Here is a 56457-nt window from a genome sequence, read left to right on the forward strand (position 1 = left end):
GCGGAGACGTGCGACATCGTGGCGGTGATGTACGCGGGCCGCATCGTCGAGGCAGGCCCCGCCGAGCGCGTCTTCGCCTCGCCGGCGCACCCCTACACCCAGGGCCTGCTGGCCAGCGCCATCTCGGTGCAGCAGAGGCAGGAGATCACGAAGGCGATCGAGGGGGCGGTGCCGGACCTGCACGATCCGCCGCCGGGGTGCCGGTTCCATCCGCGGTGCCCGTTCGCGATGCCGGTGTGCCGGACGGAGACCCCTCCGGCCTTTCAGGTAGAGCGGGACCACACGGCCGCCTGCTGGCTGCGCGACTCCGGACCGGGAGCGGGGGATCGCGTGTGACCGGTCTTGCGAGCAGCTCGCCGGGATATATGATAATCATATAATCAGACCGACGTGCCGGAGGGCCAGTTGACGAGGAGACTGACGGTTACCGAAGCGGTCAGGAATTTTTCCGACATCCTGGGACGAGTGCGATTCAAGGGCGAGCGGTTCATCCTGGTCAAAGGGGGCAAGCCCGTCGCGGAGTTGAGGCCCACGGACGCGGCGGCGGAGGTTCGCCTGGAGGAGTTGTCGGCGATTCTCGAGGGGCTGCCCCACCTGGACCCCGAGGATGCCGACCGCTTCGCGCGTGATCTTGAGTCCGGCCGATCGGCCACCGGCCCGATCCCGGCCCCGCCATGGGGATCCTGATCGACTCGAGCGTCTTCATCGCGGCTGAACGAGGCCGCCTGTCCATCAGCCGGCACCTCACGGAAGGCAAGCATGAGCCGGTCGCCCTGAGCGCGCTCACGGCCACCGAGCTGTTGCAGGGGGTGCATCGCGCCACGACCTCACAGCACAGGATCCAGCGGGAGCGATTTGTGGAGGCGATCCTGGCTCGCTTCCCCGTCGTTGAATTCGGACTGGAAGCGGCCCGTGTGCATGCCCGGCTGTGGGCTGATCTGGCGGCGCGCGGGGAGGTTGTCGGCGCGCACGATCTGATCATCGGCGCGACCGCCCTGGCCATCGACTATCAGGTCGCCACCGTGAATGTCCGGGACTTCCAGCGCATCCCCGGACTGCGGGTCCAGATCTGGAGTGCCTGAGCCCCCCGTGCTCCTTCAAGGGCTGGGTCTGCGACGCTACTACCCCTGGGGTCGGACGTGGCTCGGCCCGCGGGCGTGGGTGCGCGCGGTGGAGGACGTCACGATCGACGTGGGCGAGGGGGAGACCGTCGCCCTCGTCGGGGAGAGCGGCTCGGGGAAGTCCACCACCGGACGGCTGCTGCTCGGGCTCGAGCCGCCGACCGCGGGCGAGGTGCTGTTCCGCGGCCGGCCGCTGCGGGCGCTGTCCGGCGAGGAGTTCCGCGCCTACCGCCGCGCCGTCCAGCCGGTGTTCCAGGACTCCACCGCCTCGCTCAATCCGCGCAAGACCGTGGCCCACGCCGTGGAGGTGGGGCTGGAGGCCGCGGGCGTCGCGCCGCGCGCCCGGCGGAGCGAGGCGGCCCGCCTGCTGGAGGAGGTGGGCCTGCAGCCGGCGGGGGCTTTCCTCCACCGGTTCCCGCACCAGTTGAGCGGCGGCCAGCGCCAGCGGGTGAACATCGCGCGGGCGCTGGCCACCTCCCCGGCGGCGATCGTCGCCGACGAGCCGGTCTCGGCGCTCGACCTGTCGGTGCGGGCGCAGATCCTGATCCTGATGCGGCGGCTGCAGCGGGAACGGGGGCTCGCCTACCTCTTCATCAGCCACGACCTGGCCGTGGTCCGCAGCATCGCCCACCGGGTCTGGGTGATGTACTTGGGGCGGATCGTGGAGCAGGGGCCCACCGACGACGTCTTCCGCCGGCCGGCGCATCCCTACACCGAGGCGCTGATCTCGGCCACGCCGGTGCCGGATCCGAAGACGAAGCGGGAGCGGATCATCCTGCCCGGAGACATCCCCTCGCCCCTACGGCCGCCTGGGGGCTGCCCGTTCCACCCCCGGTGCCCGGTCGCCCGGGAGATCTGTCGGACGGAGTTCCCGCCCGTGGTGGATGTGGGCGGGGGCCACACCGCCGCCTGCCACTTCGCGGCGGAGCGCGCCGCGGCGTTCCGGTAGCCGCCGCCTGTCACTCCCCCGCCCGGGCCAGCCGCAGGACGGCGCGGAGCGCCACATCGATCGCGCGGCGCTCGGCCTCGCGGAAGCGCCGCTGCGCCTCGTCGGGATCCAGGCGCGGCAGGAAGATGTTGGAGTCGATGGCCAGCACCGCGCCGGCGCGCACCCGGCGGACGGTGGCCACGATGAAGACCGTGGCGCACTCCTGCTCCGCGGCGACCACGCCGCCCTCTCTGGACAGCCGCTCGGCCAGGGATTGGTCGCGGCGGTAGAAGGCGTCCCGGGTGGTGACGATGCCCACGGCGGGATCGATCCCCATCTCCTTCGCCCCGGCGATCAGGGCCGCGGTGACCTCGAGGTTCGCGACCGCGGGGAACTCCGGGGGCAGGTAGGCCAGCGAGGTGCCCTCGCCCCGGTGGACCGCGGTGGCCACGACCAAACTGCCGACCGGGATCGCCTCCTGGCGGCCGCCGGCCGAGCCCACGCGGATGAAGGTATCGACGCCGACGTTGGCCAGCTCCTCGACGGCGATCGAGGCGGAGGGGCCGCCGATACCGGTGGAGCAGACCCCGACCGGCACGCCCTCCACGGTGCCGCGGAAGCCGAGAAACTCGCGGTTGCGGAGGACTTCCTCGGCCCCGTCGAACCGTTGCGCGATGCGCTCGGCCCGCGCGGGATCGCCGGGGATCAGGCAGAAGCGGGGCATGACGCCGGTCGTGATGCGCAGGTGACGCTGCGGCTGTTCCATCTCTTCCTCCACGAAACCTACTGCTCGACGAACAGCGGCACGATCTTTCCGGCCGCGACGTCCACCAGGCCGCGGTCGGTGAGTTTGAGCGCGGGACTCACCGGCAGGGTAAGCACGCCGAGGGCCATCACCGGCGAACGGTGTTCAAACCCCAGGGTCCCCAGGGCCCGGCGGAATCCGGCGAGGTCTCGCGCCACCTCGCGGACCGGCCGGTCGGAGACGATCCCGGCCACGGGCAGGCGGACGCCGCCCAGCACCTCGGTGCCCTGCACCGCCGCCATCCCCCCGCCCTGCGCGACGACCCACCGGGCGGCCAGGGCCATCTCCTCTGGCGTGCGGCCGACCACCAGCAGGTTGTGGCTGTCGTGGGCCCACGTCATCGCCACGGCCCCGCGCCGCAGCGCTCCGCGGACGAACCCGTAGCCGCTGGTCCCGGCCCGGCCGTGGCGCTCGAAGACCGCGGCCAGGCAGAGGTATCCGGAGGTCCAGTCCAGGACGTCGCCCCGCACGGGCAGGCGCGCCGTCTCGGCGGCGGTGTAGGTGGAGTCGGGCCGCATCGCGATGACGCGCACCGTCGCCGTATCCGACGCACGGCCCGGCGCGCGGATCCGGAAACGCTCGACCCCTGGCGCGTCGATACGCACGGTGGCGAGCGCGTCCTGCGGCGGCCGGTAGTCGGGCAGCGGCGTGACGAGTTCGCCCTGGCGCGCGACGAGCCGTCCGGCGTGGAAGACCAGCTCGGGGCGAAAGTCGCGGAGGTCGCGGGTCAGCACGAGGTGCGCGAGCAGCCCGGGGGCGATGGCGCCGCGGTCAAACAGGCGCATCCGCCTGGCCGGGGCGAGGGTGGCGGCGCGGACCGCTTCCACCGGGTCCAACCCCATGCTTACCGCGGTGCGGAAGATGTGGTCGAGGTGGCCGGTCGTCACCAGATCATCCGGCATGACATCGTCAGTCACCAGGCAGAGGTTCAGGCTGCGGGCCAGGACCGCGACCTGACGCAGGGTCTCGGGGGCGAGGCTCTTCAGTTGCAGCTGCAGGGTGACGCCGCCGCGCAGCCGCTCTGCGGCCAGGGCCGGGGTGACGAAGGTGTGGTCGGAGGTCACTCCCGCGGCGACGTAGGCGGCGAGGTCGCCGCCCGTGAGGTTGGGGGCATGGCCTTCGATCACGGCGCCCCGACGCACCGCCTCCGCGAGGACCGCGGCGGCGCGGCCGTCCTGGGAGACGACGGCGTTGAAGTCCATCACTTCACCGAGGGCCAGGACCTCAGGCCAGGAGAGCAGTTCGTTGATCTCCCTCGGCCCGATCTCCGCCCCCGCGGTCTCCAGCGCGGTGGCCGGCACACAGGACGGCGCCTGGAAGTAGACGTCGAGGGGCAGATCGCGGGCGGCCTCGAGCATCAGGCGGATGCCGGACAGGCCCATCACGTTGGCGATCTCGTGGGGATCGGCGATGACGGTGAGGACGCCGCGGGGCACGACCGCCTCCGCGAACGCCTGCGGGAGGACCATGCTGCTCTCGATGTGCAGGTGGCTGTCCACGAACCCCGGCACGGCGTAGGCTCCGCCGCCGTCGACGACCTCACGCGCCGGGACCTTCGCGTCCGGGCCGAGGACGGCGGCGATCAGCGCGCCGGCGGTGGCGACCTGCGCAGGGTAGATCTCGGCGGTGAACGTGTTCACCAGCCGGATGTTGGTGATGAGGAGGTCCGCCGGAGCCCGGCCCCGGGCCACCTCCACCGCGCGGCGTCGGTCTTCGTCAGTGTAGGACGGCATCGGCGGCGTTGCTCCTCTTCTGGGGTCGAGGCAGTTCTGCGCTCCGCGGCGGATGTAAGACGCTCAGTGCGAGTGCACGGGGAGCCCGTCGTGGGCGTGGGCGGCGATGCGGTGGTGGTGCTCCCCGGACTCGCCCTCGGGGTCGATGTGGATCGTGGCCCCGGAGAGGTATTGCAGGTGGTGCAGGAGCTGGTGGTAGACTTCCTTGGCGATGGCGTGGCCCTCCGCCACGGAGAGCTGCGGGGCGACGGCGACGTTGACCTCGGCGTGGAGGCGGTGGCCGATCCAGCGCGCGCGCACGTCGGTCACCTCGCGCACCCCGGTGACGTGGTGGGCGGCGTGGCGGATCTCGTCGATCACCTCGGGGTCCACGCCGTCCAGCATCCGGGTGAAGACCGATCGGCCGGACTGCCAGACGATGCGCAGGATGGCCAGCGTGATGCCGAGGCCCACCAGCGGGTCGGCCAGGGGGTAGCCGAGCCAGACCCCGACCGCGCCGGCGAGCACGGCCAGGCTGGTCCACCCGTCCACGCGGGCGTGGTAGCCGTCGGCGATGAGCGCGGCGCTGCCGATCTCCCTGCCGACCCGGATCCGGAAGACGGCGACGCCTTCGTTCCCCAGGAAGCCGACGATCGAGGCGGCGGCGACGGCCCAGAGATACTCCACCTGCCGGGGGTGGAGGAGGCGCTGGACCGACTCGTAGCCGGCCACGATCGCACTGAACAGGATCGTCAGCACGATGACCACGCCGGCCAGGTCCTCGGCCCGTCCCAGCCCGAAGGGGAACCGCTTCGTCGGCCGCAGGCGGGTCAGCCTGAAGGCGATCCACAAGGGGATGGCGGTCGACGCGTCCCCGAGGTTGTGGATCGTGTCGGCGAGCAGGGCCACGCTCCCGGACAGCCAGACGATGCCCACTTGGAGAAGCGCCGTGGCCATCAGGCCGGCAAACGACCACGTGATCGCCCGGATGCCGCGGGCGGTGGTGGCGATCGAGGGGTCGATCACCCCGTGGGTGTGGCCGTGGTCGGGCCCGCCGTGCCGGTGATGGTGCTCCGCCACCGCTAGTCCTCCTGCGGTCTCTTCTGCGGGATGCAGCAGATGAACTTCATCGGCGTCGTCCCGGTGTTCCGGAGCGCGTGGCGCTCATAGGGCGCCACCCACATCACCATGCCCGGTTCCAGCGGCCGCTCTCCCTGCTCGCCGACGAGGACCCCGCGGCCTTCGAGCATGTACATCTCCTGTTCGTACCAGTGCTCGTGCAGCGGGGTGCTGGCGCCGGGGGCGACTTCGAAGACCCGCATGCTGAAGGTCTGTGCCCCGCGCTTCTGGTCGATCACCCAGCGGATCTTCACCCCGGGCATCTGCTCCGGTTCTTCCGCGGGGACGTCCTCGGGCCTGAAGACTTCCATCGCCGCACCTCACCGTCCTGGTTCAGGGTCTCGGTTACCTCTTCCAAGGCTAGCAGGGCGGACGGGAATCGGGAATCCCTACGGGGTGAGCACCAGCCTGCCCAGGACCTGACCGCGGCGGACGCGGCGCAGGGCCTCGTTGGCCCGCTCCAGCGGCAGCGTTTCGACGTGCCAGGTGATGCGGCCCCGGCGGGCCAGGTCCACCACGGCGCGCAGCTCGTCCAGCGATCCCCAGACCGAGGTCGTGAGGTACGCCTCGCCCGGCACCAGGTCGAAGCCGAAGGGCAGCCTCCCGCCGGCGGCGCCGATCTGGACGAGGATGCCGCCGCGGTCGACCAGTTTCCCTCCCAGCGCCAGGGACCGCCGCGATCCCACGAAGTCGAACACCGCGCGGGCCGGCGGCAGGGTTCGGGCGTCCTCCGGCAGCAGGGCGTCGTCGGCTCCCAGCGCCCGCGCGCGCGTGAGTTTGGCGGGCAGGCGGTCCACGGCGGCGACGCGCGCCTCGGTCAACAGCTTGAGGTACTGGATGGCGAACTGGCCGAGGCCGCCCGCTCCGATCACGACGGCGCGGCCGCCTCGCCGCAGCCAGGGCAGGACCCGCCGCACCGCCCGATAGGGGGTGACTCCGGCGTCGGCTAAAGGCGCGGCGCGCACGGGGTCGAGGTCGGCCAGGGGAATCAGGTACCGGCGCGAGGGGACCAGCATCCACTCCGCGTATCCTCCGTCCGCCGTCCAGCCGGCATCCACACCGTCGGGGCAAAGCTGCTCCTCCCCCGACCGGCACCAGGCGCACCGGCGGCATCCCCAGCTGGCGTAGACGAGCACCGGGCCGATCCCGGGCGCGTCGCCGGCCACCTCGTGGCCGAGCACCAGCGGCAGCCGGGCCTCGAAGGTGCCGTCGGCGATGTGCACGTCGCTGTGACACACTCCGGCGCCGCGCACGCGCACCAGAACCTGTCGGCCCCGGGGCCTGGGCCTGGGGCGATCGACCAGACGGAGGGGCTGACCGCGACGGTACAGGACGGCCGCTTTCATCGGATCGGCAGGGTGTACACTCCCGCCTTCCGCGACCCGGCTCCGAACCCCTGCGGATGAAAAGCGGCAGGAAGCGCACGGCGCTCCGGCAAACCGGGCTGCGGAACGTCGGACAGGCGGAACGTCCAACAATGAGAAGGGGATGACAACGGTGGCCGGACAGGCGGTGGTGGTCGGCGGGGGCGTGATCGGTGTCGCCGCGGCCCACTACCTGCAGCTCTCCGGGTGGCGGGTCACGGTCGTGGACCGCGACGAGGTGGGACGGGGGTGTTCCTACGCCAACGCCTGCCTGATCGTTCCCAGTCACGCCGCGCCGCTGCCCGCCCCCGGCGTGCTCCCCCAGGCGGCGCGGTGGCTCGTGCGGCCGGACAGTCCGGTCTACGTCCGGCCGCGTCTCGACCCGGAGTTCCTGAGGTGGAGCCGGCGCTTTCTCCGCGCCTGCTCCCCGGCGGCGGCGCGGGCGGGGACCGAGGCGCTGCAGCGGGCCGCCGCGGCCAGCATGCGGCTCTTCGACGAACTGGCGACGGCCTGGCGGTTGGAGTTCGGCTACCGGCGCCGGGGGACGCTGAACGTCTACCTCACCGAGGCCGGCTTCGCCCGCGCGCAGCACGAGCTGGAGCATCTCCGGCGGTCCGGCATCAGCGCCCGGGTGCTCTCCCGCGAGGAGACGCTGGCCTTCGAGCCGGCCCTCGGCCCGCGGATCGCCGGCGGCCTGTTCGTCGAGGGCGACGCCCACGGCGACTGTTACGCCTACGTGCGGGCCCTCGCCGCCAGCCTGCTGGCCCGGGGGGCGCAGATCCTGACCGGTACGGCGGTGTTGCGGGTGCAGGTGCGCGGAGGAAGGGTCGAAGGGATCGCAGCCGAAGGGCCGGAGCGGAGGATCTCCGCCGATCTGGTCGTCCTCGCCGCCGGCGCCTGGACGCCCCTGCTCCTCGCTCCCCTGGGCGTGCGCCTCCCGCTGCAGCCGGCCAAAGGATACAGCTGCACCATCTCCGGCTACGACCGCGCGCCCGCCGTGCCGATCTTCATCGACGAGCGGCGCGTGGCCGTCACGCCGCTTGGGGATCGTCTGCGCATCGGCGGGACCCTCGAGCTGGTCGGGTACCGGCCGGGGATCAACGAGCGGCGCTATCGCGCCGTGGTGCGCGCGGCGCAGGAGGCGCTGGCGGAGCCGCCGGCGGCGGAGCGGGGCGACGCCTGGATGGGGTACCGGCCGCTCGTCGCGGACGGATTGCCGGTGATCGACCGGGTGCCTGGGGCGGACGGGCTCATCGTGGCCGCCGGCCACGGGACGCTGGGGTTCACGCTGTCGCCGATCACGGGGCGGCTGGTGGCGGACCTGGCCGAGAGCCGGCCGCCGGCAGTTCCCCTCGAGCCGTTTCGCCTCAGCCGATTCTGAAACCGCGTCGAGGTCCAGAAGATCCGGAAGGTCTCCGCACCGCCGGTCTGCTGCGCATCGAGACGCCGCCTGCGACCGAGTGGCGCGTGACGCCTGTGTTACACTTCCTTGCTCTGCTTTACGGAGTGACCGTTGCGTTCCCGTGGAGGTGGGCGATGAGGAGATCCCTGATGGCCGCAGTGTTCCTGGCCGTGACGGCCGGCACCCTGACTCCCGCCCGCGCCCAGAGCACCGGGTTCACGGCGCGGCTCTCGGGGCAGGAGCAGGTGCCCGTCGTCAGCACGGCGGCGACGGGGCTGGCCGTGTTTCAGCTCAACGCAGATCAAACGAGGCTGTTCTACCGCCTCGAGGTCCAGAACATCCAGAATGTCCTCATGGCCCACATCCACATCGCCCCGACAGGCCAGAACGGGCCGGTCGCCGTCTGGCTGTATCCGCCGTCGCCGCCGCCTGTGCTGATTCCCGGTCTTTCCAGCGGAATTCTGCAGACGGGCACCATCACGGCGGCGAATCTGGTGGGGCCGCTGCAGGGCAGGGACATGGGCGCCCTGATCGGCGCGCTGCGCGCCGGGAACGCCTATGTCAACGTCCATACGAGCCAGTTCCCCGGCGGGGAGATCCGAGGACAGATCCGGTGAGGTGAGCGTCGGGCGAACGCCGGGCCGCCGGCGTTCCTGCCGGCCGCGTATCCATCCGGCCCGCTAGGCCGTGGGCGCCGGAAGCAGCAGGCGGTGCTGCAGGTCCCACATCCGGCGGTAGAGCCCGCTCCGGGCCAACAGGTCGGCGTGACGCCCGCGCTCGACGATGCGCCCCCGGTCGAGGACGAGGATTTCATCCATCGCCTCCATGCCCACCAGCCGGTGGGTGATGAGCAGCAGAGCGCGTCCTCTGCCGATGCGGCGCAGCGCCTGCAGGATCTGCTCCTCCGTGGCCGGATCGAGGTGCGCGGTCGGCTCGTCCAAGAGCAGCAGCGGCGCGTCTCGGAGGAGCGCCCGGGCGAGGGCGAGGCGCCGGCGCTCACCGCCGCTCAGGGCCATCCCGAACTCGCCCACCCGGGTCTCGTAGCCCTGCGGCAGCGACCGGATGAAGGCATCGATCCCGGCCGCCTCCGCAGCCCGCATCACCTCCTCGTCCGTGGCCTCGGGCTTCGCCAGGAGGAGGTTCTCGCGGATCGTGGCGTTGAACAGATGCGTGCGCTGAGGGACCACGGCCAGGAGGCGGCGCACGTCCTCTCCGCTGCAGGACCGCAGCTCGGCGCCGTTCAGCAGGATGGAGCCGCGCTCGTAGTCCCAGAAGCGCAGCAGCAGATGGCCCAGGGTGGACTTTCCCGCCCCGCTGGGTCCCACCACGGCCAGACACTGGCCCGTTTCCAGGGAGAAGGAGACGCCGTCCAGCACCCAGGGACCGGTCGGCGCGTAGCGGAAGCACAGCTCGCGCACCCGGAGGGACACAGGGCCCGGGGATCCCGACAGCGCGGCCGCCGCCCCTGCGGGCGGATCGGCGACGGCGGGGGAGACGTCGACGATGCCGACGACCCGCTGCGCCGCTTCCATCGCGGCCGGGAGCGCCCGCCCGGCCTGGGGAAGCGGAGCCACGGCCTCAAAGCTGGTTAGCGCGGCGAGGACGATCGCGGCCAGAAGGAGGGGAGGTATCCTCCCGGCATCAACCAGGGCCACGGCCAGCACCAGCACCGCCCACATCCCCAGGTGCGCCAGCAGGCCGGTCCACGCCTCCTGCCAGGCCCCGGTGCGCGCCGCGGCATCCTGCGCCCCTGCCAGCGCGCGACCGGCGGCGCGGATCCGCTCCAGCCAGCCGACCTCCCGGCCGGCGGCGACGATATCCGGCATCCCCGCCACCGCATCGACCACGGCGACCCTCAGCGCGGATCGGGCCCGCACCTGCCGGATCCCGGAGGATCGGCTCGCCCCGTAGGTCCACGCCGTCACACCTCCGCCGACCAGGAGCAGGAAGACGACGAGGATGAGCGCCAGGCGGCCGTCGAGGCGCGCCAGGAAGAGGGCGACGGCCAGCGTGACGACCGCGGCCACGGCGGGCGGGGCAATCACGCGGAGGAAGAGGTGCTCGAGCTCTTCGATGTCGGCGACCCACCGGTTCAGGACGTCGGCGCCCCGGTGTGCCATCAACCGGGCCGGGGCGAGGGGCTCGACCTGCTCGTAGAACCAGACCCGCAGACGTCCCAGGATCCGGAAGGTCACCGCGTGGGAGACGTACCGCTCCAGGTACCGGAAGACGCCGCGGGTGATGCCGAAGGCGCGGACCCCGACGACCGGCAGCTGCAGCGCCGCCACCGGGGGATGGAGCGCGGCCAGGGCGATGAGATAGGCCGAGGCGGCCAGCAGTCCGATCCCGCTGAGGACCGTGGCCGCGCCCAGGAGCACGACCACGGCCATCTGCGGGGCGAAGGGCCCGAGGAGCCGTAGCAACCGCCGGATCCTCACGGGTCGCCTCCCGCGGCGACGGCATCCCGCCACCCGATCTCGACCAGCCGGCGGTAGAGACCCTCCCGCCCCATCAGCTCCCGGTGGGTGCCGGCCTCGACCACGCGGCCCCGGTCCAACACGATGATCCGGTCGGCGTGCTGCAGGGTGTGCAGGCGGTGGGCGATGAGCACCGTGGTGCGACCCTGCATCAGACGGGCCACGGAGTCCTGCAGGGCGGCTTCCAGGTCGGGGTCCAGAGAAGACGTGGGCTCGTCGAGGATGACGAGCGGCGCGTCCTTCAGAAACGCCCGCGCCAGGGCGACGCGCTGGGCTTCCCCGCCGCTGAGCCGCATCCCGTGTTCGCCGATGACCGTCTCGTAGCCCTGCGGCAGTGCGGCGACCACGGCATCGAGGTGGGCGGCGCGCGCCGCCCGCTCCACCTCTTCCCGGGAAGCGTCCGGACGGGCCAGACGGATGTTGGCCAGCAGCGTGTCGTGGAACAGGGAAGGGCTCTGCGGCACCCAGGCGATCCGGGTCCGCCAGGCCGCGGCCGGCCAGGCATTCAGGGGGCGCTCTCCGACCAGGATCCGTCCCTCGGTAGGCTCGAGGAAGCGCAACAGCAGGTGGGCGATGGTGCTCTTGCCGGCCCCGCTCCTCCCCACCAGGGCGACCGTCCGCCCCTGCGGGATCACAAAGGAGACGTCGGCCAGGGCCCGCCGTCCGTCGCTATAGACGACGCCGACACCGTCAAACCGCAGGTCGTCAACCCCGGGGTCGTCGGCCCGTCTCTCGTCCGCGGCAGGGCGCGCACCGGCAGGAGGAAACGGCGCCGGGGTGTTCAGGATCTCCAGGATTCTCCCCGCGGCGGCGACGGCCGCGGCGCCGGCGTGAAACCGCCCGCCGAGCAGCCGCAGCGGCAGGTAGAACTCCGGCGCCAGGATCAGGATGAAGAGCGCCGTCTCGAACGTCATCCGGCCGTACAGCAGCTTCAGCCCCACCGTCACGGCCACGATCGCGGTGCTGATCATGGCGATGATCTCCAGCACCAGCGCGGAGAGGAAGGCGACGCGCAGGACCTCCAGGGTCACGGCGCGGAAGCGCTCGCTCATCTCGGCGATGGTGCGGGCCTGCCGGCGGCTCCGGCCGAAGATCTTCAACGTGGTCAGCCCCGAGAGGACATCGAGGAAGTGGGCGCCGAGCAGGCCGAGCAGCTCCCACCGTCGCCGGGTCAGGGCCTGGGCGGCGCGGCCGATGAGGAGGGCCAGGATGGGAATGCAGGGGGCGGTCAGCAGCAGGAGCAGCGCGGAGAGCGGATCGGCCGGGGCGATGAAGGCCAGGAGGGTCGCCGGGATCAGCGCGGCGAGGGCAACCTGGGGGAGGTAGTGGCGGAAGTAGGCGTCCAGGGCCTCGATGCCCTCGACCGCCGCCGCGGCCAGTTCGCCCGTCCGCTCACCGCGCGTGTAGGCCGGGCCGAGGGCGAACAGGTGGGCACAGAGCCGCTCGCAGAGGTCGGTTTTCACCCGCAGGGCGACGCCGGCGGCGGCGACCTCTCCCGCCCAGACCAGGGTCGCCCGGGCCACGATGACCGCCAGCAGGGCGGCCAGCGCGGGAATCAGGGTGGGGAGGCGGCGGCCGTCGAGGAACACACCGGCGATGACGCCGCTGAGGAGGGATGCCTGCAGGACGACGAGCACGGCCGTTCCGACGCCCGGGGCGATGGCCAGCGCGAGATCCCGCATCCGCGCCTGTCGCCACAGCGCCGGGGCGGCCACGGAGGTCAGTAGGTCAGGGTCTCTGCTTTGGCCTCGACGCGCCTGCGGAAGACCCAGTAGGTCCAGCCCTGGTACAGGAGGACGATGGGGGTGAAGATCAGGGCCACGATCGTCATCACCTTCAGCGTGTAGGCGGACGAGGCGGCGCTGTAGATGGTCAGGCTCCACGCCGGGTTCAGGCTGGAGACCATCACGCGCGGATAGAGAATCATGAAGAAGGTGGTCGAGGTCAGGAGGATGGCCAGCGCCGTCGTGACGAAGGCCCAGCCGTCGCGCCGCCGGCTGACCAGCGCTCCGGTGAACAGGAGGGCGGCCGCGGCGCCGACCGGGACGGGCCCGGGGCTGACGCCGAGCCTGGCCAGGATGTCGGTGGCGCCATAGGTGGCGACCGTGAACGCCAGGGCGATGAACACGGTGGGAGCCCACAGCCGCCGGGCCGTAGCCCGGGCCCGGTCCTGCAGCTCGCCGGTCGTCCGCAGGCTGAGGAAGATCGCCCCGTACAGGGTGAAGACGGCCAGCAGCGCCAGCCCTCCCAGAAGCGCATAGGGGTTGAGGAGGGTGAGGACCCCGCCCACGTAGGTCATCCGGTCATCGATGGGCACCCCCCGTACCATGTTGGCGAAGGCCACGCCGAACACCAGCGCCGGCAGGAGGCTTCCGGCGAACAGGCACCAGTCCCACACCGCGCGCCAGCGGGGATCGCGGCGCTTGCTGCGGAACTCGAAGGCCACGCCGCGCACGATCAGCGCCAGCAGCACGACGAAGAGGGGCAGGTAGAAGCCGCTGAACAGCGTCGCATACCAGTGGGGGAAGGCGGCGAAGGTGGCGCCGCCCGCGGTGATCAACCACACCTCGTTGCCGTCCCAGAACGGGCCAATGGTGTTGATGATCGCCCGGCGCTGGAGGTCGGTGCGGCCGAGGAACGGCAGCAGCATCCCCACCCCGTAATCGAAGCCCTCGAGCAGGAAGAACCCCGTGTAGAGGACTCCGATCAGGACGAACCACAGCGTGTTCAGGTCCATCGCCTTCTCTCCCGCGCCTCACAGTTGCGCCGACGCCGTCGCCGGCCACTCCTCGATCGTCGCCGCGACGGTGCCCTGCCGGGCGAACCGGATCAGCAGGTAGGCGGTCACGACGGTCAGCAGGGTGTAGAGGGCCGTGAAGCCCACCAGCGAGAGCAGGACCGAGGCGGCGGAGACGTTGGGGGACAGGCCGGCCTCGGTCTTCAGCAGCCCCTGGACGATCCAGGGCTGCCGCCCGACTTCGGCGACGATCCACCCCGCCGTGTTCGCCAGGTAGGGCAGGACGATCGCCCAGGCGAAAACCGCCCCGGCGCGCCGGCTGAAGGTGAGTTGCTCCGCCATGACCTGGAAAATGGCATACACCGCCAGGGCCAGCAGCACGAACCCGGCGCCGACCATGGCCCGGAAGCTCCAGTACATGAGGACGGGGGGCGGGATGTAGTTTCCGGGACCGTACCGGGCCCGGGACTCGGCCTGCAGGTCGTTCATGCCCTTGACTTCGCCCGTGAGCTGGTTGTAGGCTAGTAGGCTCAACAGGCGGGGAATGCGGATGGCGAACACCTCGCGCCGCTGGCGCAGATCGCCGATGGTGAGGAGGGAGAAGGAGGCGGGGTTCTCGGATTCGAACAGCCCTTCCACCGCGGCAATCTTCATCGGCTGGACGACGGCTTTGTACCGCGCCTGCCGGTGCCCGTAGAAGATGGTCAGGCCGATGGCCATCAGCGCGACGATGCCGGCGATCTGGAAGGAACGGCGGAACAGCTCCACATGGAACTGCCGCGCCAGGTGATAGGCGCTGATCCCCAGGACGAAGAAGGCGGCGGTGGTGAAGGCGGCGGCTACGGTGTGGGGAAACTGCACCCAGAGGTGGGGGTTGAGGATCAAGGCGAAGAAATCGGTCATCTCGGCGCGCCCCCCGCGCACGATGAACCCCACCGGTTCCTGCATGAAGGAGTTGGCGGCGAGGATCCAGGTGGCCGAGATCGTCGTGGCCAGCGCCACCAGCCAGATCATCAGGAGGTGCAGCCGCCTGGACAGCGTCTCCCAGCCGAACAGCCACACCCCCAGGAAGGTGGACTCCAGGTAGAAGGCCAGCAGGGCTTCCACGGCCAGCGGCGCCCCGAAGACGTCGCCGACGAACCGTGAGTATTCGGACCAGTTCATTCCGAACTGGAACTCCTGCACAATGCCCGTAACCACACCCATGGCGAAGTTGATGAGGAGGAGCTTCCCCCAGAACTTCGTCATCTCTTTGTACACCTGCTGGCCGGTGCGGACGTAGATCGTTTCCATCAGCGCGACGAGGAAGGAGAGGCCGATGGTGAGGGGGACGAAGAAGAAGTGGAAGATCGTGGTCAGGGCGAACTGCCAGCGGGCGAGGATCAGAGCGTCCATCCCACTCCCCCTCCGTGTGCAACCGGTGAGGAGGGTGCTGCCGTGTACAGTGTTGGCCGGATCGGCGGGGCCCTCCTGCCGGGCAGTCCGTCGGATGACGGCAGACGGTCGGGACGAGATGTCCTCTCGCCGCGTCAGCCGACGGTGATGGGAACGCCGATCTCCGGCAGGAAGACCTCCATGTCCCCCAGCAGCGTCTCGGCGAAGCGCCGGGGGACCTCGGTGTGGACGGGGATGACGCGGGCCGGCGCGATCTCGTAGATCAGCTCCCGCAGCTCCCGGCCGCTGATGTGGCCGGAGGCGTGGAAGGGGGAGGCGCCCTCGGCCAGGCCGACGGGCGTCAGGTGGAAGCGGTCGATCCAGTTCCGCAGCCGCTGCAGTTCGAACTGCTGCTCCTCGTCGTGGGGCTCGCTCGCAGAGTAGATCCACCGCCCGCCCCGGGGGTCGATGTCCACCAGTTCGGCCACGTCGAAGAAGGAGAAGCAGCAGATGAACTCCCCGGGCGCGGCGCCGACGACGGCGGCGTCCACCTGCTCCGGATACCACTCCCGCACCCGCTCCACCCACGGCGCGGGCTTGAGCAGCGCCCGACGGTAGACGACGAGGTGCCGGTCGCTCTTCGGCGTCGGGATGGAGGGATCGACGGCGTGCATCGCCGTCAGCAGGTAGGCGTCCCGGTCGGTGACGGCCAGGCGCCGGCCGGTGCGGCGGGCGATCTCCAGGAAGGTCAGCAGCCGCTCGACGTTGCGCGGCCCGAAGTCGGCGACGACGAATTGTCCCGCCGCTTCGCGCACCGCGGCCAGACACGCCTCGCGCACCTGGTCCTCGCTGGCGCCCGGCTCTTGGCCGAAGTTGGTCCCTTCGCTCACCAGAGCCGCGGGCCGGAGCGCGGCCGCTTCCGTGACGAAGCGGTCGGTGAGTTCCCGCCGGCCTCCGTGCCGGCGCAGGTCGCCGGTGTAGACCACCCAGCCCGCCGAGGTCTCCACGGCGATGGCGGCCGCGCCATAGATGGAATGGTCCACGGGCAGGAAGCGCACGGCGCACCCGCCGATGCGGTCCACGGTGCGGAGGGTCTGCGGGGGAAAGTAGCGGCCCCGGGGCGCGGCCGGGGAGAGGTTCCAGAAGTCTTCGGGATCGGGGCGCACCCCGTCGGCGATCAGGTAGGTGCGCCGCTGATAGGGGAAGGCCCTGGGGTCGCCGGCGCCGATGGCGCCCTCGTCGCCGGCCACCCTGGGGACGGTGTAACACAGCTCCCCTTCGAACTGGTGCGCCCCGCAGTCCTGGATCGCCTTGGCCAGGTACGCCGTCATACCCGTGCTGACCACGGGAATCGCCGTATCGAGGAAGGAGATGTATCCGCAGTGGTCCAGATGGGCGTGGGAGAGGAGCACGGCGTCGGCGCGGCATTCGCGGTAGTACGGGGACCGCTGCGCGCGCTCCCAGGCCCGCCCGCCGGCGTCTTCCAGGTCGGAGCGGTAAATCCCGCGCAGGGGCGGCAGCAGGCCCATGTGGATGAGGTCCAGCAGCCCCGTGCGCGACCGCGGGGCCAGAAACTCCTCGTAGTACAGGGCGCGGGTGTGGAAGGGGGTGCCGAAATCCAGGAAGAGGGCCGTGCCGCCGTCCTCCAGGAGAATTTTGTTCCCGCCGATGGTGGCGGCGCCGTCGTAGACCGTGATCGAGACCGGCATCCCTCGCCTCCCTCCAGCCTCAGGCCGCGTCGCCGCAGCCGCAGCGGTCCTTGAAGCGGCAGAGCCTGAACATCCAGGAGGGGCAGGGCGGAAGGTCCTGGGGTGAGGCGTTGGACTCCAGCAGCGCCAGGCGGCGGTCGGCCTCCGCCGCGATGACGGGCAGATCCCTGAAGCCCACCTCGTAGACCATGAACTTGTCGCCGAGGAGCTCGTAGTACAGCACCAGCCGGCCCCGCTCGCGCCCGGTCAGGGCGCACTCGAAGGCCAGGCGGTCGAAGTAGTGGCCGAAGGCCTGGGGCAGGTAGCCGCGCTCGACCATCTCGCGGAACTTCGTGACGCGCAGCAAGGTCGGCACGTCGCGGAACATACCGACGCGGTCGCTCAGCGTCCGCAACCGGACCGGCCGGTTCTTGAAGGCGCCGGGGATCCCGAAGCGCAGCGCCTTGTACAGCGTGCCGCGGAAGCCGGCGCGCTCCAGCTCCTGCAGCCGCGCCTCCACGGCGCCGTCGGGTTCGTCCTCCTCGGCCGGCGTCTGACGTTCGTATGCCGACTTCCGGGGGAAGACCAGGTCGTTCAGCCGGTATCCCCGGGGCGGCGGGTCGGGCGCGGAGAGCTGCGCCAGCAGGGCGCCTTCCAGCGCCTCGTCCCGCTCGATGCGGTACCCGTCGGGCGGGACGACGCGGGCGGCCGGCGGAGCCGTCTCGCAGCCGCAGATCTCCGCGTAGTCGCAGTCGCGGCCGAACCATTCGCACTGGGGGAGTTGCGTCGGATCGCCGCGGTCGAGGGCCTCGCGCAGCAGGTCGCGCCGGCGCAGCATCTCGCTGCGGACGGCGTCGGATGCGGTGTACTGGACCCGGAAGGCGCGGAAGGCGCCCGGCCGGCCGATCTGCCCGCGGCGGTAGAGGAGCAGCCAGCCCGAGGAGGCCCCCGTCATCGTGCAGTACATGCCCAGCTGATCGAGGTGCGCGGGACGCGCCGCCTGCGGCGTCTCGGGGAGTGCCCCGGTCGTCTTCAGTTCGACGGGGACCTGTTCGTAGATATCGATCTTGCCGACGATCCCCTCATACTCGACGAACTGTTCCACGAATTCCTCGGTGGAGACGGCGCGGCCGAAGAGCTCGTGGAATCCGATGCCGGCCAGCATGAGCTGGGCGCGGTCGGGGGAGGGGCGGATGTCGGTCCGCGTCCATCGGAAGTAGGCCTGCCGGGGGTTGACGAGGTCGGTGACGGAGATGCGGCGCCGCTGGGACTGGCTCTGGATGGCCGCGGTCAGTTCGTCCTTGAGGGTGCGGTTGGCGTCGATCCCGCGGACGAAGGCGGCGGCGAAGGCGGCCACGGGGCTCCCCCGGTCTCAGGCATCTTTGCCGTATTTTAACAAGTCGGCGCCCGACCGGCCCAGGCCGCACCCGGCCGCCGCCGGAGCGAAGGGCACAGGACGCGTTGCCCGGCGGGGCGAAGGTGGTAATCGATTTCCCCGCGACTCGGAGCCGGGAGGTGGAAGACGGTGGGTCGGCGATGGCTGGTGGGGCTGGTGGTGCTGCTCCTGGTGGCCGCGCTCTTCCCCGGGACGGCGAGCGGGCAGGGCGCGGTGAAGCTCACCTTCTGGAGCTGGCGGGTTGAGGACAAATGGGCCTACGACCGGATGATCCGGGTGTTTCAGCAGAAGAACCCCGGCATCACGGTGGAGTTCATTCCCTTCAAGCAGACCGAGTACAATACCATTCTCTCCTCGGCGCTGACTGCGGGCAAGGGGCCGGACATCATCCACCTGCGGGCCTACGGGGGCCTGGAGACCTTCACGGCGCCCGGGTTCATCGCGCCGCTGGATTTCGAGACGGTGCCGGAACTCCGGACCTTCTCCCGGACGATCCTGGAAGGCGCCCGGGGGCGCAAGGACGGGAAGATCTACGGCGTCCCCTTCGCCAGCCAGACGCTGGTCATCTACTACAACAAGAAGATCTTCGCCCGGCACAACCTGACCGTGCCCAGGACCTGGGATGAGTTCCTGGCGCTGATGAAGACCCTGAAGGACCAGGGCGTCCTGCCCCTGGCCAACGGCGGGAAGGACGGCTGGACCCTGGAGGTCATGGCCGGGGTGATCGCGCCCAACTTCTACGGCGGCACCGCCTTCTTCGACGCGGTGACGCGGGGGCAGACCTCCTTCAAGGATCCGGCCTTCACGGGCGCCCTGGCCCGGCTGCTGGAACTGCGCCCCTACATGCACCCCAACTTCATGGGCGTGGACTACGCCACGATGCAGCAGTTGTTCATCAACGAGCAGGCGGCGATGTTCATCGGCGGGTCGTGGGAGATCGGCTTCTTCCGCGCCCAGAACAAGAATCTCGAGTTCGACGTCTTCGCCGCGCCTCCGCTGAAGGCGGGACAGACGCCCTGGGTGTCGTCCTTCAACGACGGGAACTACGGGATCAACGCCAAGACGCCCTACATGGAGGCGGCCCTGAAGTTCATCCGCTTCACCGCCACCCGGGAGTTCGGCCAGATGTTCACCGACCTCCTGGCGCAGAACTCCGCGGTGCCCGGCGTGGTGATCAAGGATCCGGTGCTCAAGCGCGTGCAGGAGCTGAACCGGAAGGCCACGCCCTACATCATGCTGGTGGGATTCCGCTGGCAGGCGCCGACGGGCTCCACCCTGCTGCAGAGCGGGCTGCAGGCGATGATGGCCGGGACGAAGACCCCGGAGCAGGTGGGCGAGGAGGTCACCCGAGGGCTCAGTGTCTGGTTCGACCCCTTCCGCGGGCGCTAGACGGCGCCGCGGGCTGAGTCTGCGGACGGGACGGCGGCTGTGGCTGGTCTTCTTTCTGGCCCCGGCCACCGTCCTGTTCGCCGTCTTCATCACCTACCCGATCCTCTCCGCTCTGGCCTTCAGCCTCTACGGCTGGGAGGGGATCGGCCGGCGGGGCTTCGTCGGCCTGCACAACTTCGTCCGGCTCTTTGCCACCTATCCCTATGCCGGCCTGCTGGTCAACGCCTTCTGGCACAACACCGTGGTTTTCGTCGTGACGATGCTGATCCAGAACGTGGTGGCCCTCGCCCTGGCCCTGCTCCTGGCCCGGGGCCCGTGGGGCGCCAGAGTCTACCGTGTGATCTTCTTCCTGCCCGTCACGCTCTCGCTGGTCATCGTCGGGTTCCTGTGGGCGCTGTTCCTGAACCCGGTCTTCGGCCTGGTCAACCGGCTGCTGGCGGCGGCGCACCTGGGCGCCCTGGCCCGCCCCTGGCTCGGCGACCCGCAGACCGCGCTGCTGACGTTGATCCTGATCAACGCCTGGCGCTGGCTGGGGTTCCCCACCATCGTCTTCCTGGCCGGGATCAACGCCATCCCGGAGGAGTACCTCGAGGCGGCGCGCATCGACGGGGCCGGCGAGTGGGCCGTGACGCGCCACGTCATCTTCCCCCTGCTGGCCCCGCAGGTGACGATCATCGTCCTGCTCACCTTCATCGGGTCCTTCAACTGGTTCGAGCTGCCCTATGTGGTGCAGGGCGTCTCCGGGGGCCCGAACCGATCCACGGACGTGTTGAGCTTGTTCTTCTACCGGATGGCCTTCGGCGAGGTGGACACCGGGTTGCAGGACATCGGGATCGGCTCGGCCATCGCCGTGCTGATGTTCATCCTGCTCGTCACCGTCTCCGCCGTGGGGGCGGTGTTCCTGCGGCGACGCGAGGTGGAGCTGGCATGAGGGGCCGGCGGTGAGCCCGCCGCCGGCCTGGGGCGGCGCCGGACGGGAGGGGCCGGGGCGACCGCGGGGGTGGGCCCCGGCGATCCAGGCCGTCCTGTTGGCCAACGCCGTCCTCGTGCTGGCCCCGATGGTGATCATGACCCTCTCCGCCTTCAAGTCCACGCGGGAAATCTTCCAGAACCCCTTCGGGCTCCCGGTGGTCTGGCGGTTGGAGAACTTCGGCCGGGTCTGGGTGGAGGCGCACTTCGCCCTGTACTTCCGCAACAGCCTCCTGGTCACCGCCGCCTCGATCCTGATCATCCTGGCCTTCGGGGCCATGGCCGGCTACGCCCTGGGGCGCTTCCGCTTCGGCGGCGGCGACCTCCTCTATCTGTATTTCCTGAGCGGGCTGATGCTGCCGGTCCGCCTGGGCATCATCCCGCTGTTCATCCTGATGCGCGACCTGCGCCTGCTGGACACCCTGTGGTCGCTGATCCTGATCTACGCCGCCTCGGGGCTGCCCAGTGCCGTCTTCATCCTCACCGGCTTCTTCCGCGCGCTGCCCGGGGACCTGGACAGCGCGGCCCGGATCGACGGCGCCGGCGAGTGGCTGATCTTCCGCCGGATCATGCTCCCCCTGGTGCGGCCGGCGCTGGTCATCGTCACGGTGTACAACCTCATCCCGGTCTGGAACGACTTCTTCTTCCCGCTGGTCTTCATCCAGAGCGACCGGTGGAAGACGCTGCCCCTGGGGATGACGGCCTTCTTCGGCCAGTACTACACCGACTGGGCGACGCTCTTCGCCGGGCTCACCCTGGCCGCGGTGCCCGTCGTGGCGCTGTACGCCGTGCTCTCCCAGCACTTCATCCGGGGCCTCACCGCCGGCGCGGTGAAGGGATGACGGACGCCGACGCCGGCGCGGCCGGACTCCTGGCGCGGCTGCGGGGCGGGCTGATCGTCTCCTGCCAGGCCCGGGCCGGACATCCGCTGCACGACAGCGTCGTGATCAGGGCGCTGGCGCGGGCGGCCGAGGTCGGCGGCGCGGCCGGGCTGCGGATCAACGGCGAGGCGGACATCCGCGCCGTGCGGGAGGCGGTGGACCTCCCGATCATCGGCATCCGCAAGGTCTGGACGCCGGGGACGGCGGTCTACATCACGCCGACCGTCGCCGACGCCGCGGCCGTGGCCGCGGCGGGGGCCGACATCATCGCCCTCGACGCGACGGCGCGTCCCCGGAGCGGCGGGAGCGAGGTCGAGGAGCTGATCCCGCGGATCAGGCGGGAACTTGGAAAGCCCGTGATGGCCGATATCTCGACGCTCGAGGAGGGCCGGCGGGCCGAGGCGCTGGGCGCCGACCTTGTGGCCACGACCCTGGCCGGCTACACCGGCGGGCCGGTCCCCGAGGAGCCCGACCTCGACCTGGTCGCGGAACTGGCGCGCGCGCTGCGCGTCCCGGTCGTGGCTGAGGGGCGCTACCGCACGCCGGAGCAGGTGGTGGCCGCCTTTCGGGCCGGGGCGTTTGCGGTCGTCGTCGGCCGGGCCATCACCGATGCCCTCGACCTCACCCGGCGTTTCGTCGAGGCAATCGCCCGATCGCGCCGGTGAGCGCGCGCAGGGATGAGCGCCCCCACAAGGATGGAGGGATGCCGGCCATGACCGGCGTCATCGTCGCGGGGATCGACGCCGGCGCCTCTTCCACGACCTGCGTCATCGCCGACGGCGCGGGGCGCGTGCTCGGCGTCGGCCGCGGCGGCCCCATCGACCACCTCTTTCGTCCTTCCGGACGCCGCCGCACCCGGGTCGCCCTAAAAGAAGCGATCGGCCGGGCCACACAACGGGCCCGGCTCGGCCGTCCTCCGGACGCCGTCGTGGCGGGGTTGACGGGGCTGGAGCCGGGGTCCGCGGAGTCTCGCGCTGCCGTCCGCATGATCCAAGGGTTGACCCGGGCCAGGGTTGTCGTCGCCACCTGGGATGCCGAGATCGCCCTGGCCGGGGCCGGCACCGGCCGCCCGGGGGTCGTGGTCATCGCCGGGACGGGGTCGGTGGCCCTCGGCCGGAACCGGCGGGGGAAGAGGGCTCGCGCCGGTGGCTACGGCTTTCTGATCGACGACGCAGGCGGGGGCGTGGCCGTCGGGCAGGCGGCGCTGCGGGCGGCACTGAGGAGCCAGGACGGGCGCGGCCCGAAGACGCGTCTGGCCGCCCTGATCCGGCGGCGCCTGGGGTCGTGGTCCGCGATCCGCCGCCGGGTGTACGGCGAAGGGGGAGGCCGCCCGCTGCTGGCCTCGCTGGCTCCGCTGGTCGTCGCCGCGGCGCGCTCCGGCGATCCCGTGGCGCGGTCCATCCTGGCTGAAGCGGGTTACTCCCTGGCCGCTCTGGCCGCCGCCGTGGCCAGGCGCCTGCGGATGACGCGGGCCCCCTTTCCCGTGTACACCGTCGGCGGAGTGTTCTCTGCCGGGCCGCTGGTGCGCGATCCGATGCGCCGCGCCCTGCGCCGCATCGTCCCGCGCGCCGTCCTCTCCCCTCCGGAGTCTGCGCCCGTCGTCGGCGCGGTGGTGATGGCGCTGGAGCGGGCCGGCGTCGTCGCCGACGCCGCCCTCCGTCGGCGCCTGGCCCGTCTCCGACTTTGAAGGTTCCACCCCCGGGAAATCCGAAGAACGCGGAAAACATCGAGGAGGGGACGACATGGCGACGCAGGCGGCAGCGGCGCCGGCGGCCTACCCGCTGCGGTTCGACGTGCAGTACCCCGCGCGTCTGTCGCGCGGGCTCATCTTTGTGAAGTGGCTCCTGGCCATCCCCCACTTTCTGATCCTCAACGCCCTGGGGAACTTCCAGGGCGCGATCACCCTCCTGGCCTTCTTCGCCATCCTGTTCACGCGGCGATACCCGCCGACGCTGTTCCAGTTCTACGTCAAGGCCGCGCGCTGGGCGGCGAACGTCGTCGCCTACTTCGGGCTCTTCTCCGACGACTACCCGCCCTTCGACTGGGAGGCCGGCTGCTACCCGCCGGTGACCTTCGAGGTAGACTACCCGCAGCAGCTCTCGCGCTGGATGATCTTCGTCAAGTGGCTGCTGGCGCTGCCCCACTACGTTGTCCTGGCCGTGCTCTACGTCGTCGGCATCTTCGCCTGGCTCATCGCCTGGTTCGCCATCCTCTTCACCGGCCGGTTCCCGCGGGGGCTGTTCGACTTCCTGGTGGGTCTCCTTCGCTGGAGCTTCCGGGTCGGGGCCTACGTCCTGCTGCTGCGCGACGAGTACCCGCCCTTCAGTACGGCCTGATGCGCACCACGGCGAATCCCAGCGTGCCCGCGGCGAGGGCCAGGGCGCGGTCGAGGCAGACGAAGGACCGACCGCGGGGACGTTCCCGGCACCAGACCAAGGCCGCAGCCAGCTGGAACGGCATCAGGGTCTTCCTCTGGCCCACCTGACCGCCATGGCGACCCGCCGGGCCGGAGCGCGGGGCATGGGGAGCTTCCAGAAGCTGGCGGTGAGCGGAGCATCCGCGGGTCGAAGCAGGCCGGCGGCGACCAGGGCCTCTTCTTCCAGACCCCGGTCCTGGCCGGTCAGGGGAACGATTTTCGCAATGGGCCTGCGTCGGTCACGGATGAGGATCTCCTCCCCTTCCCGGACCCGATCGAGGTAGGCGCTCAGCCTGTTCTTCAGTTCGGCGATATTCACCGCGCGCACGGCCGCCCTCCGTCAGACATGGCTATCATAGCCAGGTAGTCTCAGGAGGGCAAGACCGACGGCGTAGGGATGACCGGGGCGGGCTATGCCCCGCCTTTGCGCAGCAGGCGCGCGCGGCGGTGCAGCAGGCGCGGCCGGGCCGGGGCCGCGCCGTCGAGATGGGCCAGGGCCTGCTCGGTGTGGAGGAGGGCGCGAGAGGCGTCGCCCAGTTCCCACTCCCAGATCATGGCCAGCCGCTCCAGGACCAGCCAGCGGGGGAGCCGGCCCGCCTGCAGCTCTCCCTCCCAGAGATCCAGCAGGTCCCCGAGCCGTCCGGTGCGCCGGTAGTGGCGGGCCAGCGCCGTGACGACCCGCCGCCGCGGCGCCGGCTGGTCCTCGTCGAGCAGCGCCCGGCGGTAGCAGTCCGCCGCCTTGCCGGGCTCGCCGCGCGCGTCCAGCAGCGCCCCCAGTCCCGCCCAGTCCACCGCCGCAGGGATCCGTTGCGGCTGCGTCAGCACCTCTCCGGCCATTCCGTGGAGGGAGAGCAGAGACAGCAGGTCGGCCGCGTTGTGGGCGAAGACCGGTTCCACGACCTCCGGGTCGCCGGTCTGGAGGTACTGCACATAGAGCGAGGGGATCATCCACCCTGCCACATCGTCGACCCGGTCCACCTGCAGGATGCGTTGCTCCAGCAGGGCCAGGCTGTAGCCGCCGAGGCGTCGGTGCCACAGCCGGCGGGCCAGCGTCATCAGGTCGAGGTGGTGGCGCGCCTCGAGGTCGCAGCGCAGCCGCGAGAGCAGGAAGCGGGTCTGCAGCAGCGGCAGGTCGAAGCGGGCGCCGTTGAAGGTGACCAGCGCGTCGCACGGCGCCAGACCCTCCAGGACGGCCTCCAGCATCTCCCGCTCCCCGCCCAGATCCCGCAGGAAGTAGTGGGTGACGACGAACTCCCCGTCGTCGAACTGTCCGATCCCGACCAGGAAGACATAGGTACCGGTGCCCCCGGCCAGGCCCGTGGTCTCGGTGTCGAGCCAGGCGATGCGCTCCCCCGGCGGGCCGACGACGCGGCCGATCCGGGCGGCGGCCTCCAGCGGGAGACGGCCGTGCACGTGATCGACCGGCCACGCGCGGCGGCGCACCTCGAAAGCCGGTGGGGCAGCGGGGCGGAGGCGGGAGATCGCGGGGAGGGCCACGGTCATTCCCCGGCGGCGGCCGTCGCGGGCCTACGGGAGGCGCGCAGGATCTCCACGGCGTCGGCCTTGCCGGTATCGCCCACTTCGAGGACCGGCCCCACACAGGAGGGGCACCCGCGGTCGCAGGCGCAACCGTCGACGAGCTCGATCGCCGCGCGCACCAGCTCGTCGTGCAGGCGGAACATCCGCTCGGCGAGGCCCACCCCGCCGGGGACGCGCTCATAGAGGTAGATCGTGGGATGACCGGTGTGCGGGGAGCGGATCTCGTAGACCCGGCCGAGGTCGTTCGGGTCGGCCATCAGATACAGCGGCGCGATGTTCAACAACGCGTGGGAGAGGGCGGCCAGCGCCCCCTGCAGGCGCGGATTGGCCCATCCTCCGGCGAGCGCCGGCGGCAGCACCCACCAGGCGGCGGTGGTGTGCATCGTCGTCTCGGGGAGGGCGATCCGGCCCCAGCCGATGTTCTCCTGGGTGAAGAGTTTGAGCTTCTTGAAGATCGTCGGCCGGAAGGTCACCGCCACGTCGCCGTGGGCCCGCGGCAGCAGGTCGCGGACGGCGCCGTCCTCCCGCAGGACGTGGATACCGACGGCGATCTCGGCGTCGGTGTAGTAGTCCACGTCCACCTGTTTGACGTGCGCCCGGCGCTGTTCCCAGTCCAGCCGCTCCACGTGATACTGCCGGCCGAGGTGGAGGTAGATGGCATCCTCGTGCACCAGGGCCGGCGCCGAGGCCAGATCCACCTCGCCGACGACCTCGGGTTTCGGCGCGGTTTCGTCGATAATGACGACGTTCTCGGTGGAGGCCGAGCGCAGGCTCACCTCCTCGGCGGGGAAGCGCTCGGCGATGTAGTGCCAGCGCCGTCCGTCGCAGTGCACGATCTTCTGCGCGGCCAGGGCCTGCAGGATTCCGACCGGGGGCTCCGCGCCGTAGGGTTCGTCCACCCCCAGGGGCAGTTCGAAGGCGGCGCACTTCAGGTGACTGGTCAGCACCAGCGGGTTGTCGGGGTTGATCAGCGCCTGCTCCGGCGAGTGCTCGAAGAAGTACTCGGGGTGGCGCACGATGTACTGGTCGAGGGGATCGCTCGTGGCCACCAGGAACGCCGCGGACAGGTCGCGGCCCCGTCCGGCCCGGCCCATCTGCTGCCAGGTCGAGGCGATCGTGCCGGGGTAGCCGGCCAGGATGGCCGCGCCGAGCTGGCCGATGTCGATCCCCAGCTCCAGCGCGTTGGTCGCCGCCACGACCTGGACCGTACCCTCCCGCAGTCCCCGTTCGATGGCCCGCCGCTCGCCGGGGAGGTAGCCGGCGCGGTAGCCCTGGATCGCGTCGGGGTCGCGGCCGTGGTCGCGGGCCAAATCCTTCAGGTACGTCGTGAGCAGTTCCGCGGCGAGGCGGCTGCGGCCGAAGACGATGGTCGGGATGCCGCCGTGGATCAGGTCGGCGGCCAGGTCCCGCACTTCCATCAGGGTGTCGCGGCGGATGCCGAGTTCGCGGTTCACCAGCGGCGGGTTGATGAAGGCGATGACCTTCTCGCCGCCGGGGGCGCCGGTCCGGTCGATGAGGGTGACCGGCGCGCCGATGAGACGCTCGGCGTGCTCCCGCGGGTTGCCGATCGTGGCGCTGGTGCCGATGAACTGGGGGCGGCTGCCGTAGAAGGCGCAGATCCGCCGCAGCCGGCGCAGCACGTTGGCCACATGGCTGCCGAAGACGCCGCGGTACTGGTGCAGCTCGTCGATCACGACGTAGCGCAGGTTCTCGAACAGCCGCAGCCACTTGGTGTGGTGGGGCAGGATCGCGGTGTGCAACATGTCGGGATTGGTGACCACGATGTGGCCGGCGGCGCGGATGGCGCGGCGCGCCGAGGCCGGGGTGTCGCCGTCGTAGGTGAAGGTCTTGATCTCCCGGCCCAGCAGGCCCACCAGCCCCTGCAGCTCGTCCACCTGGTCGGCGGAGAGCGCCTTGGTCGGGAAGAGGTAGAGCGCGCGCGTCTCGGGCTCGCGCAGGATGCGCTCCAGGACCGGGAGGTTGTAGCACAGCGTCTTGCCGCTGGCGGTGGGCGTGACAACGGCGATGTGGGCCCCGCCGCGCACCGCGTCGTAGGCCTCGCCCTGGTGCGCGTAGAGCTGCTCGATCCCCCGACGGCGGAGGGCGGAGACCAGCGCCGGGTCTAGGCCCTCCGGGAACGGGACGTACCGCGGCGGCCGGGCGGGGATCTCCCGCCAGGCGGCGATCCGGGACGAGCGATGGGGATCGTGGAAGAGGCGGTCGAGGATCTGACGCAGGGTCACCGGCGCCCTCCAAAGTGGTAGGCAGATTGGTCGAACTGGTGTTCGCTATGGCCTGCGGGATTCCTGCCGGGAAGTAGGGCGGGGTGCCCTCCGTCGAAGGCGGCGAAGGGCACCCCGCAGCTTTCCAGCAGCCGGTCGCGCCGGCGCGGTCACTCCAGCGGTGCGACGCGCTGCGGGTCGAGCCCGTGCCCCAGCACGCCGTACCGCTGCCGGGTGGCCGGATCGATGACCCGCACGTTGTCCAGATACAGGCGGGGCGTCTTCCAGAGCAGTCCGAGCGCGGTGAGGTACGGGAGTTCGTGGTAGCGGTCCGGCCAGAGGTGCTTGATCAGCCGCCGCACGTGGGGGAGGAAGCGCGCGCTCATCGCCGGGAAGACGTGGTGCTCGGTGTGGTGGCTGAAGTTCGAGAAGAGGATGTTGAGCAGCTTCGGCATCTGCAGGGAGAGCGAGCCGGCCAGCGGGTCGTCCTCCTCCAGCAGGGGGTTGAGGAGGTGGTTCGTGGCGATCATGGACATGACGATGAAGTTGTTCACCAGCAGCGGGATGACGAAGGCGTAGGCGAAGCGATCCCAGCCCAGCAGCCAGGCCAGCAGGGCCCAGAAGGCCATGCCGAAGGCGGTCTCCACCACGACCCGTGCCTTGATCGGACGCGGGTAGCGGTCGGCCAGCGTCCGGCGCAGCGAGGTCAGGCTGTGCACGGTGAACCAGGCGCTGAGCAGGACGAAGAAGAAGACGCTGCGCACCGGCACGATGCGGTGAAGCAGCCGCAGCCCCGGCCGCCGCAGGTATTCGTCGAAAGTGCTGTAGGCGTCCGGATCCTTGTCGTGGATCTGGGTGTGTCCGTGGTGTTCCAGGTTGTGCCACAGCCGCCACATCATCGGCGAGACGGTGACGGGAAGGAAGCAGAGGCCGGCCAGCAGGTCGCGCAGCCAGGGCCGCCGGATGATCGCGCCGTGCACGATCTCGTGGCCCAGCAGCTCCAGCGCGCTGAAGGCGATGCCGATGCCGATGGCGATGGCCAGCGCCAGGTAGACCGGCATCCGGAGGAAGGCCACGGCGGCGATCCCGGCAATGGCGGCGGAGCCGTAGACGATCATCCACAGCGCGCGCTGGGGGACGGGGTCGAAGACATACGCCGGCAGCCGCCGCCGCAGCTCGGCGACGTAGTAGCGATGCGGGTTCAGGGTCAGTCTGGGAATCGCGGGGATGTTCATCGCGTATAGAGGTCTCCTCTGCTCCAGGGTAGAGTCACGGTACCGGAAGCGTCCGGCCGTGCCAGTAGTGCCTGACAGACGCCGGTGCGTCCGGCGGTAAAGCCCTGCGCGGAGGCGGCCAGGTACAGCCGCCACAGGCGGTAGCGTCCCCTGCCGATCAGGGCCTCGGCGCGGTCCCGGTGCGCCTCCAGGTTCGCCAGCCACAGGCGCAAAGTCCGCGCGTAGTGCTCTCGCAGGTTTTCGACGTCCCGGACCTCAAACCCCACGGCTTCGGCCGCCCGGAGGCTTTCGCTGACGGGTTCGAGCTCCCCGTCCGGGAAGATGTGCGCCTGCATGAAGGATCTGCCCGGCCCGAAGCGCTTCCATACCGACGGCCGCGGCCGCCCCGTGATGCCGTGGTTCAGGAACAACCCGCCCGGGCGGAGCGCGTTCCAGGCGCAGCGGAAATACTCGGGCAAATGACGGCGTCCGACGTGCTCAAACATGCCGATGCTGACCAGCTTGTCAAAGGGCGGGTCGCGGACCTGGCGATAATCGCACACCCTGATCTCGGCGCGCTGCGTCAGTCCGGCGGCGGCCAGGCGCGCCTGGCCGTAGCGCGCCTGCGGCTCGCTGAGCGTGACGCCGACGGCCTGCACATGGTAGCGCTTTGCGGCGTAGAGCACCAGGCCGCCCCAGCCGCAGCCGATGTCCAGCAGGCGCTCGCCCGGCCGCAGGCGCAGCTTGCGGCAGATGTGCTCCAGTTTCGCCTCCTGCGCGGCATCCAGGGTCTCGGTCCCTGTGGGGAAGTAGGCGCAGGAGTAGACCATGCGGCGGTCCAGCCACAGGGCGAAGAAGTCGTTGCCGAGATCATAGTGGTGTCGCACGGCGACGGCGTCGCGGTGCTGGGAATGTCGCCGTCCCCGCAGGCGGGCCCTTGGGGGGATCGTTCCGGAGGCGGCGGTGTCCGGCAGCAGGCGCGCCATCGCCGCCGCCGCGAGCCAGTCCACGACGGGACGGGTGGAGGTCGCGTTCACCGCGGCGGCGACCGCGTCTTCCAGGCTGCCCTCGATCTCGAAATCCCCGCGGACGTAGGCTTCGCCGAGGGTCAGGTCCGTCGGGGGCAGGAGCATGCGCCGCAGCGCGCCGGGGTGGGCGAGGACCAGCGTGAAGCGGGCCTCCCTGCCCTCCGCCGGGTGGTCCGCCGGCAGCGTGGCGCCGGTCCACAGCCGCACGGGGAACTCCCGCGGCGCAAACAGGCGCCCCAGGATCTGCAGGGTCAGGCGGACTGCCCTCTCTTCCCCGACAACGGGTCGTGTCCTGCTCAGGGCCATCGCCCCATCCTTTCCGGTGACCCTTCCACTTCGCCCGCCATCCGGATTCTCCCGCCGGGGGTGAGGAAGCTTTTTTGTCTCGCTCCCCGGGGGCATGGGACCGGAGGGGAGCACCGTCGGGCGGCGAAGGACCGCCCTCGATGGACGACACCACCGGCGGCAGACAGACGATCACGCTCGGCCCCGGCGGACCGCGCATCGCCGCCCTCGGCGTCGGCACCTGGCCGTGGGGCGACCGCGTGTACTGGGGATTCGGGAAGGACTTCACCGCGGGCGACATCTACGAGGCCTTCGAGGCCAGCCTCCGGGCCGGGCTCACCTTCTTCGACACCGCCGAAGTGTACGCCGGCGGCCGCTCGGAGCGATTCCTCGGGGAGTGCATCCGCCGCACCCAGGCCTCCGTCGTCGTGGCCACGAAGTTCATGCCCTTCCCGTACCGCCTGACGGGTTCCTCGCTGCGCCAAGCGCTCCGGCGCAGCCTGACCCGGCTCGGTCTGCCCGCGGTGGACCTCTACCAGATGCACTGGCCGTTTCCGCCGGTGCCCGTCGAAACCTGGATGGCGGCGATGGCCGACGCCTACGAGGCGGGTCTGATCCGCGCGGTCGGCGTCTGCAACTATCCCGTGGGCCACCTGCGCCGGGCCCACGAGGCCCTGGCCCGCCGGGGAATTGCTCTGGCCAGCAACCAGGTGAAGCTGAGCCTGGTGGACCGCCGGCCGCTGCACAACGGCCTGCGGGAGACCTGCCGGGAGCTCGGCGTCACGCTCATCGCCTGGGGGCCGCTGGCCAAAGGCGCGCTCACGGGAAAGTACGGTCCCGATCGGCCTCCGCCCGGGCTGCGCGGGCGGCGCTACTCCCGGCAGTTCTTCCTGCGGCACGCGCCGCTTCTGCGGGTGCTGCGCGAGATTGCCCTGGCGCGCGGCAAAACCCAGGCGCAGGTGGCCCTGAACTGGTGCATCGCAAAGGGCGCCCTGCCGATCCCCGGGGCCAAGACAGGTGCGCAGGCCCGGGAGAACGCCGGCGCGCTGGGGTGGTCGCTCACCGCGGAGGAGATGGCCCTGCTGGACGGGGCGGAGGCGGACCCGCCCGGTTAGTCTTCGCCCGTCCGGCCCTCCGACGCGCGGCGGTGGAGGACGCCGGAGGCGTCCAGGTCGTTCCAGACCTCCTGGCGGAGGATCCGTTCCCCGCGCACCACGAAGCGGTCGATGTAGCGGACGCCCTCGAAGGGAACGCCGTGGAGGTTCTCGCCGTACAGCGTGCCCGTGGTGACGACGACCGCCGTCCCGTCCGGCCGCACGGCGACGTCCCAGGCGTCGTCGGCCTTTTTCGCCCACCGGTACCGCCGCGCCGCCCCGGCCGCCATCTCCGCGACCGAGGTGTACCGTCCGCCGGGAAACACCAGGACGGCCCCGGGGGCCAGATACCGCTGTGCCTCTTCCAGATGCCGCTCCTCGCACGCTTTCAGGTAGCGTCGGACCACTTCCAGCGGATCACGCATCCGGATCCTCCTCAGCCGCCGAGGTACGCCCGCCTGACCCGTTCGTCCCCGGCCAGGGCGGCGATGGCGCCTTCCAGGGCGATGCGGCCGTTCTCCAGGACGTAGCCGCGGTGCGCCACCGTGAAGGCCAGCTGCGCGTTCTGCTCCACGAGCAGGACGGTGGTGCCGGCGCGGTTCAGCTCGCGGATCGAGCGGGCCACTTCCCGGACGAGGACCGGGGCCAGCCCCAGGGAGGGTTCGTCGAAGAGGACGAGTTCCGGGGCCGACATCAGAGCCCGGCCGATGGCCAGCATCTGCTGCTCCCCGCCGGAGAGGCTGCCGGCGCGCTGTCCGCGGCGTTCCTGAAGCACGGGGAAGAGCGCGAACACCCGCGCCAGCGCGGGGGCGATGCCGCCTCCCCGCGTGTAGGCTCCCATCTCCAGATTCTCCTGCACGGTCATCTCGGCGAAGATCTGGCGGCCCTCCGGACAGTGGGCGATGCCGCCCCGGACGATGCGGTCGGGCGGCCAGCGCGTAATGTCCTGCCCCTTGAAGACGATTCGGCCCGCCCGCGGATGCAGCAGTCCCGAGATGGTCCGCAGGGTGGTGGTCTTGCCGGCGCCGTTGGCCCCGATGAGGGCGACGATCTCGCCCCGGCCGACCTGCAGGGAGATCTCCCGCAGGGCGGGGATCTTGCCGTAGTAGGTGGCCACCCCCTGGAGCTCAAGCATCGGGGCCCCCGCCCAGGTAGGTGGCGATGACCCTGGCATCGGTCCGGATCACCTCGGGCGGCCCTTCGGCCAGCTTCTCCCCGTGGTGCAGGACGACCAGCCGGTGGCAGTGGCGCATCAGGGTGTCCATATGGTGGTCCACCAGCAGGACGGTCACGCCCTGGGCCCGCGTCCGGTGGATGAGATCCATGCAGCGGTCCGCTTCGGCGCGATTCATGCCGGCGAAGGGTTCGTCCAGCAGCAGCAGGCGCGGTTCGGCCCCCAGGGCGACGGCGATCTCCAGGGTCCGCTGGTCGCCGTAGGAGAGGTCTTCGGCCGCCGTGTGCCGGACGGCTTCGAGGCCGGTAAAGGCGACGAGCTCGTCCACCCGGGCCTGCAGGGCGGTCTCCTCCGCGGCGGAGAGCCCGAGCAGGATGGGGCGCATCCCGCGGGGCAGCCGCCGGAAACACCCGAGGCGGATGTTGTCCTCGACGGTGAGGGTGGCGAACACCGTGGTGTTCTGGAAGGTGCGCACCAGCCCCCGCTGCGCCCGCTCGTAGGGCGGCCGGTGGGTGATGTCCTCGCCGCGGAAGCGGATCCGTCCGGCGGTGGGCGTCAGGAAGCCGGTGATCAGGTTGAAGGTCGTGGTCTTGCCCGCGCCGTTGGGGCCGACCAGGCCGAGGATCTCGCCGTCCTCGACGGCAAAGGACAGGTCGGCCACGGCGCGGAAACCGCCGAAGAACTTCGTCAGGTGCTCCACCTCCAGGATCGGCATCGCTCAGCGCCCCCGGCCGGCCGACCGGCGCAGGGCCCCCATCAGCCCCGTCGGGAGGAAGGCGATGGCCGCGATGAGGAAGGCGCCGAAGGCGATCTCCGCGGCCACCGGCGAGATGTTGCGCAGGGTATCGCGCACCACCGTGAGCAGCAGCGGGCCGACCACGGGACCGGCCGGGGTCCCCGCCCCGCCGATCATGTTCATCACGAACAAATTGAAGGAGTCCACGAACGTGAAGACCTCGGGACTGATGAAGGTGGCGTAGTGGGCGTACAGCGAGCCGGCCGCGCCGGCGATGGCGGTGCTGATGACGAAGGCCAGGACCTTGTACCGGTGGGTGGGAATCCCCACGGCCATCGCCAGCTGTTCCTCCTCGCGGATGGCGATGAGCGCGGCCCCCAGCCGGCCGCGGACCAGCCGGCCGCGCAGCCAGAGGACGCCCCCGGCGGCCCCGGCGACGAGGTAGTAGTAGTCCACCTTGGACCGGAAGGTGTTGAAGGTGTGCGCGCCCACCTGGGGCAGGCCGATGGTGGCGAAGGGGATGCCCGGCAGGCCCATCGGGCCGCGCGTCACCCCCACCAGACTGGTGAACAGCAGGGTCAGGATGATGCCGAAGATGAAGGTGACCAGCACGAAGTAGTGGTGCCGCAGGCGCAGCGACGGGTAGCCGATGAACAGTCCGGCGAGCCCCCCGGCCAGCGCCGCGGCGGCCAGAGCCAGGAGGAACGGGATCCGGTAGTGGAGGGCCAGCAGCGCCGAGGTGTAGGCCCCGATGCCCATGAAGCCGGCGTGCCCGAGGGAGAGGAGGCCGGCCGTGCCCATGAGGAGGTCCAGGCTGGCCACGAGGATGACGTTGATCGCGATGAGGATGAGCAGATGGCGCTGGGCGATCGTCGGGAAGACGAAGGGCGCGGCGGCGGCCGCGGCGAGAAGGAGGAGCCGCTTCACGGCGCCGCGGCGCCCCGCAGCCCCTGGGGACGCAGGAAGAGGACGAGGATCATCAGGATGAAGGCCACGAGGTCGCTGTACTCCGCCGCCACGTAGGCCGCGGTCAGGGTCTCGGCCAGCCCCACGATGAGGGCGCCCAGCAGCGCGCCCGAGATGCTCCCCATCCCCCCGAAGATGACGATGGCGAAGGATTTGAGAATGGCCAGCGCCCCGATGTGGGGGTCGAAGGCCCGCAGCGGAGAGACCAGCGCGCCCGCGCTTCCGGCCAGGGCCCCGGCCAGGGCGAAGGTCATGACGGCAATCCGGTCGGGGTTGATCCCGACCAGCGCCGCCGCGTCCCGGTTCTGGGACATGGCCCGGAGCGCCTTGCCCGGGCGCGTCCGCTGCAGGAAGAGCCAGACGGCCAGGATCAGCCCGGCCGTCACCAGGACAATGAAGAGCTGCTGGTGGGTGATCACCGCCCCGAGCACGACCGCTTTGCCGTCCCCGAAGGGCGAACGGATCAGGCGGTAGTCGGCCCCGAACACCCACAGGGCGATGTTCTGCAGGATGAGCAGGATGCCGAGGGCGGCGACGAAGGATGTGGCCCCTCCGGCCCGGCGCAGCGGGCGGTAGACGGCGAGGTGGTTCAGGACGGCGATCAGCGCCACCCCTACCATCGCCGCCGGGAGGGAGAGGAAATAGCTGAGCCCGGCCCGGTTGGTGATGTAGAAACTCACGTACGCCCCCAGCATGTACAGCGCCCCCTGGGCGAAGTCGGCGATCTGCATGACGCCGAAGATCAGGGTCAGCCCCAGCGCCATGAGCGCGTAGACGCTGCTGACGAAGGCCCCGTTGACGAGGTACTGGAGGAGGGTGACAAGCCCCATGCCTCTGGTGCGTTCGGTGTCCTGCGCGGCGCGTCCTTGCGGGAGGAGGGGGGCCGGCCGGCGTCCAACTCGGACACGCCAAGGGGACATGGATTGCTGTTCCACATGATGGGACGCAATGACGTCCGGGGGGAGGCAGGGGTATGGGGAGCGCAGGACGGAGAGCAGGGAGGCGCGCGGTGGGCCTGCTGGCCGCCGTGCTGATCCCGGCGCTGCTGGCGGCGCCGGGGGCGGGCGGGGCGGCGGTGGCCGACCGGGTGACCATCGGGTTCTTCCTTCCGCTGACCGGGGCGGCGGCGGCGGAGGGCAACGGTGTGCGCGAAGGCGCCGACCTGGCCGCGAAGCAGATCAACGACGCCGGAGGGATCAGCATCGGCGGCCGGCGCGTCCGGATCGAGCTCGTCTACGAAGACGACCGCTGCAGCCCCCAGGGCGCGACGGAGGCGGCGAACCGGCTCGTGGCGCGCCGCGTGGACTTCGTCGGCGGCAGTTTCTGCAGCTCCGCGGCGCTGGCCGCGCAGCCGATTTTCGCCCAGGCCCGTATTCCGCAGATCATCTACGCCTTCGCCACGGACCTGACGGGGGCGGCCCGGGAGAAGGCGGGAGCGGTCTATTCGGTCCGCCTCGGTCCGCAGGCCAAGATCGAGATGGCGCCGCTGGCCAAGTACGCCGTCCTGGCCAACAACCACCGGACCTTCTTCGCCATGGGGCAGAACACCGATTTCGGCCGGTCGATGGTCACCGAGTTCCGGGCCGTTCTGGAGAAGCTGGGCGGCCGGTTCGTGGCCGAGCCGGAGTACTTCAGCTTCGGGGCCACCGACTTCCGCACCATTCTCACCCGGGCCAAGGGGTCGGGTGCCCAGGCCCTGCTGGCCATCGGCCTCCTGGGCGAGATGATCGGGATCACCCTGCAGTACCGCGAACTGGGTCTCACCCAGGGGTTCTACGGCAGCGACCTGCTGGAGAACACGCCCTACATGGAAGCCGTGGGCGACCGGAATAAGGGGTTCTACTCCCCCTGGTTCTATGACGACGGCGTGGACGAGCGCCGGTTCCGCCGCTCCGAGCCGGAGCGGGAGCCGAAGACGATGGCGCTGGCCGTGCTCAAGGCCTTCGGCCGGCGGGCGACCCGGGACAACGGCTGGGGGTGGGGCACGGTGCACCTGGTCCGCCAGGCGATGGAGAAGGCCGGGACCACGAACAACATCGCGGCCGCGGAGAAGATCCTCTCCGGCGAGAAGTTCGTCCTGCCCTACGGGACCTACGGCTTCACCCGGTGCGGTCAGGCCGACATGCGGGCCGGCGTGGCGATGTATGAGGGCGGGTTCAAGAAGGTCCTCGTCACCGACCGCGACTACGCCAGCACGCCGCCCGTGGTCCTGACCACGGCGGATCTCTGCCCGCAGAAGTAGCGATGCGGCGCCGGGCCCCGGCGGGGCGAGGCAGTTCCACCCCGCGCTCCTTCCCCGCCGGGGGATCGGCGCGCGCCGCGGAGCGCACCCTGGACATCCTGCTGGCCTTTCTGCGCGAGGGCCGCGAGATGGGGATCTCCGAGCTGAGCCGGATTGTGCGGCTGCCGAAGGCCACGGTGCATCGGCTCGTCCAGGTTCTGGTCAGCCGGGGCTTCCTGGCGCGCGACCCGGCCACCGCAGGGTACCGTGTGGGGTTGACGCCCTTTCGACTGGGGAACCTCTTTCTGGCGCAGACCCACGTGCGCCAGGTCGCCCTGCCCGTGATCCACGAGCTCGCCCGTCGGACGGGAGAAACCGTGAACCTCAACGTGGTCGTGGACCGGCACCGGATCTGCATCGAGAAGGCGGAGAGTCCCCAGGACATCCGTCACGCCGTGGAACTGGGCCGCCCTCTGCCCCTGTATGCCGGCGCGTCGGGGAAGGTCCTCCTGGCCCACCTGCCCGAGGAGGAGATCGAGGCGGTGCTCGCTGCGGGGATCCACCGCTTCACGCCGCGGACGATCGTCGACCCGGCCCGCCTGCGGCGCAGCCTGGCCGAGATCCGGCGGCGCGGATATGCCGTGACGAGCGATGAGCGCGTGGCGGGGGCGTCCGCGGTGAGCGCGCCCATCCGCAACGGCGCAGGCCGCGTCGTGGCCGGGTTGACCATCTCGGGGCCGACCTACCGCTTCACGCCCGACCGGGTGCGAAGCTTCATCACCCTGGTCCGTGAGGGCGCCCGACAGATCTCTGCGGCCCTGGGCTACGGGCCGGCGGGTCTGCCCCGGGCGAGGGCGCGCTGATGGCCGCGGGGGCGATGACCCTCACCGAGAAGATCATCGCCCGCGCCGCGGGGCGCGACCGGGTGCGTCCGGGGGAGGAGGTCTGGGCGACGGTGGACCTGGCGGCGATGCACGACTCCTCCGGACCGCGGCGGATCGGAGAGACCCTGGCCCGTCTCGGCGGCCGGCTGTGGGATCCGCAGAAGATCGTCCTGGCCATCGACCACTTCGTCCCGGCCGCGAATCCCCGGCAGGCGGAGATCGTGACGGCGACACGCCGCTGGGCGCGGGAGCACCGGCTGCCCCACTTCTTCGACAGCGTGGGGGTGATGCACAACCTGTTGCTGGAGCAGGGTCTCGTCGGACCCGGCATGCTGGTCGTCGGCGCCGACTCTCACACCGTCACCGCGGGCGCCGCCGGCGCCCTGGCCGTCGGGGTCGGCGCCACCGAGCTGGCCACCGTGCTGGTCACGGGGCAGATCTGGCTCCGCGTGCCTCCGACGGTGCGCATCCGCTTCGAGGGGCCGCTGCCGGGCTACCTCACGGGGCGCGACATGGCCATGGAGGTCCTGCGGCGCCTGGGCGCCGACTTCGCCATCTACAAAGCGGTGGAGTTCGACGGCCCGGCGGTGGAAGGGCTGGACCTCGACGAGCGGGCGGTGCTTGCCAATCAGGCGATCGAGATGGGCGCCAAGAACGGCATCGTCCCCCCCAGGGGAGTGATCCTGGAGCAGCTGGAGTCCGCGGCGCGGGCGCAGGGACGGCCGGTGGCGGGCGACGAAGACGCGGTGCCCGAGCGCGAGTACCGGATCGCGATGACGGATAGCCCCCCGCTGGTGGCCGTCCCGCCCAACGTGGACCGTATCGTCCCCGCGGGCGACCTGGGCGGCATCGAGCTGGACCGGGTGTACATCGGGTCCTGCGTCGGCGGCAAGGCCGCCGACCTGCGCGCCGCGGCGCGCGTGCTGCAGGGACGGAAGGCGCGGATCCCGCTGCAGATCGCCCCGGCCACCCTGCGCGTGGTGCGGGAGACGCTGCAGGACGGTACCCTGCAGACGCTGCTCGAAGCCGGCGCCATCCTGCAGGCCCCGGGCTGCGGGGCATGCGCCGGATTGCACTCCGGGCTGCTCGGCCCCCGGGAGCGGTGCCTGAGCACGGTGACCCGCAACTTCCCGGGGCGCATGGGCGATCGCAGCGCGGAGATCTACCTGGCCTCGCCCCTGACCGCGGCGGCCTCGGCCGCAACCGGGCGCATCACCGATCCGAGGGAGCTCCTGTGAGCGGCGTCTACGAGGGACAGGCCTGGGTCTTCGGCGACCACGTCAGTACCGATCAGATTCTGCCCGGCGCGTTCCTGGACCGTCCGATGGAGGAGGTGGGCAGCGTGGCCATGGCCGGCCTGGATCCGTCCTTTGCCCGGCGAGTGCGACCGGGCGACTTCGTGGTCGCGGGGCTCAACTTCGGGTGCGGCAGCAGCCGGGAGGCGGCGGTGATGGCGCTCAAGCAGGTCGGGGTCGCCGCGGTCGTGGCCCGGTCCTTCGGCCGCATCTTCTTCCGCAACGCGATCAACAACGGCCTCCCCGCGGCGATCGTCCCGGAGACGTCGGGGATCCGCGGGGGGGACCGCCTGCGACTGGACCTGGCCGGGGGCACCCTGACCAACCTGCGCAGCGGACAGACGCTCCCCCTGCAGAGTCTTGCCGGGATCTCGCGGGAGATCCTGGAGGCCGGCGGCATCGTGCCCTACACCCTGCGCCGGCTGGGGCTCCCCCGATGACCGGGCCCGCGCTGCGGGAGCGGCTGTCGCGGCCGGAGATCCTGGTCGCCCCCGGCGTGCACGACGCCCTCGCCGCCAGGATCGCCGAGCGGGCGGGTTTCGAAGCCCTGTACTTCACCGGGGCCGGGTTCGCCTACACCCACCTGGGCATGCCCGACCTGGGACTGGTCAGCCTGAGCGAGACGGTGGCGCGGGTGGCGGCGATTGCGGACGCGACGCGCCTGCCCCTCATCGCCGACGGCGACACCGGGTACGGCAACGCGCTGAACGTCGGCCGGACGGTGCGGGAGTTTGAGCGGGCGGGGGCGGCGGCGATCCAGCTGGAGGACCAGACCTTTCCCAAGCGCTGCGGCCACCTCGCCGGCAAGACCGTGATCCGGACGGAGGAGATGGTGGGGAAGATCAAGGCCGCGGTGGACGCGCGGCGCGAGGGCATCCTGGTCATCGGCCGCACCGACGCGCGGGCCGTGGAGGGATTCGACGCCGCGCTGGAGCGCGCGCTGCGCTACAAGGAGGCCGGGGCGGACATCCTCTTCGTCGAGGCTCCGGAGAGCCGCGCGGAGCTGGAACGCCTGGCGCGGGCCCTGCCGCCTCCGGCGATGGCCAACATGGTGGAGGGCGGCGCCACCCCCCTGCTGTCGGCGCGGGAGCTGGAGGCGATGGGCTACCGGCTGGTGATCTTTCCCGGCGCGGCGGTCCGGGCCGCCGCGGCGGCCATGGTGCGGGTGATGGCCGTGCTGCGCCAGCAGGGCACCACGGAGCCCCTGCGGGAGTCGATGCTCTCGTTCGCGGAGCTGAACGATCTCCTCGGCCTGCCCGAGTTCCAGCGGCGCGAGGAGCGCTACCTCAAGGATCTCTAGCGGAGGCGGGGCGATGGCGCGATACGATCTGGCGGTGCTCAACGGCACGGCGGTCATCCCCTACACCGGCGCGGTGCGCTGCGACATCGGCGTCCGGGAGGGGAAGATCGCCGCCCTGGCCGAGGCGATCGATCCGGCGCAGGCGGCGGAGGTCGTGGACGCCCGGGGCAGGCTCGTCTTCCCGGGCGCGGTGGACTCCCACTTCCACCTGGGCATCTACCGCTCGATGGCCGAGGACGCCGCTTCGGAGACCCGCTCGGCGCTGGCCGGCGGGGTGACCACAGTGATCAGCTACTTCCGCACCGGGCAGCACTACCTCAACAAGAGCGGCCCCTACCGCGAGATCTTCCCGGAGGTGCTGGCCCTGACGGAGGGCCGCGCCCACACCGACTACGGGTTCCACATCGCGATCATGACCGGCCAGCAGCTGGAGGAGGTGGACTGGCTGGTCCGCGCCCAGGGCGTGGCCTCCTTCAAGTACTACATGTTCTACAAGGGCCTCAACCTCACCGCGGACAGCACGCGCGGCAGCGAGTACACCATGGCCGACAGCTACGACCTCGGCCACCTCTACCTCTTCATGGCCCAGGTCGCCGCCGCGGCGCAGCGCTACGGCCGCGCCGGACGGATCTCGCTGTCGCTGCACTGCGAGCACGCCGAACTGATCCGCGTCTTCATCGAACAGGTGAAGCAGTCGGGCCTCACCGGCCTCGAGGCCTACCATCGGGCGCGGCCCCCGCTCACCGAGCGGCTGTCGATGGCGGAGGCGGTGATCCTCGCCGACGCCCTGCGCTGTCCGGTGAACCTGCTGCACCTGAGCAGCCGGGAGGCGATCACCGCGGCCTCCGAGGCGAAGCGCGAGTATCCCCATCTGGACATCCGCCTGGAGACGACGCTGCACCACCTGGCGCTGACCTACGCCACGGCCGGCGGGATGATCGGCAAGGTCAACCCGCCGATCCGCACCGAGGACGACCGCCAGGCGCTGTGGGCGGCGGTCCTCGACGGCCGCATCGACACCGTGGTCAGCGACCACGCCTGCTGCTTCGAGGAGCAGAAGGGCGAGGACCTCTGGAGGGCGCTGCCCGGGTTCGGCGGGACGGCGCTGCTGTATCCCTATCTGATCTCCGAGGGCCATCACCGGCGGGGCCTGCCCCTGACGCGGATCGCCGAACTGGCCAGCGCCAACTCGGCCCGGGCCTTCGCCCTCTACCCACGCAAGGGAACAATCGCGCCGGGCAGCGACGCCGACCTGACGGTGATCGACCCGGACCGCGAACACACGGTGACGCCGGAGGTGCTGCTCTCCGCCCAGGACTTCACGCCCTTCGCCGGGATGCGGGTCCGGGGCTGGCCCACGCACACCATCCTGCGGGGCCGGGTGGTGTACGCGGACGGCAAGGTCGCCGCACCACCCCGCGGTCGCTACCTGCGGCGGCCTGTAGGACTGCACGACCAGCAGCCCGCCCCGACACGGTGAAAGCCGACAGCGACCGGACGGGGCGGCGGTGAACCGCCCGTTGCGGCTGTTCGCCCCGCGCGCCTTCCCTCTGGACTCCCCGCTATGACGCGGGCGGTTCGTCCCGCAGCAGGGCGTCGATCAGGTTCTGCTTGGAAAAGTGGCCGGAGGTCGCGAGCGGCCACCAGGTCTCCTCGCCCAGCAACTCCTGCCGGATCCGGGTCGGCTTCATCCCCCGGGCCGCCCGCGCCCGCGCCTCGTCGCGCAGGCGCTCCATGAAGTCGAGTTTCCGCTGCAGAGCCGCGCGTCCGTCCTCGACCACCTTTCCGCCGGCGCAGAACAGCGTCGTCACCGGCAGCGCCAGCACCCGGCGCAGCGAGGCGATGGTCTGGTGCGGGTTCTCGTCGAGGCGCATCACCTTCACGTAGGGACTGAGGAAGAGGTCGCCGGCGAACAGCCATCCGGTCCGTTCGTCAAAGAGACTGATGTGGTCGGCGCTGTGCCCGGGCGTGTGAACTACGCGGAAGTAATGATGCTTCGTGCGGACCTCCTCCCCCAGCGGCGCCGCGGTGGAGGGGGGCTGCCGTCCCCACACCAGCCGCTGGTACGGCCGCTGGTCCGGGGGGCGGGCGAGGAGGTCGAGGGCACGGGGATGGGCCAGCGGCGTGAGGCCCCGGGCCTGCAGCACGGGGTTGGCGCCGGCGTGGTCTTCGTGGGCGTGGGTCAGCACAACCTGCCGGACCTCCAGGTCGGCAAGGACGCGGGTCAGTTCTCCCGCGGTGGCCGGCGGCCCGTCGTCCACCAGCAACCCGTCCAGGAAGTAGGCGCAGGCGGTGTACAGCGGACGGCCCAGGACGGTGCGGGCCATGGCCAGCTGGGTCACCTCGCCGAACCGGCGGAGGCGAATCATCCCGTCGTCTCCTCCGACGCCACCTTCCGCGAGGGCTCCTTCGGGTTTCGTGCCCCTGCTCTACTGGTAGGCCATGACCAGAATCGTCCGTTCGCGCGGGAGCGTCGCCGACGTCAACGTCACCGTGTGGCCGACGCGCTGCACGTTGGGTTTGCCGGCCAGGAACGGCTGCTCATCCGAGCCCGGCCACTGCGGCCGCGCCGCGGTCTTGTAGTGCATCGGGATGACCACGCGTGGGTTGAGCTGATCCGTGATCCGCGTCGCCTCCGCCGCGCCGATGGTGAAGGGCGCGCCGCCCACGGGGATGAGCAGGACGTCGATGCGGCCCAGGGCGCGGAGCTGCCCCTCGGTGAGCTGGGCCTGGCCGAGATCTCCCAGGTGGGCAATCCGGAGGCCGGCGACCTCGAGGACGAAGATGGTGTTGAATCCGCGGCCGGTGGTCCCGCCCGCGTCGTCGTGGAAGGCGGGCACGCTGTAGATCAGAACGTCGCCGGCGCGCTCGCGGATGGTATTCCACCCCGGGGGGTTCGTGGTCAGCCCGCGGAACACCCTCGCCTTCCCCCCGATGAGACCGGCGTTGTTGTGGTCGCCGTGTTCGTGCGTGATCAGGACGGCGTCGGCCTCCACGCCGGAGGGCATGGGAAGGCCGATGGTTCCGAAGGGATCGATGGCGACGCGGGTCCCGCCGCCGGTGGTGAGCAGGAAGAAGGACTGCCCATAGTAGCGCAGGGTGACCGCATCCGCGGCGGCGGCACCGGCGCCGGCGCCCAGGGTGACGAGGGCCGCGGCCATCAACCAGGTCAGGCGCAGCATGTGGTCCACCTCCCGAGTCGGGGACACTTGTGTTTTTCAACCGCCCGAAGGGGCCGGTTTCTTCCGGCGTTCGTCGGCGCCGCGCGCCAGCAGCGAGGCGATCCGCAGCGCCCGGGCCATGGGGCGCGGGTCGGCGACCCCCCGACCGGCGATGTCAAAGGCGGTGCCGTGGGAGGGGGTGGTCAGCACAAAGGACAGTCCCACGCCGACGCTGACCCCCATCTCGAACCCGAGGAGTTTCGTCGCGATCTGGGCCTGATCGTGGTACATGGAAACGACGACGTCGAACCGGCCGGCGCGCGCCAGGCGGAAGACGTGGTCGGCGGGAATCGGCCCCATGGCGTTGATCCCCTCGGTGATCGCGGCCACGACCGCGGGCGTGATCGCGTGTTCCTCCTCATCGCCGATCAGGCCGCCCTCGCCGGCGTGGGGATTGAGCGCGGCCACGCCGATCCGCAGCTCTCGGCCCCCGGCCCGGGTGGCGACGCGGTGCGCCAGGCGGATGGCGCGCAGGACCCGCTCCCGGGTGATCTGCGGGGCGACCTCCCGCAGCGGGATGTGCGAGGTTGCGCGGGCCACCCACAGCAGCCGGCCCGAGTCGGGCGCCGCCGGGTGGGGGATGACGTTCATCTCGTCGTACTCCTCCACCCCCGCCAGGCGGGCCACGAATTCGTACTCGTCGCGCACGGCGTGGCCGGCGCGGATGAGCGCCTGCTTGTTCAGCGGCGCGAAGACCACAGCGTCCACTGCGCCCCGGAGGGCCAGCCGCACCGCGGTCTCCATCCATCGTCCGGCCGCCCGGCCCGCGGCGGGGCTCATCTCGCCGATCGTCCAGGTCCGGTCGTCGGCGGGGACGTCGAGGAAGGGCACCCCGTCTGCGGTCACCGGCTCCGGCGCCACCGCGGGGCGCGGCGGGAGCGGCAGGCGGGCCACGCCCCGGGCCTGCTCCCACACCCGGGCGTCTCCCACAAGGAGGAGGGCGTCTTCCGGCGGGTCGGCCAGGGCTTTCGCCAGGACCTCCGGCCCGATGCCGGTGGGATCCCCGATGACCGCGGCCAGTCTGACCATCGTCGCCCTCCTGCTGGACGCCTCATCAACCCCGGTGGAGGAGTCGCCGCGGGCAAGAAGTATATTGTATACCAATTCCCGCACTCCACGGCCCGGCCTGGCCGAGGTGCACGCATGGGTGTGACCGAACAACTGGCCCGCTTCGCCCTGGAGACGAGGCCCATCCCCGACGACGTTCGAGAGCTGGCCACCAACCACCTCGTGGACGGGATCGCCGTGATGCTGGCCGGAGCGGCGGAAGAGAGCGGCCGGCTGGTCCGCGCCCACCTGCGGGAGATCGCCGGAGCGGCGCAGGCCACGGTGCTGGGAAGCCGGCTGCGCGCCCCGCTGCAGCTGGCGGCGTGGGCCAACGGCACGGCCGGCCACGCCATGGACTACGACGACACGCAACTGGCCACCGACCCGCAGAGCGTCTACGGGCTGCTGACCCATCCCACCGTCCCGGTCCTCGCCGCCGCGCTGGCCGCCGCCGAGGGGGCCGGCGCCTCAGGCGCGGCGTTGCTCGACGCCTACATCGTCGGTGTCGAAGTGGCCTGCCGCATCGCCGATGCCGTCCACCCCCGCCACTACCGGGACGGCTTCCACTCCACGGCGACGATGGGCGGCTTCGGCGCCGCGGCGGCCGCGGCGCGGATTTTCGGCTGCGACCTGGATGCGACGCTGCGGGCCTTCGGGCTGGCGGCCAGCATGAGCGCGGGGCTGCGGGAGAACTTCGGCACGATGACCAAGCCCTTTCACGCCGGGCGGGCCGCGGAGAACGGGCTGTTTGCCGTGCTCCTGGCGCGGCGCGGCTGGACCGCGGCGAAGAACATCCTGGAGGCGCCGCGGGGGTTCTACAGCGCCGCCGCCGGCGGCTACGATCCGGCGAGGATCGAGGGCAAACTCGGCGCGCCCTACTTCTTCATCCACCCCGGGATCTCCATCAAGCCCTATCCCTCCGGGTCCCTGTCCCATCCGGCGCAGGATGTGTTGCTGGACCTGGTCCGGGAGCACGACATCAGGCCCGAGCAGGTGGAGCGGATCGACGTGGGCGTGAACTCCCACGTGCCCAACGCCCTGATCCACACCCGGCCGACCACGGCGCTGGAGGGGAAGTTCAGCTTGCAGTTCCAGATGGCCATCGGCGTCCTGGAGCGGCGCGCCGGCATCGCCCAGTTCGTGGACGCCAAGGTCCAGGACCCGCGGACGCGGGCGCTGATGGAGCGCGTGCACGTCTATGTGGATCCGGAGATCGAGGCCCTGGGCTACAACGAGATGCGCATGAAGGTGCGGATCACGCTGCGCGACGGGCGCACGCTGGCCGGCTACGCCGACAAGGCGAAGGGGCACCCGCGCAAGCCGATGACCCGCGACGACCTGCGGGAGAAGTTCCTGGACTGCGCCACGCTGGTCATGCCGACGGAGACGGCGGAGTCCGCCCTGGTCCACCTCTGGGCGATCCGGGAGATCGAGCGGGTCGCCGACCTGATGCCGATGCTCACGGGGACCGCGCCGTGAGGCGCTACCGCCTCGCCGTCATCCCCGGGGACGGGATCGGCCGGGAGGTCATTCCGGAAGGGCTGAAGGTGCTGCACGCGGCGGGACGGCGGTTCGGCTTCACGATGGAAGCCGAGGAGTTCCCCTGGGGGTGCGAGTACTACCTGCGGCACGGCGTGATGATGCCCACCGACGGCCTGGTCCGGCTGCGCGACCACGATGCGATCTACCTCGGGGCGATCGGGGATCCCCGGGTCCCCGATCACGTCTCGCTGTGGGGCCTGCTGCTCCGCATCCGCAAAGCCTTCGACCAGTACGCCAACGTCCGGCCGATCCGCCTGCTGGAGGGCATTCCCTCGCCGCTGGCCGGGCGCGCGCCCTCCGACGTGGACATCCTGTTCGTACGGGAGAACACCGAGGGCGAGTACGCCGGCGTGGGCGGGCGGGTGCACCAGGGGACGCCCGACGAGGTGGCGCTGCAGACGAGCGTCTTCACCCGGCGCGGCACGGAGCGGATCCTGCGCTACGCCTTCGAGCTGGCCCGGAGCCGACGCCGCCGGCTGGCCCACATCACGAAGTCGAACGCCCTGCAGTACACCGCGGTGCTGTGGGACGAGGTGGCCGAGGTCGTGGCCCGCGACTACCCCGACGTCCAGGTCTGGAAGCTGCACGTGGACGCCGCCGCCTACCAGATGGTCCTGCACCCGGAGCGGTTCGACGTCATGGTCGGCTCCAATCTCTTCGCCGACATCCTCACCGACCTCGGCGCGGCGTTGCAGGGGAGCCTGGGGCTGGCGGCCAGCGCCAACCTGGACCCGACGCGTCGCCACCCCTCGATGTTCGAGCCGGTCCACGGGTCGGCGCCGGACATCGCCGGGAAGAACATCGCCAACCCCATGGCGGCGATCTGGACGGCGTCGCTGATGCTGGAGCACCTGGGCGAGGGCGAGGCCGCGGGCGCGGTCTTCGAGGCCCTGCGGCGGGTCGTGCGCCAGGGCGAGTTCCGCACCCCGGACCTGGGCGGACGGCACACGACCCAGGCGGTCGGAAACGCCGTAGTGGAGGCCCTGGGCGCATGACCGACCTGCTCTTGACCGAGAACCTGCCGGCCCGCGAACTGGTCTTCCGCAAGCTGCGCGAGGCGATCCTCAGCGGCCGGTTCCAGCCCGGGCAGCGCCTGCGCGAGCGGGAACTCGTGGGCCGGATGGGGGTCAGCCGCACCCCGATCCGCGAGGCGCTGCGCAAGCTGGAACTGGAGGGGCTGGTCACCACCGTCCCCTACCGGGGGCCCGTCGTGACCCGGCCGACCCTGGACAGCGCCCGGGAACTCTACGAGACGCGCGCCGCGCTGGAGGGCCAGGCCACGGCCCTCTTCACCCTGCGCGCCGACGAGGAGGCCGTAGAGCGCCTGCGGAGGTGCATCAGGGACGCGGAACGCGCCCTGCAGCGGCGGCGTCCCGAGGGAATCCTGGCCGCCAACAACGCCTTCCACGACACGATTGCCGCCGGCTGCGGGAACGGGCTGCTGCAGGGGCTGATCGCCAACCTGCGCGACCGCATCGTCCTGCTCCGGGTGGAGTCGCTGTCCTATCCGGGCCGGCGCTCCCGCTCCATCAGCGAGCACAAAGCCATCGTCCGGATGATCGAGCGCCGGGACGCGCCGGGTGCCCGGGCGCTGGTGGAGGAGCACATCATGCACGCCTGGCGGGCGGCCCGGGCGCAGCTCCTCCTGCAGGGGCGCAGCCGCGGGAGGAACGGATGAACGGGGGAGGGCGGCGGTGAACCTGGCCGCGATGGCCCCGACGGCGCGGCGGATGATGGAACAGGTGCTGGCCGTCCGCCCCGGAGAGCGCCTGGTGATCGTCACCGACTTCGAACGGCCGCGCTCCATCACCGAGCTGCTCACGGCCACGGCGACCCTGTACGGGCTGCAGACGGTGGTGGTGGCCATGCCGGCCCGCGAGATGGGCGGGGAGGAGCCGCCGCCGGCCGTGGCCGCGGCGATGCGCGAGGCCGACTGCATCATCGTCCAGACCTCCCACTCCATGACCCACACCAACGCCGAACGCGAGGCGCTGCGGGCGGGGGCCCGGGTCTGCAACATCCGCGAGGTGGACGAGGAGATGATGGTGCGCGGCGGGATGACCGCGGACTACGAGGAGGTGGACCGCATCACCCGCCGGGGCGTCACCCTGCTGGGCGCGGCGACGCGGGCCCGCCTCACCACGCCGGAGGGGACCGATCTCACGCTGGACCTCACCGGCCGCCCGGCCTTCGCCCTCTCCGGGTTCGCCCGCGAGCCGGGACAGTTCTCCGGCCTGCCGGACGGCGAGGCGGCCATCGCGCCCGTGGAGGGGCGCACCGAGGGCGTACTGGTCAACCCGTACCTGATCGAAAAGATCGGCCAGGTGACCGAGCCGTTCCGGCTGGAGGTCCGCGCCGGCGAGATTGTCCGGGTGGAGGGCGGAGCGCAGGCCCAGGCGCTGGCGGCCATCCTGGCGCGCAAGGATCCGGGCGCGCGCAACTTCGCCGCGGAACTGGCCCTGGGGACCAATCCAGCCTGCCGCCTGATCCCCAAGTCGCGGGAGATCAAGAAGCGCCTGGGGCAGGCCCACGTGGCGCTGGGCGACAACCTCAGCCTGGCCGGGGTGGTGGAGAGCGCGGTGCATCTGGACATCATCCTGCTGCGTCCCACGCTGATGCTGGACGACCGCCTCGTGCTCGACAACGGAGATCCGCTGTTCGCGAGGGAGGCACCGTAGACCGCCCACAGTGAAGGGGGGAGCGTCATGAGGGGACAGGCACGGATCGCGGGGCTCATCCTGTTGATGGTTCTGGCGGCGGGGACCGTCGCCGTCGGCCAGGGGTCCTATCCGACCAAACCGATCACGCTGGTCACCCACAGCAGCCCCGGAGCGGGAGGAGACATCTTCCTCCGCAACCTGGCCAAGTACCTGGAGGGCATTGTCCCCGTGCCGATCGTCGTCGAGAACCGCAGCGGCGGCTCGTCGGCCCGGGCGGTGACCTACGTCGCCACCAGTCCGAAGGACGGCTACGTCCTCTACGGCAGCACGCCGACCTTCCTGCAGACACCCATCCTGACCAAGACCCCCCACACCTTCCTCGACCTGCAGCCCGTGGCCAACGTGTTCTTTGACCCGATGATCCTTTACGTCAAAACCGACTCGCCGTGGAAGACGTTGACCGACATCGTGAACGCGGCGAAGCAGCGGCCCGGCACCGTCCGCTTCGGCGCGGCCACGCCCGGGTCGGTGGAGCACATGATCGCCCACCAGCTCCAGAAGGTGGCCAAGGTCCAGGTCCAGCCGGTCACCTTCGAGGGCGGCGGCGACCTCCTGCTCGCCGTGCTGGGCGGTCACGTCGACCTGGGGGTGGGCGAGTACGCGGAGGTCGCCTCCCAGGTGCAGGCGGGTCAGGTGCGGGTGGTCAACTCCTTCACCGAGAACCGCCTGCCGGGCACGACGATCCCCACGGCGAAGGAACTCGGGGTGAACATCGTCGTGACCAAGTTCCGGGGCCTCCTCGGACCCAAGGGGATGGATCCGGCGGCGATCGCCTTCTGGGAAGATGCGATCAAGCGGGTCCTGGCCCGGCCGGCCTACCGGGCCTACTACACCTCCGTGTACCTGCTCCCGGCGTACATGGACCACGTCCAGTATAACCTCTACCTCCACCGGATGAACCAGGAGCTGCGGCGCTACATGAAGGAGATCGGCGTCATCCAGTAGGAGGCGGCGATGCGGCGGGCGGATCTGGCGATCGGAGTGGGGCTGCTCCTCTTCAGCCTCTTCTACGCGCAGCAGTCGTTCCTGATCCGCCGCGGCTTCGCCTCCGATCGCCTGGGCCCCGCGTTCTTCCCACGCCTGCTGGCCCTGGCATTGGGGATCCTGGCCGTGCTCCTCATCGTGCGGGCGCTGGCGGGACGCTCCGATCCGTCCCGCCCGCCCGCCATCCGCATCGGGGTCTTCGCCGGCGTCCTGGCCCTGGTGGTCGTCTACGCCCTCCTGATGCCCCGGGCCGGGTTCCTGATCGCCACCCCGCTGCTGCTCGGCTCCGTCATCCGGATCCTCGGCCTGCGGGACTGGACGACGCTGATCGGCACGGCCCTGGGGATCACGGCCGTGCTCTACCTGGTCTTCGGGCGGGCCCTGCACGTGCTGCTGCCGATGGGCCCGCTGCGCTAGCGCCGATGCGCGGGAAACCCTGAGGAGGTCGCCGTGCTGGAGCGGTTTGCCCTCGGCGCCCAGATCGCCTTCCAGCCGCTGTCGCTGCTGATGATGCTCCTGGGGGTGGCCTGGGGCATCCTCGGCGGGGCGATGCCCGGGATCTCCGGCTCCATCGCCATGGCGCTGCTGCTGCCGCTGACCTTCGGCATGGACCCCACCGTGGCCCTGATGATGCTGGCCGGCGTCTACATCGGGGCGATGTACGGCGGCTCCATCACGGCCATCCTGATCAGCACGCCGGGCACCCCCGGCGCCGCGGCCACGGTGATCGACGGCTACGTGCTGCACAAGAAGGGCCAGAGCGGCAAGGCCCTGGGCGTCTCGCTCATCACGGGGACCATCGGCGGCGTCATCAGCGTCTTCATCCTGGTGGCCCTGGCCGTGCCGCTGTCCAGGGTGGCGCTGGCCTTCGGCCCGCCCGAGTACTTCGCCCTGGGGGTGTTCGGCCTGGCCTTGATCAGCAGCTTCGTCGGCCGGGATCTGGTGAAGGGGACGATCTCCGCGGTGCTGGGGTTGATCGTGGCCACGGCGGGGACGGATCCCTTTTCCGGGACCCCCCGCTTCACCTTCGGCACGATCGACCTGCTGGGCGGCGTGCAGCTGGTCGCCGGGATGATCGGCCTCTTCGCGGTCTCCGAGATCTTCACGCGCGTCGCCGAGGGGATCGACTGGGAGCGGATCCGCGGCCGGTACACCACCGACCTGCCCACGCTGGCCGAGCTGTGGAAACTGCGCGTGGCCGCCTTCATCGGGATCGTGATGGGGACGATCGAAGGGTTGCTGCCGGGCGGCGGCGGCGCCATCGCCTCCTTCATCGCCTACAACGAGGCCCGCCGGTGGTCGAAGCACCCGGAGGAGTTCGGCCGGGGGTCGCTGGAGGGGGTCGCCGCGCCGGAGACCGCGAACAACGTCGTCACCGGCACGGCGATGATTCCGCTGTTGACCTTCGGCATCCCGGGGAGCAACTCGGCGGCGATCATGCTGGCGGCGATGATGCTCCACGGCGTGCAGCCCGGCCCGGCCCTCTTCGAGCGGACGCCCCAGGTCGTCTACGGACTGTTCGTGGGGATGCTCGTGGCCAACGTCATGATGCTCGTGCTGGGCTTTCTCGCCCTGCGGCCGTCCATCGCTCTGGTCAACGTCCGCCCGCCGCTGCTGTACGCCGGCATCCTCGGCTTGGTCCTGGTGGGAGCCTACTCCATCAACAACAGCATGTTCGAGGTCTGGGTGGTGCTGACCACCGGGGTGGTGGGGTTCGGCATGCGCCGCTTCGGCTTCAACATCCTGGCCATGGTGCTGGGGCTGGTCCTGGGCTTCATGGTTGAGGTGAACCTGCGGCGGTCGCTGCTGATCTCGTTGGGCAACCCCTGGGTGTTCTTCACCCGTCCGATCTCCGCCGCCCTGCTGGTTCTGGCGGTCATCACGCTGCTGTGGCCGATCGTGCGCCAGGCGCGGGAGGACCGCCGCGCCCGCGCCGCCGCCGCGGCCTCCCCGTCCGCCTGATGGACCTGCAGTTGGAAGGCAAAGGCGTGCTGCTGGCGGGCGGCACCCGCGGGATCGGCCGCGCTGTGGCCGAGCTGCTGGGGGCGGAGGGCGCGCGAACCGCCCTGGTCGGCCGGGATACCGGGGCGCTCCGCGCCGCGGCGGAAGCGGTGCGGGCCCGGGGCGGCGCCGTGCGGGAGATTTGCGCCGATATCACCGATCAGCATCAGGCGCAGCGCATGGTGGACGAGGCGCGGGAGTTCCTGGGCGTCTTCGACGCCGTGATCAACGCGGTGGGCCGCAGCTTTCGGGGCGCCTTCCCGGAGGTGGGCGAGGAGACCTGGCGCGAAGCCTTCGAGCTCAACTTCTTCGCCGCCGTGCGCCTGGTGCGCCTGGTCGTCCCCCACATCCCGCAGGGGGGCCGCATCGTGCTGTTGGGCGCGGCCTCGGGGAAGCAGCCCCAGTTCCAACAGGCCGCCAGCAACGCGGCGAAGGCGGCCCTGCACAACCTCACCCGCAGCCTGGCCGAGGAGTTGAGCCCGCGCGGGATCGCCGTGAACTGCGTCGCCCCCGGCCGGATCCTCTCCCCGCGGCGGAGGGAGCGCCTGACCGGGGAGGCGCAGCGGCGCGGCGTTCCGGTGGAGCAGGCGTTGGCCGACGACGCGGCCGGCATCCCGCTGGGCCGCCACGGTACCCCCGAGGAGGTCGCCGCGGCGGTGGTTTTCCTCGCCTCCCCCCGCGCCTCGTACATCACCGGGCAGAGCCTCCTCGTGGACGGCGGGCTCGTGCGGTCGATCTGATGCCCGCGGTCTCGGAGGACCGGATTCCCCCGGACGAACTCGTTGCCGCACGGCCGTCGCTGGGCTGGATCCCCTGGGCGATCTTCATCCTGGCCTTCCTGGCCGCGGCGGCGGCGCCGCTGCCCGACGGCCTGTCCCGCTCCGGGGCCTTCGCCCTGGCCGGGCTGCTGGCGGCGGTGATCTTCTGGGCCAGCGGCGTCCAGGATCCGTCGCTGAGCGGGTTGCTCATCGTCACCCTGCTCACGCTGCTGGGCGTGATGCCCTTCGGGCGGGCGGTGGCGGGGTTCGGGACGGAGTTCATCTGGCTGCTGGTGGTGACCTTCATCCTGGCGCAGGCCATGGCCGAGACCGGGCTCGGCCGGCGGATCGCCCTGCTCCTCCTCCACCGCGCCGGCGGGCGGCCGGCGGCCGTGCTGCTGGCCCTGCTGGGCGCCGTCGCCGTGCTGTCCTTCATGGTCCCCACGGCGGCGGGGCGCATCTCCATGCTCCTGCCGGTGGTGCTCGGGATCATCGAGGCGGCGCGCATTCCGCCCTCGTCGCGGTTTGCCAAGGCCATGCTCATCGGCACCTCCCATCTCTCCATCATGGCCGGGATCGGTTTGATGACCGCGGCGGGCGCCACGGTCTATGCGGCGGGTCTCTTCAGCACACGCCTCGGCATGCAGTGGACCTATGTGGGCTGGCTCATTGCCTTCTTCCCGCCGGTCCTGGTCTTCACCGTCGCCGTGTGGCGGCTGCTGCTGTGGCTGTATCCCCCGGAGCGCGGCGAGCTCACGGCCGGGGCGGAGTACGTCGCCGACCAGCTCCGGCGGCTCGGGCCGCTGGCCGGACCCGAGCGCAAGATGCTGGCCGTCTTCGCCGCGATCTTCCTGCTCTGGGTCGTCGGCCCGCGGTGGGGGATCACCACCCCGCAGGCCGGGATGATCGGCGCGCTGCTCCTGCTGCTGCCCGGAGTCCAGGTGCTCTCCTGGGACCGGGCGATGGCCTCGGTGCGCTGGAACGTCATCGTGCTCTTCGGGGTCTCCCTGGCGCTGGCCGACGCGCTGGAGCGTTCCGGCGCGGGACGCTGGCTGACCGTCGCGGCGCTGAGCGTGGTGTCCCATCCCTCGCCGGCGGCGGTGGCCGTCGTCGTGGCGCCGCTCGTCCTGCTGATCCGCGTCGGCTTCGTGAACAACCTGGGGATGATCGCGGTCGGGCTGCCGCTGGCCTTCACCCTGGCCCGCGGCTGGGGGCTGGATCCGGTGTGGACGGGGATGGTCGTGGTGATGACGGCCGGTCCGGGCCTCCTCCTGCCCACGCAGACGCCCACCGGCATGATCACGGTGGGGTACGAATACTACACGATCCGCGACTACCTGCGGGCGGGCGTGCCCGCTTCGGTCATCCAGCTCCTGCTGACCTGGCTGGCCGCCTTCGTCTACTGGCCGCTGCTGGGCTACCGGCCCTGACCCCTGCCGCCGAGCCGCCGGGGCGGGCCCGGCAGGCGCGGATTCGCCGGGAAGCGAAGACTCTCTCACCTGTTTGCCGGAGGGGACGATGGATCCGCTGCTGACTCCGTATCTCGAACATCTCGACCAGCTGCACCAGGACATCTACGAGGCCGTGGAGCCGCTGTCCGACGAGGCGATCAACTGGCGGCACCCGCATCTGTCCAACAGCATCGGCGTCCTGCTGCGCCACATCGCCGGTTCGGAGCGGTACTGGATTGTGCAGACCGTCGGGGGGACGGCGGTGGCGCGCGACCGCGAGGCGGAGTTCGGGCGGGAGCGGCTGGCCAAGGCGCCTCTGGTGGCCGACCTCAGGCGCGCCCATCAGGAGGCGCGCGGGGTGCTGGAGGGCCTGAGCGCTTCCGACCTCTCGCGCCCCCTGCAGCTGTCTTTTCGGGGAAAGACGCGGACGGTGACGGCGCAGTGGGCGCTGCAACAGTCCCTGCAGCACACCGCCTACCACCTGGGGCAGATCCAGCTCTTCAAGAAGATGGCGGAGTCGCGGTAGCCGGCGGCGGATCGTCGCCGGGCCCCCCGCCGGCTATCTTCGGGCCGGCCGGCTTCCGTCAGCGGCAGCTTCGGTCCTCAGCGCTTCCTGATCGTAGGTGTTGAGCGGGCTCCACAGGTACCACCCCGACGATCCGCCCGCGTCGTAGACGGCCCGGATCTGGGCCCGCACCGCGGGGGGCGGATAGGGCGCTCCCAGGTCGAAGGCCTGCAGCCACGGCCGCAGGCGGGCCAGAACGGGCGCGGTTTCCCGGTCGGAGGCGTCTGCCGCCGTCTCGGCGGTCAACGCACTCACCAGATGCGCGAAGCGCCTGCGCCGTTCCTCGGCCGTCCTCATGGAGTAATGGACGACCTCGTAGGGGTGCGCCGCGGGATTCCGGAAGGTCAGGAATCCCCGCGCGTAGTGGGACGGATAGACCATCGGCGCGACGTAGTCGAAGTAGAGCAGGGCGTCCTCGAGGACCTGACCGATGCCGAGGTCGTGGTCGGTGACGGTGACCAGCCCGAACAGGTCCGCGGAGAGGACCGCGCCGGTGGGGCGGAGCGCGCCGGTCAGGACCTCGAAGAACCGCCGGATGGTGCGGCGGCGGCTGCCCGTCCAAGGGTCGAAGAACGGATAGCGCAGCCCCTCCAGGTCGCCGTCGGAGGGGAAGCGCAGGTAGTCGAAGTTGAGTTCGTCCGCGCCCGCGGCCGCCGCGGCCTTTCCCACCGCGGCCAGATACGCCCACACCTCGCCTGACGCCGGGTCCACCCACCCCAGCCCCTGGCGGTCGCGCCAGAGGCGCCCGGCCGCGTCGCGCACGGCCAGGTCCGGCCGCGCGGTCGCCAGATGATGGTCCTGGAAGGCGGCGATGCGGACCACAACGTAGATCGCCCGCTCGTGAAAGGTGCGCACGAGCGCGGCAAGGTCCAGGCGGGGGATCTCGGAACCCATGCGGGCCACCAGCGGGTCGCCGGTGCGGAAGACCACGTTGCCGGTGTAGTCCTTGACGTCGATGACCACGGCGTTGAGTTCGGTCCGCTCGATGAGATCGAGCGCTCGTGCCACCCGCGCCGGCGTTGCCGCGCTCCAGGAGGTCAGGTAGATGGCCTTGATCACCTCCGGACGCGCGGGACGGCGGGGTGCGGCGCTTCCCGTGTCGGAGACGGTCGCCCCGCCGGCGGCGGCCGGGGGGCGGTCCGGTGCCGCTTCAGGCCGCGGCGCCGTCAGGGCGTCCGCCAGGACCATCGCAGACGCGAGGAGGAGTGCCAGGAGGCCTCCGAACCGGGCGGTCAGGGCGCGCCGTGCGCTCATGGGAGGCGGCGACTACCACAACCGGAGACCGACTCCGCCGCCGCAGAGGAGCGGGACCCGCAGCAGGCATCCCGTTCCCCCGAACCAGCCGCGCACCATGGTCCCGATCTCGGGAAGGGCCGACAACGCCGGGGGGATGGGCACCACAGAGACCGGGCCCGGCGGGATCTGCGGGAACGCGGCAGGCGGCGCCGAAGGCCGCCGGGCGGCCAGACCGACCGCCGCGGCCGCCGTCGCAGCGGGGGTGGCTGCGGCCGGAGTCGGCTCTGCAGGATACCGCAGCGCCGACAGCGTGCTTCCCGGAGGGTTGGCGTAAAGGACGGCGGCCACCGCGGCCTCCTGGTTGCTGGGCGCGGCGGCGCCGTTCATCCGGGAGTACATCACGTCGGTCGTGTTGGGACTGTGGCCGGTAAAGCTCAGCGTGTGTCCCACCTCGTGGAGGGCCAGGCCGGGATCCGCGGCGTAGCCCGCGTGGAGTTCGATGAAGGCGCCCCGCACCGCGCCCTGAGCGGTCACGCGGGTGACGCCGGCGCATCCCGCAGCGGCGGCGATCCCGCAGGGCTCGCCGCTCACAAAGCTCACCCGGATCGCGGCATCGGGGCCGGATTCGACGAAGGCGACGGCCCGCTGCGTCAGCATGCTCCACCGGGTGAAGGCCTCCCGGACGGGGGCGTCGAACGCCGCGCGGTAGGCCCCGGAGCGATCGATGTAGTAGGTGACGGTGGGCGAATCCCACCGCCACGTCCCCCGGCTGTCCGTGGCGCCGGTGAGCTGCTGGAAGAGGGCGCTGCTGAAGTCCTCCATTGAGACCAGAGGGAGGTTGAGGGTGGCGACCCCGTCGGCGAAGGTGACCGGCCACTCCAGGGTCAGGAAGCCCGGCGCCTCGGCGCGCAGGGTGCCGTCGCCCCGGTACTCCGTGCCGATCAGGTAGCGGCCCCACGCATCCGTTGTGGAGCGCTCTCCCGTCTCGACCAGGGTCACGGTGGCGCCGGCCACGGCTTCGCCGCGGGACTTCGTGACGAGGCCGGTGATCCACGACAGGGCGCCGTCGAGGACGCCCGAGGCTCCGCCGGCGCATCCGGCCAGCAGCAGCGCCGCCAGGACCGTCAGCAGCGCCAGGAACCGGCGGGATCCCGCCGTCACGGCCGGAAGGAGGACACGATCCGCAGGAGGAGATC

The 56457-nt window shown here is 71.2% G+C and carries 57 protein-coding genes (1 of these 57 only partly in view); 29 read left to right on the forward strand and 28 right to left on the reverse strand.

Features of this window, described 5'->3' with window-relative positions; all coding sequences use genetic code 11:
• The 4 genes from QN141_11720 to QN141_11735 all read left to right on the forward strand — a co-directional run.
• The coding region (locus QN141_11720; protein MDR7559143.1) for an ABC transporter ATP-binding protein at window positions 1–336 on the forward strand (336 nt) is incomplete at its 5' end.
• 69 nt (window positions 337–405) lie between these two features.
• A complete protein-coding gene (locus QN141_11725) occupies window positions 406–687 on the forward strand; it encodes an antitoxin (GenBank protein MDR7559144.1) in 282 nt (93 codons plus the stop codon).
• Complete coding sequence (locus QN141_11730) at window positions 675–1082, forward strand: type II toxin-antitoxin system VapC family toxin (GenBank protein MDR7559145.1); 408 nt, start codon at window positions 675–677, stop codon at window positions 1080–1082. Before QN141_11725 ends, QN141_11730 begins: the two co-directional genes overlap by 13 nt.
• Before the next feature lie 7 nt (window positions 1083–1089).
• Window positions 1090–2070: an ABC transporter ATP-binding protein gene (locus tag QN141_11735; GenBank protein ID MDR7559146.1), complete on the forward strand. Its 981-nt coding sequence runs from the start codon at window positions 1090–1092 to the stop codon at window positions 2068–2070.
• Window positions 2071–2080: 10 nt separating this feature from the next.
• Here QN141_11735 and QN141_11740 read toward each other — a convergent pair whose 3' ends face one another.
• The 5 genes from QN141_11740 to QN141_11760 form a co-directional block, all read right to left on the reverse strand.
• Window positions 2081–2815 carry a nucleoside phosphorylase gene (locus QN141_11740; GenBank protein ID MDR7559147.1) on the reverse strand — a complete coding sequence of 245 codons (735 nt, stop codon included), beginning with the start codon at window positions 2813–2815 and terminating at the stop codon, window positions 2081–2083.
• A gap of 17 nt (window positions 2816–2832) precedes the next feature.
• Complete coding sequence (locus tag QN141_11745; protein ID MDR7559148.1) at window positions 2833–4587, reverse strand: adenine deaminase C-terminal domain-containing protein; 1755 nt, start codon at window positions 4585–4587, stop codon at window positions 2833–2835.
• Window positions 4588–4650: 63 nt separating this feature from the next.
• On the reverse strand, window positions 4651–5646 hold the full coding sequence (locus QN141_11750; GenBank protein ID MDR7559149.1) for a cation diffusion facilitator family transporter: 996 nt from the start codon (window positions 5644–5646) through the stop codon (window positions 4651–4653).
• Window positions 5647–5648: 2 nt separating this feature from the next.
• The gene (locus QN141_11755) at window positions 5649–5996 is read right to left on the reverse strand and encodes a cupin domain-containing protein (GenBank protein MDR7559150.1); all 348 of its coding nucleotides are present in this window, start codon (window positions 5994–5996) and stop codon (window positions 5649–5651) included.
• Between the two features lie 78 nt (window positions 5997–6074).
• A complete protein-coding gene (locus QN141_11760) occupies window positions 6075–7031 on the reverse strand; it encodes an alcohol dehydrogenase catalytic domain-containing protein (protein MDR7559151.1) in 957 nt (318 codons plus the stop codon).
• A 142-nt stretch (window positions 7032–7173) separates the two neighbouring features.
• Between QN141_11760 and QN141_11765 the strand changes: the two genes are divergently transcribed.
• Window positions 7174–8430, forward strand: a complete 1257-nt coding sequence (locus tag QN141_11765; protein MDR7559152.1) for an FAD-dependent oxidoreductase — start codon at window positions 7174–7176, stop codon at window positions 8428–8430.
• 155 nt (window positions 8431–8585) lie between these two features.
• Window positions 8586–9068, forward strand: a complete 483-nt coding sequence (locus QN141_11770; GenBank protein ID MDR7559153.1) for a CHRD domain-containing protein — start codon at window positions 8586–8588, stop codon at window positions 9066–9068.
• Between the two features lie 63 nt (window positions 9069–9131).
• On the opposite strand, the gene cydC is transcribed toward QN141_11770, so the two are convergent.
• From cydC to QN141_11800, 6 genes are all read right to left on the reverse strand, one after another.
• Window positions 9132–10889: a thiol reductant ABC exporter subunit CydC gene (gene cydC / locus QN141_11775; protein MDR7559154.1), complete on the reverse strand. Its 1758-nt coding sequence runs from the start codon at window positions 10887–10889 to the stop codon at window positions 9132–9134.
• Window positions 10886–12610 carry a thiol reductant ABC exporter subunit CydD gene (cydD, locus tag QN141_11780; protein MDR7559155.1) on the reverse strand — a complete coding sequence of 575 codons (1725 nt, stop codon included), beginning with the start codon at window positions 12608–12610 and terminating at the stop codon, window positions 10886–10888. The genes cydC and cydD overlap by 4 nt, the downstream gene beginning before the upstream one ends.
• Window positions 12611–12648: 38 nt before the next feature.
• Window positions 12649–13665 (reverse strand): cytochrome d ubiquinol oxidase subunit II, encoded by a 1017-nt coding sequence (gene cydB, locus QN141_11785; GenBank protein MDR7559156.1) that lies wholly within the window; start codon window positions 13663–13665, stop codon window positions 12649–12651.
• Window positions 13666–13683: 18 nt separating this feature from the next.
• A complete protein-coding gene (locus tag QN141_11790) occupies window positions 13684–15060 on the reverse strand; it encodes a cytochrome ubiquinol oxidase subunit I (protein ID MDR7559157.1) in 1377 nt (458 codons plus the stop codon).
• A 134-nt stretch (window positions 15061–15194) separates the two neighbouring features.
• Entirely contained in the window at window positions 15195–16748 is a 1554-nt protein-coding gene (locus QN141_11795) for an MBL fold metallo-hydrolase RNA specificity domain-containing protein (protein ID MDR7559158.1), read from the reverse strand.
• A 19-nt stretch (window positions 16749–16767) separates the two neighbouring features.
• Window positions 16768–18084 (reverse strand): hypothetical protein, encoded by a 1317-nt coding sequence (locus tag QN141_11800; protein MDR7559159.1) that lies wholly within the window; start codon window positions 18082–18084, stop codon window positions 16768–16770.
• A gap of 168 nt (window positions 18085–18252) precedes the next feature.
• Here QN141_11800 and QN141_11805 point away from each other — a divergent pair, with 168 nt between their 5' ends.
• The 6 genes from QN141_11805 to QN141_11830 are packed head-to-tail and all read left to right on the forward strand — an operon-like array spanning window position 18253 to window position 23698.
• Entirely contained in the window at window positions 18253–19512 is a 1260-nt protein-coding gene (locus QN141_11805) for an extracellular solute-binding protein (protein ID MDR7559160.1), read from the forward strand.
• Entirely contained in the window at window positions 19481–20443 is a 963-nt protein-coding gene (locus tag QN141_11810; GenBank protein MDR7559161.1) for a sugar ABC transporter permease, read from the forward strand. The genes QN141_11805 and QN141_11810 overlap by 32 nt, the downstream gene beginning before the upstream one ends.
• Before the next feature lie 10 nt (window positions 20444–20453).
• Window positions 20454–21323, forward strand: a complete 870-nt coding sequence (locus QN141_11815) for a carbohydrate ABC transporter permease (GenBank protein MDR7559162.1) — start codon at window positions 20454–20456, stop codon at window positions 21321–21323.
• Window positions 21320–22027, forward strand: coding sequence for an N-acetylmannosamine-6-phosphate 2-epimerase (locus QN141_11820; protein MDR7559163.1), 708 nt, complete (start codon window positions 21320–21322; stop codon window positions 22025–22027). The genes QN141_11815 and QN141_11820 overlap by 4 nt, the downstream gene beginning before the upstream one ends.
• A 38-nt stretch (window positions 22028–22065) precedes the next feature.
• Window positions 22066–23049, forward strand: a complete 984-nt coding sequence (locus tag QN141_11825; GenBank protein ID MDR7559164.1) for a BadF/BadG/BcrA/BcrD ATPase family protein — start codon at window positions 22066–22068, stop codon at window positions 23047–23049.
• A gap of 55 nt (window positions 23050–23104) precedes the next feature.
• The gene (locus QN141_11830) at window positions 23105–23698 is read left to right on the forward strand and encodes a DUF4389 domain-containing protein (protein MDR7559165.1); all 594 of its coding nucleotides are present in this window, start codon (window positions 23105–23107) and stop codon (window positions 23696–23698) included.
• Here the strand turns inward: QN141_11830 and QN141_11835 are convergent.
• The 6 genes from QN141_11835 to QN141_11860 form a co-directional block, all read right to left on the reverse strand.
• On the reverse strand, window positions 23685–23822 hold the full coding sequence (locus tag QN141_11835) for a hypothetical protein (GenBank protein MDR7559166.1): 138 nt from the start codon (window positions 23820–23822) through the stop codon (window positions 23685–23687). The genes QN141_11830 and QN141_11835 overlap by 14 nt on opposite strands.
• Entirely contained in the window at window positions 23822–24106 is a 285-nt protein-coding gene (locus QN141_11840; GenBank protein MDR7559167.1) for a type II toxin-antitoxin system prevent-host-death family antitoxin, read from the reverse strand. Before QN141_11840 ends, QN141_11835 begins: the two co-directional genes overlap by 1 nt.
• 83 nt (window positions 24107–24189) lie before the next feature.
• Window positions 24190–25221 carry a tetratricopeptide repeat protein gene (locus QN141_11845; protein MDR7559168.1) on the reverse strand — a complete coding sequence of 344 codons (1032 nt, stop codon included), beginning with the start codon at window positions 25219–25221 and terminating at the stop codon, window positions 24190–24192.
• A gap of 56 nt (window positions 25222–25277) precedes the next feature.
• Window positions 25278–27560, reverse strand: coding sequence for a DEAD/DEAH box helicase (locus QN141_11850; protein MDR7559169.1), 2283 nt, complete (start codon window positions 27558–27560; stop codon window positions 25278–25280).
• A 149-nt stretch (window positions 27561–27709) separates the two neighbouring features.
• On the reverse strand, window positions 27710–28774 hold the full coding sequence (locus tag QN141_11855) for a fatty acid desaturase (protein ID MDR7559170.1): 1065 nt from the start codon (window positions 28772–28774) through the stop codon (window positions 27710–27712).
• On the reverse strand, window positions 28771–30087 hold the full coding sequence (locus QN141_11860; protein MDR7559171.1) for a cyclopropane-fatty-acyl-phospholipid synthase family protein: 1317 nt from the start codon (window positions 30085–30087) through the stop codon (window positions 28771–28773). Before QN141_11860 ends, QN141_11855 begins: the two co-directional genes overlap by 4 nt.
• Before the next feature lie 140 nt (window positions 30088–30227).
• Between QN141_11860 and QN141_11865 the strand changes: the two genes are divergently transcribed.
• Entirely contained in the window at window positions 30228–31181 is a 954-nt protein-coding gene (locus QN141_11865; protein MDR7559172.1) for an aldo/keto reductase, read from the forward strand.
• On the opposite strand, the gene QN141_11870 is transcribed toward QN141_11865, so the two are convergent.
• The 5 genes from QN141_11870 to QN141_11890 are packed head-to-tail and all read right to left on the reverse strand — an operon-like array spanning window position 31178 to window position 34866.
• Window positions 31178–31585: a nuclear transport factor 2 family protein gene (locus QN141_11870; protein ID MDR7559173.1), complete on the reverse strand. Its 408-nt coding sequence runs from the start codon at window positions 31583–31585 to the stop codon at window positions 31178–31180. The genes QN141_11865 and QN141_11870 overlap by 4 nt on opposite strands.
• A gap of 11 nt (window positions 31586–31596) precedes the next feature.
• Complete coding sequence (locus QN141_11875) at window positions 31597–32295, reverse strand: ABC transporter ATP-binding protein (protein ID MDR7559174.1); 699 nt, start codon at window positions 32293–32295, stop codon at window positions 31597–31599.
• A complete protein-coding gene (locus QN141_11880) occupies window positions 32288–33049 on the reverse strand; it encodes an ABC transporter ATP-binding protein (protein MDR7559175.1) in 762 nt (253 codons plus the stop codon). Before QN141_11880 ends, QN141_11875 begins: the two co-directional genes overlap by 8 nt.
• A 3-nt stretch (window positions 33050–33052) precedes the next feature.
• Window positions 33053–33997 carry a branched-chain amino acid ABC transporter permease gene (locus tag QN141_11885; GenBank protein MDR7559176.1) on the reverse strand — a complete coding sequence of 315 codons (945 nt, stop codon included), beginning with the start codon at window positions 33995–33997 and terminating at the stop codon, window positions 33053–33055.
• Entirely contained in the window at window positions 33994–34866 is an 873-nt protein-coding gene (locus QN141_11890) for a branched-chain amino acid ABC transporter permease (GenBank protein MDR7559177.1), read from the reverse strand. The genes QN141_11885 and QN141_11890 overlap by 4 nt, the downstream gene beginning before the upstream one ends.
• Window positions 34867–35045: 179 nt before the next feature.
• Here QN141_11890 and QN141_11895 point away from each other — a divergent pair, with 179 nt between their 5' ends.
• Genes QN141_11895 through QN141_11920 form a run of 6 tightly spaced genes read left to right on the forward strand, consistent with a single transcriptional unit; the run spans window position 35046 to window position 41216 of the window.
• Window positions 35046–36278: an ABC transporter substrate-binding protein gene (locus tag QN141_11895; protein MDR7559178.1), complete on the forward strand. Its 1233-nt coding sequence runs from the start codon at window positions 35046–35048 to the stop codon at window positions 36276–36278.
• Window positions 36279–36280: 2 nt separating this feature from the next.
• Complete coding sequence (locus QN141_11900; GenBank protein ID MDR7559179.1) at window positions 36281–37120, forward strand: IclR family transcriptional regulator; 840 nt, start codon at window positions 36281–36283, stop codon at window positions 37118–37120.
• Complete coding sequence (locus QN141_11905) at window positions 37120–38379, forward strand: aconitase/3-isopropylmalate dehydratase large subunit family protein (GenBank protein MDR7559180.1); 1260 nt, start codon at window positions 37120–37122, stop codon at window positions 38377–38379. Before QN141_11900 ends, QN141_11905 begins: the two co-directional genes overlap by 1 nt.
• Window positions 38376–38876: a 3-isopropylmalate dehydratase small subunit gene (leuD, locus tag QN141_11910; protein MDR7559181.1), complete on the forward strand. Its 501-nt coding sequence runs from the start codon at window positions 38376–38378 to the stop codon at window positions 38874–38876. The genes QN141_11905 and leuD overlap by 4 nt, the downstream gene beginning before the upstream one ends.
• Window positions 38873–39736 carry an oxaloacetate decarboxylase gene (locus QN141_11915; protein MDR7559182.1) on the forward strand — a complete coding sequence of 288 codons (864 nt, stop codon included), beginning with the start codon at window positions 38873–38875 and terminating at the stop codon, window positions 39734–39736. The genes leuD and QN141_11915 overlap by 4 nt, the downstream gene beginning before the upstream one ends.
• A gap of 13 nt (window positions 39737–39749) precedes the next feature.
• Window positions 39750–41216, forward strand: a complete 1467-nt coding sequence (locus QN141_11920) for a dihydroorotase family protein (GenBank protein MDR7559183.1) — start codon at window positions 39750–39752, stop codon at window positions 41214–41216.
• A gap of 82 nt (window positions 41217–41298) precedes the next feature.
• On the opposite strand, the gene QN141_11925 is transcribed toward QN141_11920, so the two are convergent.
• Genes QN141_11925 through QN141_11935 form a run of 3 tightly spaced genes read right to left on the reverse strand, consistent with a single transcriptional unit; the run spans window position 41299 to window position 43986 of the window.
• Window positions 41299–42105, reverse strand: coding sequence for an MBL fold metallo-hydrolase (locus tag QN141_11925; protein MDR7559184.1), 807 nt, complete (start codon window positions 42103–42105; stop codon window positions 41299–41301).
• A gap of 60 nt (window positions 42106–42165) precedes the next feature.
• Window positions 42166–42918, reverse strand: a complete 753-nt coding sequence (locus QN141_11930) for an MBL fold metallo-hydrolase (GenBank protein MDR7559185.1) — start codon at window positions 42916–42918, stop codon at window positions 42166–42168.
• A 36-nt stretch (window positions 42919–42954) separates the two neighbouring features.
• Window positions 42955–43986 carry a 4-hydroxythreonine-4-phosphate dehydrogenase PdxA gene (locus tag QN141_11935; protein MDR7559186.1) on the reverse strand — a complete coding sequence of 344 codons (1032 nt, stop codon included), beginning with the start codon at window positions 43984–43986 and terminating at the stop codon, window positions 42955–42957.
• 114 nt (window positions 43987–44100) lie between these two features.
• Between QN141_11935 and QN141_11940 the strand changes: the two genes are divergently transcribed.
• From QN141_11940 to QN141_11985, 10 genes are all read left to right on the forward strand, one after another.
• A complete protein-coding gene (locus tag QN141_11940; protein ID MDR7559187.1) occupies window positions 44101–45483 on the forward strand; it encodes an MmgE/PrpD family protein in 1383 nt (460 codons plus the stop codon).
• Window positions 45480–46541, forward strand: coding sequence for a tartrate dehydrogenase (locus tag QN141_11945; protein MDR7559188.1), 1062 nt, complete (start codon window positions 45480–45482; stop codon window positions 46539–46541). The genes QN141_11940 and QN141_11945 overlap by 4 nt, the downstream gene beginning before the upstream one ends.
• Entirely contained in the window at window positions 46538–47224 is a 687-nt protein-coding gene (locus tag QN141_11950) for a GntR family transcriptional regulator (GenBank protein MDR7559189.1), read from the forward strand. Before QN141_11945 ends, QN141_11950 begins: the two co-directional genes overlap by 4 nt.
• A gap of 16 nt (window positions 47225–47240) precedes the next feature.
• Window positions 47241–48224, forward strand: coding sequence for an aminopeptidase (locus tag QN141_11955; GenBank protein MDR7559190.1), 984 nt, complete (start codon window positions 47241–47243; stop codon window positions 48222–48224).
• 27 nt (window positions 48225–48251) lie between these two features.
• The gene (locus QN141_11960) at window positions 48252–49211 is read left to right on the forward strand and encodes a tripartite tricarboxylate transporter substrate binding protein (GenBank protein MDR7559191.1); all 960 of its coding nucleotides are present in this window, start codon (window positions 48252–48254) and stop codon (window positions 49209–49211) included.
• A gap of 9 nt (window positions 49212–49220) precedes the next feature.
• Entirely contained in the window at window positions 49221–49667 is a 447-nt protein-coding gene (locus QN141_11965) for a tripartite tricarboxylate transporter TctB family protein (GenBank protein ID MDR7559192.1), read from the forward strand.
• A 33-nt stretch (window positions 49668–49700) separates the two neighbouring features.
• Window positions 49701–51212 carry a tripartite tricarboxylate transporter permease gene (locus tag QN141_11970; GenBank protein MDR7559193.1) on the forward strand — a complete coding sequence of 504 codons (1512 nt, stop codon included), beginning with the start codon at window positions 49701–49703 and terminating at the stop codon, window positions 51210–51212.
• A complete protein-coding gene (locus QN141_11975; protein ID MDR7559194.1) occupies window positions 51212–51991 on the forward strand; it encodes an SDR family oxidoreductase in 780 nt (259 codons plus the stop codon). Before QN141_11970 ends, QN141_11975 begins: the two co-directional genes overlap by 1 nt.
• A complete protein-coding gene (locus QN141_11980; GenBank protein MDR7559195.1) occupies window positions 51991–53439 on the forward strand; it encodes an SLC13 family permease in 1449 nt (482 codons plus the stop codon). Before QN141_11975 ends, QN141_11980 begins: the two co-directional genes overlap by 1 nt.
• An 88-nt stretch (window positions 53440–53527) precedes the next feature.
• On the forward strand, window positions 53528–53986 hold the full coding sequence (locus QN141_11985) for a DinB family protein (protein MDR7559196.1): 459 nt from the start codon (window positions 53528–53530) through the stop codon (window positions 53984–53986).
• A 33-nt stretch (window positions 53987–54019) separates the two neighbouring features.
• Here the strand turns inward: QN141_11985 and QN141_11990 are convergent, their stop codons facing one another.
• The 3 genes in view from QN141_11990 to QN141_12000 are tightly spaced (at most 12 nt apart) and all read right to left on the reverse strand, a layout consistent with a single transcriptional unit that may run on beyond the window.
• Complete coding sequence (locus tag QN141_11990; protein MDR7559197.1) at window positions 54020–55279, reverse strand: putative glycoside hydrolase; 1260 nt, start codon at window positions 55277–55279, stop codon at window positions 54020–54022.
• Window positions 55280–55291: 12 nt separating this feature from the next.
• Window positions 55292–56422: a carboxypeptidase regulatory-like domain-containing protein gene (locus QN141_11995; GenBank protein ID MDR7559198.1), complete on the reverse strand. Its 1131-nt coding sequence runs from the start codon at window positions 56420–56422 to the stop codon at window positions 55292–55294.
• Window positions 56419–56457 carry the 3' end of a DcrB-related protein gene (locus QN141_12000; GenBank protein ID MDR7559199.1) on the reverse strand. Its footprint extends 498 nt past the window's final position, so only the last 39 of its 537 coding nucleotides appear in the window; the start codon falls outside the window, past its right edge; it ends in the stop codon at window positions 56419–56421. Before QN141_12000 ends, QN141_11995 begins: the two co-directional genes overlap by 4 nt.

The sequence above is a fragment of the Armatimonadota bacterium genome (assembly GCA_031459765.1).
GTDB lineage: Bacteria > Sysuimicrobiota > Sysuimicrobiia > Sysuimicrobiales > Kaftiobacteriaceae > Kaftiobacterium > Kaftiobacterium secundum.

Bases quoted from the DNA above. Each gene is read 5' to 3' on its own strand.
- QN141_11920 (MDR7559183.1), top strand. From the start codon at position 39,750: ATGGCGCGATACGATCTGGCGGTGCTCAACGGCACGGCGGTCATCCCC.
- QN141_11950 (MDR7559189.1), top strand. From the start codon at position 46,538: ATGACCGACCTGCTCTTGACCGAGAACCTGCCGGCCCGCGAACTGGTC.
- QN141_11745 (MDR7559148.1), bottom strand. From the start codon at position 4,587: ATGCCGTCCTACACTGACGAAGACCGACGCCGCGCGGTGGAGGTGGCC.
- QN141_11930 (MDR7559185.1), bottom strand. From the start codon at position 42,918: ATGCTGCGCCTGACCTGGTTGATGGCCGCGGCCCTCGTCACCCTGGGC.
- QN141_11770 (MDR7559153.1), top strand. From the start codon at position 8,586: ATGAGGAGATCCCTGATGGCCGCAGTGTTCCTGGCCGTGACGGCCGGC.
- QN141_11740 (MDR7559147.1), bottom strand. From the start codon at position 2,815: ATGGAACAGCCGCAGCGTCACCTGCGCATCACGACCGGCGTCATGCCC.
- QN141_11900 (MDR7559179.1), top strand. From the start codon at position 36,281: ATGCGGCGCCGGGCCCCGGCGGGGCGAGGCAGTTCCACCCCGCGCTCC.
- QN141_11855 (MDR7559170.1), bottom strand. From the start codon at position 28,774: ATGAACATCCCCGCGATTCCCAGACTGACCCTGAACCCGCATCGCTAC.
- QN141_11730 (MDR7559145.1), top strand. From the start codon at position 675: ATGGGGATCCTGATCGACTCGAGCGTCTTCATCGCGGCTGAACGAGGC.
- QN141_11860 (MDR7559171.1), bottom strand. From the start codon at position 30,087: ATGGCCCTGAGCAGGACACGACCCGTTGTCGGGGAAGAGAGGGCAGTC.
- QN141_11880 (MDR7559175.1), bottom strand. From the start codon at position 33,049: ATGCCGATCCTGGAGGTGGAGCACCTGACGAAGTTCTTCGGCGGTTTC.
- QN141_11965 (MDR7559192.1), top strand. From the start codon at position 49,221: ATGCGGCGGGCGGATCTGGCGATCGGAGTGGGGCTGCTCCTCTTCAGC.
- QN141_11975 (MDR7559194.1), top strand. From the start codon at position 51,212: ATGGACCTGCAGTTGGAAGGCAAAGGCGTGCTGCTGGCGGGCGGCACC.
- QN141_11905 (MDR7559180.1), top strand. From the start codon at position 37,120: ATGGCCGCGGGGGCGATGACCCTCACCGAGAAGATCATCGCCCGCGCC.
- QN141_11865 (MDR7559172.1), top strand. From the start codon at position 30,228: ATGGACGACACCACCGGCGGCAGACAGACGATCACGCTCGGCCCCGGC.
- QN141_11990 (MDR7559197.1), bottom strand. From the start codon at position 55,279: ATGAGCGCACGGCGCGCCCTGACCGCCCGGTTCGGAGGCCTCCTGGCA.
- QN141_11890 (MDR7559177.1), bottom strand. From the start codon at position 34,866: ATGGGGCTTGTCACCCTCCTCCAGTACCTCGTCAACGGGGCCTTCGTC.
- QN141_11875 (MDR7559174.1), bottom strand. From the start codon at position 32,295: ATGCTTGAGCTCCAGGGGGTGGCCACCTACTACGGCAAGATCCCCGCC.
- QN141_11820 (MDR7559163.1), top strand. From the start codon at position 21,320: ATGACGGACGCCGACGCCGGCGCGGCCGGACTCCTGGCGCGGCTGCGG.
- QN141_11980 (MDR7559195.1), top strand. From the start codon at position 51,991: ATGCCCGCGGTCTCGGAGGACCGGATTCCCCCGGACGAACTCGTTGCC.
- QN141_11825 (MDR7559164.1), top strand. From the start codon at position 22,066: ATGCCGGCCATGACCGGCGTCATCGTCGCGGGGATCGACGCCGGCGCC.
- QN141_11960 (MDR7559191.1), top strand. From the start codon at position 48,252: ATGAGGGGACAGGCACGGATCGCGGGGCTCATCCTGTTGATGGTTCTG.
- QN141_11870 (MDR7559173.1), bottom strand. From the start codon at position 31,585: ATGCGTGATCCGCTGGAAGTGGTCCGACGCTACCTGAAAGCGTGCGAG.
- QN141_11835 (MDR7559166.1), bottom strand. From the start codon at position 23,822: ATGCCGTTCCAGCTGGCTGCGGCCTTGGTCTGGTGCCGGGAACGTCCC.
- QN141_11760 (MDR7559151.1), bottom strand. From the start codon at position 7,031: ATGAAAGCGGCCGTCCTGTACCGTCGCGGTCAGCCCCTCCGTCTGGTC.
- cydD (MDR7559155.1), bottom strand. From the start codon at position 12,610: ATGCGGGATCTCGCGCTGGCCATCGCCCCGGGCGTCGGAACGGCCGTG.
- QN141_11790 (MDR7559157.1), bottom strand. From the start codon at position 15,060: ATGGACGCTCTGATCCTCGCCCGCTGGCAGTTCGCCCTGACCACGATC.
- QN141_11795 (MDR7559158.1), bottom strand. From the start codon at position 16,748: ATGCCGGTCTCGATCACGGTCTACGACGGCGCCGCCACCATCGGCGGG.
- cydB (MDR7559156.1), bottom strand. From the start codon at position 13,665: ATGGACCTGAACACGCTGTGGTTCGTCCTGATCGGAGTCCTCTACACG.
- QN141_11925 (MDR7559184.1), bottom strand. From the start codon at position 42,105: ATGATTCGCCTCCGCCGGTTCGGCGAGGTGACCCAGCTGGCCATGGCC.
- QN141_11915 (MDR7559182.1), top strand. From the start codon at position 38,873: ATGACCGGGCCCGCGCTGCGGGAGCGGCTGTCGCGGCCGGAGATCCTG.
- QN141_11935 (MDR7559186.1), bottom strand. From the start codon at position 43,986: ATGGTCAGACTGGCCGCGGTCATCGGGGATCCCACCGGCATCGGGCCG.
- QN141_11985 (MDR7559196.1), top strand. From the start codon at position 53,528: ATGGATCCGCTGCTGACTCCGTATCTCGAACATCTCGACCAGCTGCAC.
- QN141_11765 (MDR7559152.1), top strand. From the start codon at position 7,174: ATGACAACGGTGGCCGGACAGGCGGTGGTGGTCGGCGGGGGCGTGATC.
- QN141_11830 (MDR7559165.1), top strand. From the start codon at position 23,105: ATGGCGACGCAGGCGGCAGCGGCGCCGGCGGCCTACCCGCTGCGGTTC.
- QN141_11940 (MDR7559187.1), top strand. From the start codon at position 44,101: ATGGGTGTGACCGAACAACTGGCCCGCTTCGCCCTGGAGACGAGGCCC.
- QN141_11755 (MDR7559150.1), bottom strand. From the start codon at position 5,996: ATGGAAGTCTTCAGGCCCGAGGACGTCCCCGCGGAAGAACCGGAGCAG.